Origin of the sequence: Streptomyces alanosinicus (genome assembly GCF_014650595.1) — a bacterium.
GTDB classification, from domain to species: Bacteria; Actinomycetota; Actinomycetes; order Streptomycetales; family Streptomycetaceae; genus Streptomyces; species Streptomyces alanosinicus.
The window spans coordinates 1-56,898 of record NZ_BMVG01000010.1 but is presented as its reverse complement, the minus strand read 5'-3'; the positions used below and the strand labels follow the sequence as shown (position 1 = coordinate 56,898).

46 protein-coding genes, 3 pseudogenes and 1 riboswitch are annotated in these 56,898 nt (G+C 73.0%); of the genes and pseudogenes, 32 read left to right on the top strand and 17 right to left on the bottom strand.

The genetic code is table 11. The annotated features are described in order from the left end of the window. Positions 1–28: 28 nt before the first annotated feature. Together IE277_RS22135 and IE277_RS22130 are read left to right on the top strand one after the other, a co-directional pair. The gene (locus tag IE277_RS22135) at positions 29–859 is read left to right on the top strand and encodes an SAM-dependent methyltransferase (protein WP_189955052.1); all 831 of its coding nucleotides are present in this window, start codon (positions 29–31) and stop codon (positions 857–859) included. Between the two features lie 162 nt (positions 860–1,021). Beyond that, on the top strand, positions 1,022–2,401 hold the full coding sequence (locus IE277_RS22130) for a S1 family peptidase (protein ID WP_189955050.1): 1,380 nt from the start codon (positions 1,022–1,024) through the stop codon (positions 2,399–2,401). 45 nt (positions 2,402–2,446) lie between these two features. On the opposite strand, the gene IE277_RS22125 is transcribed toward IE277_RS22130, so the two are convergent. After that, on the bottom strand, positions 2,447–2,632 hold the full coding sequence (locus IE277_RS22125; RefSeq protein ID WP_189955048.1) for a hypothetical protein: 186 nt from the start codon (positions 2,630–2,632) through the stop codon (positions 2,447–2,449). Positions 2,633–2,745: 113 nt separating this feature from the next. Next, positions 2,746–3,851 (bottom strand): annotated as a pseudogene (locus tag IE277_RS22120) (ROK family protein). A 5-nt stretch (positions 3,852–3,856) separates the two neighbouring features. Here IE277_RS22120 and IE277_RS22115 point away from each other — a divergent pair. Further along, positions 3,857–4,108: pseudogene (locus IE277_RS22115) on the top strand (gfo/Idh/MocA family oxidoreductase); the annotation flags it as partial. Positions 4,109–4,159: 51 nt separating this feature from the next. Here the strand turns inward: IE277_RS22115 and IE277_RS22110 are convergent. Together IE277_RS22110 and IE277_RS22105 are read right to left on the bottom strand one after the other, a co-directional pair. After that, entirely contained in the window at positions 4,160–4,855 is a 696-nt protein-coding gene (locus IE277_RS22110) for a L,D-transpeptidase family protein (protein WP_189955046.1), read from the bottom strand. A 112-nt stretch (positions 4,856–4,967) separates the two neighbouring features. Further along, entirely contained in the window at positions 4,968–5,621 is a 654-nt protein-coding gene (locus IE277_RS22105; RefSeq protein ID WP_189955045.1) for a maleylpyruvate isomerase family mycothiol-dependent enzyme, read from the bottom strand. A gap of 70 nt (positions 5,622–5,691) precedes the next feature. Here IE277_RS22105 and IE277_RS22100 point away from each other — a divergent pair, with 70 nt between their 5' ends. After that, positions 5,692–6,594, top strand: coding sequence for a LysR family transcriptional regulator (locus IE277_RS22100; protein ID WP_189955043.1), 903 nt, complete (start codon positions 5,692–5,694; stop codon positions 6,592–6,594). A gap of 39 nt (positions 6,595–6,633) precedes the next feature. On the opposite strand, the gene IE277_RS22095 is transcribed toward IE277_RS22100, so the two are convergent. The 3 genes from IE277_RS22095 to IE277_RS22085 form a co-directional block, all read right to left on the bottom strand. Beyond that, a complete protein-coding gene (locus IE277_RS22095) occupies positions 6,634–7,548 on the bottom strand; it encodes an SDR family oxidoreductase (RefSeq protein ID WP_189955041.1) in 915 nt (304 codons plus the stop codon). Positions 7,549–7,635: 87 nt separating this feature from the next. After that, positions 7,636–8,265 (bottom strand): MBL fold metallo-hydrolase, encoded by a 630-nt coding sequence (locus IE277_RS22090; RefSeq protein ID WP_189955039.1) that lies wholly within the window; start codon positions 8,263–8,265, stop codon positions 7,636–7,638. After that, a complete protein-coding gene (locus IE277_RS22085) occupies positions 8,265–9,353 on the bottom strand; it encodes an S-(hydroxymethyl)mycothiol dehydrogenase (protein ID WP_189955037.1) in 1,089 nt (362 codons plus the stop codon). The genes IE277_RS22090 and IE277_RS22085 overlap by 1 nt, the downstream gene beginning before the upstream one ends. Before the next feature lie 223 nt (positions 9,354–9,576). Between IE277_RS22085 and IE277_RS22080 the strand changes: the two genes are divergently transcribed. The 5 genes and pseudogenes from IE277_RS22080 to IE277_RS22060 all read left to right on the top strand — a co-directional run bounded on the left by IE277_RS22080 (position 9,577) and on the right by IE277_RS22060 (position 14,094). Then, the gene (locus IE277_RS22080) at positions 9,577–10,356 is read left to right on the top strand and encodes an acyltransferase domain-containing protein (protein ID WP_189955036.1); all 780 of its coding nucleotides are present in this window, start codon (positions 9,577–9,579) and stop codon (positions 10,354–10,356) included. Between the two features lie 145 nt (positions 10,357–10,501). Beyond that, the gene (locus tag IE277_RS22075) at positions 10,502–10,867 is read left to right on the top strand and encodes a nuclear transport factor 2 family protein (RefSeq protein ID WP_189955034.1); all 366 of its coding nucleotides are present in this window, start codon (positions 10,502–10,504) and stop codon (positions 10,865–10,867) included. 280 nt (positions 10,868–11,147) lie between these two features. Next, positions 11,148–11,228: riboswitch (ZMP/ZTP riboswitch) on the top strand. 25 nt (positions 11,229–11,253) lie between these two features. Further along, positions 11,254–12,102, top strand: coding sequence for a bifunctional 5,10-methylenetetrahydrofolate dehydrogenase/5,10-methenyltetrahydrofolate cyclohydrolase (locus IE277_RS22070; protein ID WP_189955032.1), 849 nt, complete (start codon positions 11,254–11,256; stop codon positions 12,100–12,102). Positions 12,103–12,142: 40 nt separating this feature from the next. Then, positions 12,143–12,535: pseudogene (locus IE277_RS22065) on the top strand (cbb3-type cytochrome c oxidase subunit I); the annotation flags it as partial. Between the two features lie 329 nt (positions 12,536–12,864). Continuing rightward, the gene (locus tag IE277_RS22060; RefSeq protein ID WP_189955275.1) at positions 12,865–14,094 is read left to right on the top strand and encodes a glycosyltransferase; all 1,230 of its coding nucleotides are present in this window, start codon (positions 12,865–12,867) and stop codon (positions 14,092–14,094) included. Positions 14,095–14,130: 36 nt separating this feature from the next. Here the strand turns inward: IE277_RS22060 and IE277_RS22055 are convergent, their stop codons facing one another. Both IE277_RS22055 and IE277_RS22050 read right to left on the bottom strand, forming a co-directional pair. After that, complete coding sequence (locus tag IE277_RS22055) at positions 14,131–15,156, bottom strand: alcohol dehydrogenase (protein ID WP_189955030.1); 1,026 nt, start codon at positions 15,154–15,156, stop codon at positions 14,131–14,133. Between the two features lie 208 nt (positions 15,157–15,364). Beyond that, entirely contained in the window at positions 15,365–16,027 is a 663-nt protein-coding gene (locus IE277_RS22050) for a TetR/AcrR family transcriptional regulator (protein WP_189955027.1), read from the bottom strand. Between the two features lie 140 nt (positions 16,028–16,167). On the opposite strand from IE277_RS22050, the gene IE277_RS22045 reads away from it, so the two are divergent. Next, positions 16,168–17,421: a YncE family protein gene (locus IE277_RS22045; RefSeq protein ID WP_189955025.1), complete on the top strand. Its 1,254-nt coding sequence runs from the start codon at positions 16,168–16,170 to the stop codon at positions 17,419–17,421. A 70-nt stretch (positions 17,422–17,491) separates the two neighbouring features. On the opposite strand, the gene IE277_RS22040 is transcribed toward IE277_RS22045, so the two are convergent. Then, the gene (locus tag IE277_RS22040; protein ID WP_189955023.1) at positions 17,492–19,369 is read right to left on the bottom strand and encodes a cellulase family glycosylhydrolase; all 1,878 of its coding nucleotides are present in this window, start codon (positions 19,367–19,369) and stop codon (positions 17,492–17,494) included. 559 nt (positions 19,370–19,928) lie between these two features. Here IE277_RS22040 and IE277_RS22035 point away from each other — a divergent pair. Genes IE277_RS22035 through IE277_RS22005 form a run of 7 tightly spaced genes read left to right on the top strand, consistent with a single transcriptional unit; the run spans position 19,929 to position 27,474 of the window. Continuing rightward, on the top strand, positions 19,929–20,444 hold the full coding sequence (locus IE277_RS22035; RefSeq protein ID WP_189955021.1) for a (2Fe-2S)-binding protein: 516 nt from the start codon (positions 19,929–19,931) through the stop codon (positions 20,442–20,444). Beyond that, complete coding sequence (locus tag IE277_RS22030; RefSeq protein WP_189955019.1) at positions 20,441–22,804, top strand: xanthine dehydrogenase family protein molybdopterin-binding subunit; 2,364 nt, start codon at positions 20,441–20,443, stop codon at positions 22,802–22,804. The genes IE277_RS22035 and IE277_RS22030 overlap by 4 nt, the downstream gene beginning before the upstream one ends. Then, on the top strand, positions 22,801–23,655 hold the full coding sequence (locus tag IE277_RS22025) for an FAD binding domain-containing protein (RefSeq protein WP_189955017.1): 855 nt from the start codon (positions 22,801–22,803) through the stop codon (positions 23,653–23,655). The genes IE277_RS22030 and IE277_RS22025 overlap by 4 nt, the downstream gene beginning before the upstream one ends. 15 nt (positions 23,656–23,670) lie before the next feature. Then, positions 23,671–24,546: an AAA family ATPase gene (locus IE277_RS22020; protein ID WP_189955015.1), complete on the top strand. Its 876-nt coding sequence runs from the start codon at positions 23,671–23,673 to the stop codon at positions 24,544–24,546. A 5-nt stretch (positions 24,547–24,551) separates the two neighbouring features. Next, on the top strand, positions 24,552–25,715 hold the full coding sequence (locus IE277_RS22015; RefSeq protein ID WP_189955013.1) for a vWA domain-containing protein: 1,164 nt from the start codon (positions 24,552–24,554) through the stop codon (positions 25,713–25,715). After that, complete coding sequence (locus IE277_RS22010; protein ID WP_189955012.1) at positions 25,708–26,811, top strand: XdhC family protein; 1,104 nt, start codon at positions 25,708–25,710, stop codon at positions 26,809–26,811. The genes IE277_RS22015 and IE277_RS22010 overlap by 8 nt, the downstream gene beginning before the upstream one ends. Positions 26,812–26,832: 21 nt before the next feature. Continuing rightward, on the top strand, positions 26,833–27,474 hold the full coding sequence (locus IE277_RS22005) for an SRPBCC family protein (RefSeq protein ID WP_189955010.1): 642 nt from the start codon (positions 26,833–26,835) through the stop codon (positions 27,472–27,474). A gap of 317 nt (positions 27,475–27,791) precedes the next feature. Here IE277_RS22005 and IE277_RS22000 read toward each other — a convergent pair whose 3' ends face one another. Then, complete coding sequence (locus tag IE277_RS22000; protein ID WP_189955008.1) at positions 27,792–28,292, bottom strand: metallophosphoesterase family protein; 501 nt, start codon at positions 28,290–28,292, stop codon at positions 27,792–27,794. Positions 28,293–28,407: 115 nt separating this feature from the next. Here IE277_RS22000 and IE277_RS21995 point away from each other — a divergent pair, with 115 nt between their 5' ends. The 4 genes from IE277_RS21995 to ctaF all read left to right on the top strand — a co-directional run bounded on the left by IE277_RS21995 (position 28,408) and on the right by ctaF (position 31,642). Then, complete coding sequence (locus IE277_RS21995; protein WP_189955005.1) at positions 28,408–28,845, top strand: MarR family winged helix-turn-helix transcriptional regulator; 438 nt, start codon at positions 28,408–28,410, stop codon at positions 28,843–28,845. 49 nt (positions 28,846–28,894) lie between these two features. Next, complete coding sequence (locus IE277_RS21990; RefSeq protein ID WP_189955003.1) at positions 28,895–29,482, top strand: isochorismatase family protein; 588 nt, start codon at positions 28,895–28,897, stop codon at positions 29,480–29,482. Between the two features lie 115 nt (positions 29,483–29,597). Then, positions 29,598–31,262, top strand: coding sequence for an aa3-type cytochrome oxidase subunit I (gene ctaD / locus IE277_RS21985; RefSeq protein WP_229881896.1), 1,665 nt, complete (start codon positions 29,598–29,600; stop codon positions 31,260–31,262). Beyond that, positions 31,259–31,642: an aa3-type cytochrome oxidase subunit IV gene (ctaF, locus tag IE277_RS21980; protein ID WP_189955000.1), complete on the top strand. Its 384-nt coding sequence runs from the start codon at positions 31,259–31,261 to the stop codon at positions 31,640–31,642. Before ctaD ends, ctaF begins: the two co-directional genes overlap by 4 nt. Here ctaF and qcrB read toward each other — a convergent pair. The 3 genes from qcrB to IE277_RS21965 form a co-directional block, all read right to left on the bottom strand. Further along, positions 31,578–33,074, bottom strand: coding sequence for a cytochrome bc1 complex cytochrome b subunit (gene qcrB / locus IE277_RS21975; RefSeq protein ID WP_189954997.1), 1,497 nt, complete (start codon positions 33,072–33,074; stop codon positions 31,578–31,580). The two genes, ctaF and qcrB, sit on opposite strands and share 65 nt — an antisense overlap. After that, complete coding sequence (locus IE277_RS21970; RefSeq protein WP_189954995.1) at positions 33,071–33,346, bottom strand: hypothetical protein; 276 nt, start codon at positions 33,344–33,346, stop codon at positions 33,071–33,073. The genes qcrB and IE277_RS21970 overlap by 4 nt, the downstream gene beginning before the upstream one ends. Positions 33,347–33,458: 112 nt before the next feature. Beyond that, positions 33,459–35,921 (bottom strand): SpoIIE family protein phosphatase, encoded by a 2,463-nt coding sequence (locus IE277_RS21965; RefSeq protein WP_189954993.1) that lies wholly within the window; start codon positions 35,919–35,921, stop codon positions 33,459–33,461. Positions 35,922–36,117: 196 nt separating this feature from the next. Between IE277_RS21965 and lanKC the strand changes: the two genes are divergently transcribed. The 4 genes from lanKC (at position 36,118) to IE277_RS21945 (ending at position 42,560) form a co-directional block, all read left to right on the top strand. Further along, the gene (gene lanKC / locus IE277_RS21960; protein WP_189954991.1) at positions 36,118–38,763 is read left to right on the top strand and encodes a class III lanthionine synthetase LanKC; all 2,646 of its coding nucleotides are present in this window, start codon (positions 36,118–36,120) and stop codon (positions 38,761–38,763) included. Between the two features lie 51 nt (positions 38,764–38,814). Further along, positions 38,815–38,928 (top strand): SapB/AmfS family lanthipeptide, encoded by a 114-nt coding sequence (locus tag IE277_RS21955; protein ID WP_189954989.1) that lies wholly within the window; start codon positions 38,815–38,817, stop codon positions 38,926–38,928. Between the two features lie 99 nt (positions 38,929–39,027). Beyond that, positions 39,028–40,791, top strand: a complete 1,764-nt coding sequence (locus tag IE277_RS21950; protein ID WP_189954986.1) for an ATP-binding cassette domain-containing protein — start codon at positions 39,028–39,030, stop codon at positions 40,789–40,791. After that, entirely contained in the window at positions 40,791–42,560 is a 1,770-nt protein-coding gene (locus IE277_RS21945) for an ATP-binding cassette domain-containing protein (protein ID WP_189954984.1), read from the top strand. The genes IE277_RS21950 and IE277_RS21945 overlap by 1 nt, the downstream gene beginning before the upstream one ends. Before the next feature lie 37 nt (positions 42,561–42,597). Here IE277_RS21945 and IE277_RS21940 read toward each other — a convergent pair whose 3' ends face one another. Further along, entirely contained in the window at positions 42,598–43,170 is a 573-nt protein-coding gene (locus IE277_RS21940; protein ID WP_308433409.1) for a response regulator transcription factor, read from the bottom strand. A gap of 409 nt (positions 43,171–43,579) precedes the next feature. On the opposite strand from IE277_RS21940, the gene IE277_RS21935 reads away from it, so the two are divergent. Further along, positions 43,580–45,733, top strand: coding sequence for a SpoIIE family protein phosphatase (locus IE277_RS21935; protein WP_373310844.1), 2,154 nt, complete (start codon positions 43,580–43,582; stop codon positions 45,731–45,733). A 155-nt stretch (positions 45,734–45,888) separates the two neighbouring features. Here IE277_RS21935 and IE277_RS21930 read toward each other — a convergent pair whose 3' ends face one another. Continuing rightward, positions 45,889–47,310, bottom strand: a complete 1,422-nt coding sequence (locus IE277_RS21930; RefSeq protein WP_189955270.1) for a S1 family peptidase — start codon at positions 47,308–47,310, stop codon at positions 45,889–45,891. A gap of 199 nt (positions 47,311–47,509) precedes the next feature. Here IE277_RS21930 and IE277_RS21925 point away from each other — a divergent pair, with 199 nt between their 5' ends. The 5 genes from IE277_RS21925 (at position 47,510) to IE277_RS21905 (ending at position 54,596) form a co-directional block, all read left to right on the top strand. Beyond that, a complete protein-coding gene (locus tag IE277_RS21925) occupies positions 47,510–47,923 on the top strand; it encodes a PaaI family thioesterase (protein ID WP_189954980.1) in 414 nt (137 codons plus the stop codon). Between the two features lie 454 nt (positions 47,924–48,377). Beyond that, positions 48,378–48,593: a type A2 lantipeptide gene (locus tag IE277_RS21920; RefSeq protein WP_189954978.1), complete on the top strand. Its 216-nt coding sequence runs from the start codon at positions 48,378–48,380 to the stop codon at positions 48,591–48,593. Positions 48,594–48,695: 102 nt separating this feature from the next. Next, on the top strand, positions 48,696–49,502 hold the full coding sequence (locus tag IE277_RS21915; protein WP_189954976.1) for an HlyD family efflux transporter periplasmic adaptor subunit: 807 nt from the start codon (positions 48,696–48,698) through the stop codon (positions 49,500–49,502). Further along, a complete protein-coding gene (locus IE277_RS21910) occupies positions 49,499–51,733 on the top strand; it encodes an NHLP family bacteriocin export ABC transporter peptidase/permease/ATPase subunit (RefSeq protein ID WP_189954974.1) in 2,235 nt (744 codons plus the stop codon). Before IE277_RS21915 ends, IE277_RS21910 begins: the two co-directional genes overlap by 4 nt. A gap of 1 nt (position 51,734) precedes the next feature. After that, positions 51,735–54,596: an NHLP bacteriocin export ABC transporter permease/ATPase subunit gene (locus tag IE277_RS21905; protein ID WP_189954972.1), complete on the top strand. Its 2,862-nt coding sequence runs from the start codon at positions 51,735–51,737 to the stop codon at positions 54,594–54,596. A gap of 33 nt (positions 54,597–54,629) precedes the next feature. Here IE277_RS21905 and IE277_RS21900 read toward each other — a convergent pair whose 3' ends face one another. Further along, positions 54,630–55,472, bottom strand: a complete 843-nt coding sequence (locus IE277_RS21900; RefSeq protein ID WP_189954970.1) for a YhjD/YihY/BrkB family envelope integrity protein — start codon at positions 55,470–55,472, stop codon at positions 54,630–54,632. A gap of 222 nt (positions 55,473–55,694) precedes the next feature. On the opposite strand from IE277_RS21900, the gene IE277_RS21895 reads away from it, so the two are divergent. After that, the gene (locus tag IE277_RS21895) at positions 55,695–56,741 is read left to right on the top strand and encodes an MGDG synthase family glycosyltransferase (protein WP_189955268.1); all 1,047 of its coding nucleotides are present in this window, start codon (positions 55,695–55,697) and stop codon (positions 56,739–56,741) included. Positions 56,742–56,898 lie beyond the last annotated feature (157 nt).

Sequence of the window (56,898 nt, the reverse complement as noted above, 5' to 3'; positions counted from 1 at the left end):
TCCCATCCGTATCCAGGAGCTGACCCACGTGACCGACAACCCGGCAGCCACCGATGACGTGGCCGTGTCGCTGCGCGCCCGGATCAACACCAGCCGGCCGCACACCGCCCGGATCTGGAACTACTGGCTCGGCGGCAAGGACAACTACGAGGTCGACCGGGAGGCCGGCGACCAGATCCGCCGGCTGCACCCGGGCATCGGGGAGTACGCGCGCGCCGACCGGCTGTTCCTCGGCCGCGCGGTGCGCCATCTGGTCGGCGAGGTGGGCATCCGGCAGTTCCTGGACATCGGCACCGGGCTGCCCACCGCCGACAACACACACGAGGTCGCCCAGCGCATCGCTCCCGAGACGCGGGTCGTGTACGTGGACAACGACCCGCTGGTCCTCGCGCACGCGCGTGCCCTGCTGACGAGCACACCCGAGGGCCGTACCGACTATCTGGACGAGGACCTGCGCAATGTCGACGCGATCCTCGAACACGCGGCGAGCACGCTCGACTTCAGCGAGCCGGTGGCGCTGATGCTGCTCGGCGTGGTCATCTTCATCGGCGACGACGAGGACCCGTACGGTCTGGTGCGGCAGTTGACCGACCGGCTGCCGAAGGGCAGTCATCTGGTGCTGTCGCACACCGTGACCCACCCGGCGATGCCGGACGTGGACGAGGCGGTGACGTTCTGGAACGAGCACGGCACCCCGAGGCTGACCCAGCGCACGCCGAAGGACGTGGTCCGGTTCTTCGACGGCCTCGATCTGCTGGAGCCGGGTGTGGTGTCCTGCTCGCGCTGGCGCCCGGAGCACGGCCACGGGGCCGAGCCGGAGGAGGTCGCGATGTTCGGCGGGGTGGCCCGCACGAGGTGATCCCGGCCGGACGAGGTCACCAGGGTCGCTGAACGCCGGGGCCGCGGTCGCTGAACGCCCGGGCCCTGGGCCGCGTATGGAGGTGCGGGCCCTCGACGAGCCGGGGGCCTCGCGCCGCCGGCCACCTCCAGCGCGCGTTCGGTTCGGCTTCGGGAGCCCTGCATGCGGCACGCACGACGACGGATCGTCAGGCGGGTGTCACGTCTGGCGGCGGTCGGCGGACTCCTCCTGGGCGGCGCGATGGTCGCCCAGGCGGCCATGGCGAGCGAGACCCCACGAGCCGCGGCCAGACCGTTTGCCGCGGCCCCCGGCGCCGGGGGCACCGGGGGCGCGCTGGTGGCGCGGCTCGGTACGGCGCGGACGGCGGGCGACTGGATCGGTGCCGACGGGCGGCCGGTCGTGGCGGTGACCGACCGGGCGGCGGCGCGCGAGGTGCGGCGCGCGGGTGCCGAGGCGAAGGTCGTGTCGCACAGCATGAACGAGCTCACCTCGGCCACGGCCACGCTGCGTTCGGCGCCGCGGGTGGCGGGCACGGCGTGGGCGGTGGACTACCGCACCAACCGGGTCGTGGTGAGCGCGGACAGCACGGTGTCCGCCGACGACTGGTCCCGGATGAGTCAGGTCGCCGCGCACATCGGCGACTTCGTGCGGATGGAGCATGCGCGGGGCACGTTCACCACGCGGCTGAACGGCGCCCAGCCGATCCTGTCGACCGGCGGCCGCTGCTCGGCGGGGTTCAATGTGACCAACGGGCAGAGCGACTTCATTCTCACGGCCGGTCACTGCGGTCCCGCGGGCTCCACCTGGTTCGCCGGCACCCAGGGCGATCAGCAGCTCGGCCGGACGGTGAGCAGCACGTTCCCCGGCAATGACTTCTCGCTCGTGCAGTACGCGAACGGGGACGCCGGTGACGGCGCCGCCGTCGTCGCGATCGGTGGCGGCAACGGGGTGCGGATCACGGGGGCCGCCGATGCGGCGGTCGGGCAGCGGGTGTTCCGCAGCGGCAGCACCAGCGGCCTGCACGACGGTACGGTCACCGCGCTGAACGCGACCGTCAACTACCCGGAGGGGACGGTCACCGGACTCGTCCAGACCGATGTGTGCGCCGAACCGGGCGACAGCGGCGGGCCGCTGTTCTCCGACGGGATCGCACTCGGCGTCACCTCGGGGGGCAGCGGTGACTGCAAGACGGGCGGTACGACGTTCTTCCAGCCGGTGACGCGGGCGATGGCGGCGCTGAACGTGAAGCTCATCGTGTCGGCGCAGACCGCCGGCAGTGCACCGCAGAACGCCTCCCCCGCGCCGTCGGCGCCGGCCGCACAGGGTGCCGCCGCGCCGAACGCGGCCTCGCCGGGTTCGGCGGCACCGATTGCGGGCGCGTCGGGGCAGACGCTGCTGGCGCGGCTGACGGACACCCGGAACGTCGGTCCGGGGCTGCTGGTCATCGCGGGCAGTCTGATCGCGCTGGTGGCGACCCGCTACATCCGGGCCGAACAGGACCGCAGGGCCTATCAGCGGTACTACTCGGCCACCTGGGGTTGACGAGTGGACGCGTGGGACGCGTGGGACGGGTCCGCGCGAGGTCGGTCAGGCCGCTCGCTGCGACGGCGGGGTCACGGCGGCCCACTCCATCACGAGGCGCTGGTACTGCGCGCGCTGCTCGGTGGTCAGTGTCCCGCCCGACCGGCGCCACAGGGCCCTGATCTCCTCGTTGACCTCCGCGGCCGATCGCTCGGGGGCGGCTTCAACAGTGGTGGACATGCTGTGAAGCATATGCCGATCGAGGTGAAGGCGCTGTGAGTAACTGCACTCGATAGGGACATTTCGGACCGTGTTACTCATCACGTCGATCTGTCAAGTGGCGCACGGGAGTTCACACCCGGCCCTCACCCCAGGCCCGAGCCGAGCACGAGCACCTGGATCGCCAACACGGCGGCGCCGCGCGCCCAGTCGTGGAAGTCGGAGACCTTCGTCTCCAGGTCGACGGGATCGGCGTCCGGATGCCGGTGGGCGCGGACGGTCTCGTGGACCGTGTTCCCCGCCACATCCATCAGACCGACGCCCTCTCCGGCGAGCAGGATCTTCTGTGGCATCGCGAAGTTGGCGATCTGCGCGACCAGGATGCCGAGGGCACGGGCGGCCTCGGCGACGACCCGGGCGGCCATGGGTTCGCCCGCGGCCGCGTCGGCGAGGATCTCCGGGTAGGCGGTGTCGCGGCCGGTGGCGGCACGGATCTGATACTCGATGCTCGGGATGGTGAGCAACGACACAGCACTGCCGCGCTCTCCGGTGGGGGGAGCGGGCCGTTCGGGTTGATGATCCAGTGCCGGCCGAAGCCCCGGCCGTCCTCGGCGAACGGCACCCGGCTGCCACCGAGCACCAGCCCGTAGCCGATGCCCGCGCCGATGGTCAGGACGGCGAAACGGTCGAGTCCGCGGCCCGCCCCGAACCAGGTCTCGGCCTTGACCAGGGCGGCCACGTCGTTCTCCACGACGACCGGCAGCCCGGTGCGCTCCCGCACCAGAGCGGCGAGCGGCACCTCCCGCCAGCCGAGGAACGGCGACCGGGCGACCACCGCGCGCTCGCGCACCAGACCGCCCACGCCGACGCCGATGCCGGCCGGAGCAGGGCGCCCCTTCGTCAGTGCGGTGGTCATCTCCGCGAGCAGGGCGGCGACAGCGTCCGGATCGCGCCTGGCGAGCGGACGGTCGAGCCGGCCGGTGACCTCGCTGCGCAGGTCGGTGACGACGCCGTGGACCATGTCACCCGTGATCTTGAAGCCGAGGAAGGACCGGGCGTCGGCCACGACCCCGAGGGGCTGTGAGGGCCGGCCCTGACGCGCCTGGGCCCCGCCGGCCGCCTCGGGGGCCTCGGGGGCCTCGGGGGCCTCGGGGGCCTCGACCAGCAGTCCGGACTCGATGAGCGGCTTGGTCAGCCGGGTGAGGCTGCCCTGGGAGAGCCCGAGGCGCCGGGCCAGCTCGGTGCGGGACAGGGGCCTCGGGTTCGGCGCCGGTGCACGACCGGTCCGGGCTGCCGCGGGAGTTCGACCGGCTGCACAACGGCCACGAGGGCAGTCATCACTTCCTGGCCGACGACTTCGTCACCGCGGTCAACACCGGTTCCCTACCGTCGGTGAACGCGTGGACGGCCGCCCGCTACACCCTGCCGGGCATCATCGCGCACGAGTCGGCACGGCAGGGCGGCGTCCGGCTTCGGATCCCGGACTTCGGGGACGCGCCGCAGGGGTGACGGCCGGGCGGCGACGGCTCACGTACCTCTCGGGTGCCCTTCAGATGCCTCTCAGGTGCCCGGCTTGCGGCCGTAGACGAAGACGTCGTCGCCCGTCTTCAGCAGCGACCAGTACTTCTTGGCGTCCGTGCTGGTCATGTTCACGCAGCCGTGCGAGCCCGGCGGGTTCCACATGCTCAGGCCCACCGAGTGGAAGGCCTGGCCGCCGTCGAAGAACTGGCTGTAGGGCATCGGCACGTTGTAGACGGTCGAGACATGGTCGATGTCACGCCAGTAGACCTTCTTCAGGCCGGTGCGGGTGGCGAAGCCCTTGCGGCCGGTGCGCACGGGGACCGGGCCGTAGACGAGCTTCTTGCCGTCCTGGATCCAGCTGAGCTGGAGCGTGAGGTTCACACAGGCGATCCGGCCCTTGTTCACCGGGCACGCGCCGTCCTTGTTCGGGTTCTTCCCGACGGCCCGCTGCTTGTTCATGAGGTCCATCACGCCCCAGGTGACGGGTCCGGCGTAGCCGATGTCGGGGGTGATGCCGTGCCTGTCCTGGAAGGCCTGGATCGCCTTGCAGTCGGCGGTGGACTGCTTGCCGTCGACCGGCCGGCCGAGGAACTTCTCCACCTGCTTCTGGTACGGCCCCGTCTGCGTGGTGCAGCTCGCGGCCTGGGCCGGTGCCGCGGTGAGGGCGAGTGTGAGCGGCGCCACGAGTCCCGTGACGCCCAGCGCGACGACGCCCCGTCTGGCTATGACCCCCATGTGCAACCTCTTCTCCCCTTGTCGCCCAGGCTCCGCCCGGGTGCCTCGCCGCGCGTGTCCCGCGATGTCGGACTACTAGACCCGTATGGTGGCGTAGAGGTTGTGTTTCCGGTCAGGTTGTGACGAAACGGTGAACTTCGTCACCACGCAACCGGCCTGCGGGGAGCCGGCGGCCGTAGGCGACCAGCAGAAGATCCTGGCCACGGCCGTACAGGGGCGTGCCCGAGCCGAAGGACCAGTCGAGGTCGTCCGCGCACAGCCGGACGCCGGTGAGATCGGTGCCGAAGACACGGAAGGCGCGCGGATCGACGGCGTCGAGGAGGATCCGCAGCCGGTCCTCGGGTACCTCGCGGTCCAGGCCGAGGGCGACGGTGACGTCCAGACCGTGGACCACGTCGTGGCCGAGGGCCGCGGCGAGGCCGCCGATCGGAGGCGTCCAGGGATGGTGGGCATGGCCGCGCAGGAAGGCGGCGAGTTCCGTGTCCCGGTGGGCGGCCGCGTCCCGGCGGGCGAGCCGGTCGGTCATGCGGTGCAGGCTGCCGCGCGCCTTGACCAGTTCCGCCAGCACCTTCGCCGTCGGGTACCGGAACCCCATCGACATGTGCGCCACGACCTCCCGCACGCCCCAGCCCGCGCACAGACTGGGTGTCTCCCACTGTGCGGGCGTCAACGCCTCGAAGACGTCGGCCAGTTCGCGTCGTTCGGCGGCGATGGCGGCGGCCGTGGTGGCTCTGTCCACGGCGACGGTGCGTGCTGTTTTCCCCATGTCTCAAGGGTGTGGTGGCCGAAGCCGGAAGTCCAAGACATGATCCGTCTTCCCTCTAGCATCACTGGTTATGGAGTTGAGGCAGCTGCGGTACTTCGTGGCGGTGGTGGAGGAAGGCGGGTTCACCCGGGCCGCCGAGCGGCTGCATCTTGCCCAGCCGGGGCTGAGCGCGCAGATACGACAGCTGGAGCGGGAGTTGGGGCAGCCGCTGCTGGACCGCTCGGGCCGGTCGGTGCGGCCGACGCAGGCGGGTGCCGCCGTACTGCCGTACGCGCGGGCCGCGCTCGCGGCCGTCGACGGGGTGCGGCAGACGGTCGAGGAGTACACGGGCCTGCTGCGCGGCCGGGTCGCCGTCGGTCTCGTCCCCGGCACCCTCGCCCACGCCTTCGACATGGCCGGGCAGCTGGCGGACTTCCACGACGCGCACCCCGGGGTGGAGGTCACCCTCACCGAGGACACCTCCGACCGGATGCTGGCTGCGCTGCGCCGCGGCGAGCTGGACCTGGCCGTCGTCGGCGTCGCCGGAAAAGCGCCGCCGGCGGGCGTCGAGCTGCACATGGTCATCGACGAACCCCTGGTGGCGGCCGCCGTTCCCGGGCATCCGCTGTTCGCCGAGTGCGACGGCGCCGACGCCGTTGCCCCGGCGGCCCTGCGCGGGCACCGGCTGATCGGTCTGCCGCACGGCACCGGGATGCGGGGCGTCCTGGAACGGCTGTGCGCCGAGGCCGGCTTCCGCCCGCACGTCGCGTTCGAGGCGGCGACCCCGGACGGCCTGGCCCGCCTGGCCGCCCGGGGACTGGGTGTCGCGCTCCTGCCGGGCCTCGACGCCCGGCCCGGCCTCGACACGGTGAGCGTCGCCGCCGCGGATGCGCGCTGCCGGGTGGCGCTGGCCTGGCCCGCGGAGGGGACCATGGCCCCGGCGGCACGGGAGCTTCTTCGACGGCTGCGGGTGGGGACGGGCGGCGGCGGGTGAGCACCGCGGGGGTGGCTGTACGGCCCTGCGGGCGGGGTTTCAGCGGTATCCGGTGACGTCGGCCGGCTTGCCCGCGTCCTGTACCTCGACCAGGTAGCGCCAGGCGTCGGGGCAGGTGCCGTCGAGGTCGGTGAAGCCGTATGTCCGGGCGAGGGAGCCGCTGGAGAGGGACTGACCGTTGAGGCGGGACACGTCGGGGTCGGCGGCGAGGGCGGCGACGGCGCGGCCGACGTAGCGCGGGGTCTCGGAGATGGCGAAGTGCGGTGAGCGGGCGAGGGCGTCGCGCCAGTTGTCCTCGTGGACGCCGTACGCGTCGAGCATCATCTCCGAGCGGAGCCAGCCGGGGGTGAGGGCGAGGGCGGTGGCGCCGCGGGGGCCGAGTTCATGGGCGAGGGCGAAGGCCATGCGCAGGACGGACGCCTTGGCGAGGTCGTAGAAGAAGTTCACGCGGTAGGTGTCGCGGTTGTAGGCGGCGGTGCCGTCGGTCATCTCCACGACCAGGCCGCCCGGCCGGCGCAGCAGGAGGGGCAGCGCGTAGTGGCTGGTGATGGCGTGGGTCTCGACCGCGAGGCGCAGGAGCCGGAGCCCGTTGTCGAGGTCGTGCTCCCACACGGTCGTGTCCCACTCGAAGAGTTTCTCGCCGCCCCAGATGTCGTTGACGAGGACGTCGAGGCGGCCGTGGTCGTCCGCGATGCGGTCCACCAGGGCTCGTACGGCGGTTTTGTCCAGGTGGTCGGCGGCGACGGCGATGCCGTGGCCGCCGGCCGCGGTGACGAGGTCGGCGGTGTCCTCGATGGTCTCGGGGCGGTCGTACTCCGAGCGGTGTGCGCGGGTGCTGCGGCCGGTGACGTAGACGGTGGCGCCGGCCGCGCCGAGTTCCACGGCGATGCCGCGTCCGGCGCCCCGGGTCGCGCCCGCGACCAGCGCCACCTTGTCCTCAAGCGGTCCTGACATGTCCGGACTCCTGGGTGTGACGACTGCTGTCGCCGTCCACTGTCCAGGGAAAGCCGGACATCCTCTGTCGGTGTTCGCGGCGTGGTCTCAGTGGCCGCGCCTGATCCACTCCTGAAGGTGAGGTGCCTCGGCGCCGATCGTGGTGGAGTCGCCGTGGCCGGTGAGGACCTTGGTCTCCGGCGGGAGGGTGAGGAGCTTGTCGCGGATGGAGTCGATGATCGTCGGGAAGTGGGAGTAGGTGCGTCCGGTGGCGCCCGGACCGCCCTTGAAGAGGGTGTCCCCGGTGAAGACGGTGCCGAGCGCGCGGTCGTACAGGCAGACGGCGCCGGGGGCGTGACCCGGGGTGTGCAGCACGGTCAGGTCGGCGCCGGCGGCCTCGATGACCTGGCCGTCGAGGAGATGCCGGTCGGGGTCGCGGTCCGGGTGGGTCATCTTCCACAGCGGCAGGTCGTCGGGGTGCAGCCAGATGGTGGCGCCGGTACGGGCGGCGAGTTCCGGGGCGGCGTTGACATGGTCGTTGTGGGCGTGTGTGCACACGATGGCGGTCAGTTCCCGGTCGTCGACCGCGGCGATGATCGCGTCGGCGTCGTGGGCGGCGTCGATGACGATCACCTCGCGTTCGTCGCCGACGATCCACACGTTGTTCTCGACGTCCCAGGTGCCGCCGTCGAGGCTGAACTGTCCGGAGGTGACGAGGCGTTCGATGCGTACGGTCATCAGAACACCACCACCGAACGCAGCACGTCGCCCTGGTGCATCCGGTCGAACGCCTTCTCCACCTCGTCCAGTCGGATCGTCTCGGTGACGAACGCGTCCAGCGGCAGCCGGCCCTGCAGATGCAGGTCGATCAGCAGGGGGAAGTCCCGGGAGGGCAGACAGTCGCCGTACCAGCTCGACTTCAGGGCGCCGCCGCGGCCGAAGACGTCCAGCAGGGGCAGTTCCAGCTTCATCTCGGGGGTGGGGACGCCGACGAGGACGACGGTGCCGGCGAGGTCGCGGGCGTAGAAGGCCTGGCTGTACGTCTCCGGGCGGCCGACGGCGTCGATGACGACGTCGGCGCCGAAGCCGCCGGTCAGCTCGCGGATCGCCGCGACCGGGTCGGTCTCCTTGGAGTTGACGGTGTGGGTGGCGCCGAGCGTGCGGGCCTTGTCCAGCTTGCGGTCGTCGATGTCCACGGCGATGATCTTCGCGGCGCCCGCCAGGTTCGACCCGGCGACGGCCGCGTCGCCGACTCCGCCGCAGCCGATGACCGCGACGGAGTCGCCCCGGCCGACGCCGCCGGTGTTGATCGCCGCGCCGAGGCCGGCCATGACACCGCAGCCCAGCAGGCCGGCGACCGCCGGGGACACGGCCGGGTCGACCTTGGTGCACTGCCCCGCGGCGACCAGGGTCTTCTCGGCGAACGCGCCGATGCCGAGGGCCGGGGACAGCTCCTGACCGGTGGCCGCGAGGGTCATCTTCTGGGTGGCGTTGTGTGTGTCGAAGCAGTACCAGGGGCGGCCGCGCAGACAGGCCCGGCAGTTCCCGCACACGGCACGCCAGTTGAGGACGACGAAGTCACCGGGGGCCACGTCGGTCACGCCCGCGCCGACCGACTCCACGACACCGGCCGCCTCGTGGCCGAGGAGGAAGGGGAAGTCGTCCGAGATGCCGCCCTGCTTGTAGTGCAGGTCGGTGTGGCAGACACCACAGGCCTGCACACGCACCACGGCTTCGCCGGGTCCCGGATCCGGCACCACGATCGTCTCGACCCGTACCGGCTCGTCCTTCCCCGGTGCGATCACGCCGCGTACTTCCTGCGCCATGGGCTGGCCCCTTCCTCGATATGCCTTCCCCGCCGACCCTACGCGCGACCGATCGTCGGCGGGGTGGACCACGGCGGTGATCACGGATCTTTCCGGCCGCAGGGCACCCTTCACATCACGTAAAAATGTGACCGGTAAATGTCATTCCATGATGGCAATCTTTTTGCTGGGTGCATGAGTTTGCCTGGTGTCTGCATCGGCCCCCTCATGTCTCAATGGGGGCATGCCCCTCGACGGCCCGCTCGGACGTACCGCGTTCCTTTTCTCGGCCGGTGCCGCGCCGCTCCGGGAAACCGGCCGTGAACTCCTTCAAGCGTGCCCGGTGTTCGCCGAAGCGCTGGACGACATCTGCGCGCGCCTCGATCCGTATCTCGAACTCCCTTTGAAATGCGTGATGTTCGCGGACGAGGGGACACGGACGGCCGCGCTGCTGGACCGCGAGTCGTACTCCGGCCCCGCGGTCTTCGCGCTCCAGGTGGCGCAGTACCGGCTGCTACGCAGCTGGGGCATCCGGCCGGACGTCGTGTTCGGGCAGGCGGCCGGGCGGATGGCCGCCGCGTATGCCGCGGGTGTGTTCTCGCCGGCCGAGGCCTGCCACGCGGTCGGTACCCTGGCCCGCCTCCTGGACGGCCGGCCGGCCCCCGGGCCCGGCTCCTGCCTCGACGGCGTCCTCGACGCCTACGGCCGTACGCTCGCCACCCTCCACCCGGGTGCGCCGCGCCTCCCCCTCGTCACCGATGTCACCGCCCGCCCGGTGGGGGCCGAGACCGCCGAGCCGGAGTTCTGGGTGCGGCGCGCACCGGTACGTCTCGCCGAGTCGGTCGGCCTGCTGCACCGCGCGGGCGTCCGTACCTGGCTGGAACTGGGCCCCGGGGACCGGCTCGTCCGGCTGCTCCCGGACTGCCTGCCGGAGGGTACGGCCGCGGCGTTCGCGCTGTCCCGCGACTGGGCGGCGCTGCGGTCGGGTCCGGGCGCCGACTCCGGGACGACCGCACCGCGCTGAGGGCCGCCGCCCAGGGCCGGCCGCACCCGTGGGACACGGCGTGCGGCCTGCGCTTGCCGTGGCCGCCGGGCCGGAGGAGTCTCGAAGGGTGGGGGTCCGTGCGGTCCGCCCCCCGCCGGGCCGCGGGCGCCCGAAGGAGGTCACCATGGGCACCGCGACAGGCTCCGCCTTCGACATCGAGACACTGCGCCGGGGCATAGAAGGAACCACCGGGAACACCCTTCTGTCGCTCTACGCCGACGACGCCCGCATCCGCATCGTCGACCACAACAGCCAGCCCAGCCACCCCACCGTCCTGCAGGGCCGCAGTGAGATCGCCGTGCTTCTGGACGACATCTACCGTCGCGACATGACACACAAGCTGGACCAGTGCGTCGTGCAGGGTGATCACGCCGCGTTCACCGAGTCCTGCCAGTACGGCGACGGCACCCGGGTCCTCGCCGAGTCGATGGTCACGTTGCGCGACGGCAAGATAGCCGACCAGCTGATCATCCAGGCCTGGGACGAGTAGGCACACCCCGATATGACGGGCGCCGGAAGGAGATTCGCGAGGGTCCGGGTCACCTCCCGGCTGACCTGGACCTTCTCCGCCAGGGCGAGCCTGGGGCGGCTGCCGCGGGCCCGCCCTCGCAGGCCGGCACCGGCTTCGGGGGCGGGGCTGCCGGTGTCCGCCGCTGTGCTGCGCTCCGCCCTGCGAGCGGCGCGCCATGGCCCCCGTGCCGCGCTGCCGCATGCGCTGCGCACTGGGCGGGGCCGGGCTCGCTGAGGCGTGGGCGGGCTCGGTTACGCTGTACGCGGGCCGTGACTGGCGCTTGGGTGGAGTACCACCGGGGAGCGGTCCGTGGTGGTTGCCGCGCGCCTGGGCGAAAGAGTCGATCCAGCTCAGGAGTGTGCAGCATGACCCAGGCCCGTCTCATGGACGGCACCGCTCTGGCCCGCCGTATCGTCGAGGACACCGCGCGGAAGGCCGCCGAGCTGACCGGGCGTACGGGTAGCGCACCGTGTCTCGCAACCGTCCTGGTCGGCGAGGACCCGGCGTCCGTGACCTATGTCCGCATGAAGCAGAACCGTTGCCGCAAGGCCGGTATCGCCTCCCGGCACATCGCCCTGCCCGCCGCCACGACCACCGGCGAACTCGTCGGCACACTGCGGGAGTTGTCGGCCGACCCGGCCGTGCACGGCATCCTGCTCCAGCACCCGGTCGGCGACCACGTCGACGAGCGGGCCGCGTTCGAGGCGATCGCACCGGAGAAGGACGTCGACGGCGTCACCTTCGCCTCCTTCGCCTCGATGAGCTTCGGGCTGCCGGGCTTCGTCTCCTGTACGCCCGGCGGCATCCTGCGGCTGCTGGACGAGTACGGCGTCGGTCTCGCCGGGAAGCGTGCCGTGGTCGTGGGCCGCAGCGCGATCCTCGGCAAGCCGGTGGGCATGCTGCTGCTCGCCCGGGACGCGACCGTGACGTACTGCCACTCGCGGACGGCGGACCTGTCGGCGGCGGTCGGCGAGGCGGACCTCGTGGTCGCCGCCGTGGGCCGGGCCCGGCTGATCCGCGGGCAGGACATCAAGCCCGGCGCGGTCGTGATCGACGCGGGCTACAACCCGGGCAACGTCGGCGACGTCGACTTCGACTCCGCCGCGCGGCGGGCCTCGCTGATCACACCGGTGCCGGGCGGCGTCGGCCCCATGACCATCGCCACGCTGCTGGAGCAGACCGTCGAGGCCGCCGCCCGGCAGCTCGGCGCGTAGCGACAGGCGGGGCGCGCGCCGAGGTCAGCGCAGCCAGGCGCTGTACGTCACCGGTGGTGTGCTGCTGCCGTTCTTCTCCTTCATGACGTTCCTGATCGCCGTCCCGACCGGGGTGAAGTTCTTCAACTGGATCGGCACCATGTGGAAAGGCTCGCTGTCGCCGCCGATCGACTTCGCGACCTCCGACACCTATTTCGTGGTGGCCCACTTCCACTACGTCATCTTCGGCACGGTCGTCTTCGCTATGTTCGCCGGGTTCCATTTCTGGTGGCCGAAGATGACGGGCAAGATGCTCGACGAGCGCCTCGGGAAGATCACCTTCTGGACGCTGTTCATCGGCTTCCACGGCACGTTCCTGGTCCAGCACTGGCTGGGCACGAACGGGATGCAGCGCCGGATCCCGCCAAGGGCCCGCCGCCGCGGCACAACTTCCGCACCCTCCCCCGCACCTGGACGAGTGCCCGCACGGCGGCGGCTCTGTGCCGGCGTCCGGTGCCCGCGGCGGCCGGACGGGGTGAGGGGTACATCGACGCCTCCGCGTACGGACGGACGGAATCCACGCTGATCAATACGCTCGACATGGTCGACATGGTCGGTATTTCGAACGGGGACCGGTCATACGAACAGCTCGCGCGCCGCGCGTAGAACCGCCCGAGGGTGAAGTCAACGGCCGCGCCCTGTGTGAACCCGCCGCCGCAGCCCGGTCGTTGGGCCCAGGCGGGGCGGAATGCGGCCATACTGGCCGTCATGCGCGTTGCGATCATGACGGCAGGCTCCCGGGGCGATGTCGCCCCCTACACCGGGCTGGGCCGGCGGCTCGCGCTCGCCGGGCACGAGGTCACCCTGGTCACCCACGCCCGCTTCGAGCCGCTGGTGGCAGGCTCCGGCGTACGGTTCCAGGGGCTGCCGGTCGATCCGCGGGCGGAGCTGGAGTCGCCGCGGGGCCGGGGTCTGCACCGCAGCGCGAGTGAGGCCGGGAAGCTGCTGCGGCTGGCGGACATGGCGCGGCGGGCCGTCGGGCAGATGACCGAGGACCTGCTCATCGCGGCCCAGGAGAGCGAGGTTCTGCTGCTGTCGGCCTCGCTGGCCCCGCTCGGCCACACCATCGCCGAGGGTCTGCGGCTGCCGAGCATGGGCGTCTTCCTCCAACCCCTCGCCGGGACCCGGGAGTTCGCGCCACCCGTGCTCGGCGGCGGTTCCTGGGGAGCGGCGGCGAACCGGGTGGCCGGGCACGGCGTGTGCCTCGCCACGGAACACATCTTCATGGCGGCCGTGCCCGGGGTGCGCAGCAGGCTCGGGCTGCCGGCGGTGCGCTCCGGTGCCGCGCTGCGGGCCCGGGAGCGGCGGCTGTGGCCGGTGCACCACGGCTTCAGCCCGCTGGTGGTGCCCCGGCCCCGGGACTGGCGGCCGGGTCTGACGGTGAGCGGCTACTGGTGGCCGTACGACATGGACAGTCAACTGCCCGGTCATGTGCGGGAGTTCCTCGATGCCGGACCGCCGCCGGTCTTCGTCGGGCTGGGCAGCGCGACCGTGCCGGACGCCGGGCGGCTCAGCGCCCGGCTGGTCGCGGCGCTGCGGCGGGCCGGGCTGCGCGGGGTGATCCAGCGCGGCTGGGCCGGGCTCGCGGCGGCCGGCGAGGACATGCTGGCCATCGACGAGGTGCCGCACGCGCTGCTCTTCCCGCGGATGGCCGCCGTGGTCCACCACGCGGGTGCGGGAACCACCGCGGCGGGGCTGCGCGCCGGGGTGCCGGCCGTGCCGGTGCCGGTCCAGTTCGACGCGGGGTTCTGGTCCGCCCGGCTGGTCGCGCTGGGGGTGGCCCCGCACGTCGTACCGCTGCGCCGGCTGACCGTGGACGCCCTGGCCTCGGCCCTGCTGCGGGCCACCCGTGAGCCGGCGTACCGGGAGCGGGCGCACCGCCTCGGCGCCCGGATCCGCGACGAGGACGGCGCCGCGCCGGTCCTGGCGGCACTGGACCGGCTCGGCGGCTGACGTGCCCGCCGGAGCCGGTCTACGCATGCCCCGGGATCAGCCGGTGGTGAGCACCATGCGGAAGCGGGCCTTGCCGGCGAGCATCTTCCCGTAGGCCGCGTCCGCGTCGTCCAGCGGGACGGTCTCGGTCATCGGGCGGATGCCGTGCAGGGCGCTGAACGCCATGGTGTCCTGCACGTCCTGCGAGGTGCCGGACGGGTGGCCCCGTACGATCCGGCCGCTCATCAGCAGCTGGACCGGGCTGATGCCCATCGGCTCGGGGTCGGCGCCGATGACCACCAGCTCGCCGCGGGGCGCCAGTCCGTCGACGGTGGCCGTGATGGCCGCGGAGTTCCCGGCGGTGGCCAGCACCACGTTCGCGCCGCCGAGGGACTGCAGGGCCTCGGCGACCGGGGTGCCGGAGGTGCTGTCGACGTAGTGGTGGGCGCCCAGCTGCTTGGCGAAGTCGGCCTTCTCCGCGCCCCGGGCGATCGCGACGGTCTCGAAGCCCATCGCCACCGCGTACTGCACCCCGAGGTGACCGAGGCCGCCGAGACCCAGCACGCCGACCAGGTCGCCCGGCTCGGCGGAGCTGCGCCGCAGCCCGTTGAAGACGGTCACGCCCGCACAGGCCATCGGCCCGGCGTCGCTCGCCGCCAGCGCGTCGGGAATCCGGGCCAGCGCGTCGACCGGCGCGATCACCTTCTCGGCGAAACCGCCGTCGTAGGCCCAGCCGGGCACCTGTCCGTTGACACAGACGATGAAGTCGCCCTGCCGGCACGGCTTGCAATGGCCGCAGCTGCCGCCGAACCAGCCGACCGCGACCCGGTCGCCGGCCTGCCAGCCCCTGCCCTGCGTCCCCTCGCCGAGCGACTCCACGCGTCCGGCGATCTCATGCCCCGGGACCACGGGGAAGCTCACGCCGGGCATTGCGGCGTTCACGAAGAGGGCGTCGCTGTGGCAGATGCCGCACGCGTCCACGGCGATCCGCACATGCCCGGGTCCCGGCTCCGGCACCTCCCGTTCGGCCAGCTCGAAAGGGCCGCCCGCGGTCGTCACCTGCGCGACTCGGTAGATACTCATCCGGCTCTCCTGTGTCCTGCGGCGTCTTGCGGCGTTGTCCTGCGGCGTCTTTCCCGTGTGTCCTGTGTTCCGGAGCACGGTCACGACACCCCCCGCACCAGCAGACCAGCTCCGGGCCCATCGCGCGCGCCGAGCCGTGCGGACCCGCACTGAGCCGAGCCGTGCGGACCCGCACTGACCTGCGCCGACAGGCCGGGCGGGGGCCCGGTCAGACGTCTCTGGGCCGCCAGCCCTCCGGCCGGAGCATGCCCAGCAGCAGCCGCACCAGCTCGTCCACCACCTCGTCCAGCGTGGCGTCCACCCAGCCGGCGCTCCAGTCGTGCAGCAGACCGTTGACGCTGCCGACGAAGGCCGCCGCCGCGAGCCGGTAGTCACGGGGCGCCGCCTCGCCGCGCGCCACGGCTGTGTCCGCCTCGGCCCGGATGAGGTCGATCCAGCGGGCCCGGCGGGCCAGCCGCTGCCCCTCCAGACGGGGGCTGACGCCGATGATCTCCACGAAGGTGATGCGGATGCGCCGTGGATCGCAGGTGACGCCGCGCGCATAGGCCCGGAAGAGCACGGCGGCACGCTCGGCCAGCGGCAGTTCGCCCGCTGTGCCGAGGGCGTCCAGCACCGCCCGTTCCGCCCAGTCGTTGACCTCCAGGTGCAGCGCGGTGAGGACGTCCTCCAGGGTGCGGAACGCCTCGTAGAACTGACGGGTGGACAGTCCGGCGGCCTGGCTCAGCGCGGCGACGGTCGTGCCCCGGTAGCCGGGTGCGCCGCCGAACAGCTCCAGGGCCGCGTCCAGGAAACGCCGACGCCGCTCCGCCTGCCGGTCCTCGGCGGATCTGCCGCCGTAGCGGCCCGTCGGCGCCTTGAGCCTGCCCGCCACTCTTTCCCCCTCCGTCGCCGTACCGACCGCCAATCTTGTCGTGCACACATCTTGTCGAGTACCACCCACCATCCTTACTTTTCAGTAAGTTCACTGTGAATGCGCCCGTGTTCAGATTCCCACCGAGAAAGAGAGCAGTCATGCCTGCCTCCAGAACCAGGCACCTGTGCTCCGCGGCCGCCGCCCTCGCCCTGACCGTCGCCGGACCGGCGACCGCCGCGACCGCCGCGGGCGGTGGCTCCGACGGCCTGCGGGAAGTGCTGTTCGTCGGCAACAACTGGGACGGCACCGCCGATGTGATCCACTCCTCCGGCGACTTCGCCAGGATCGGCCGGATCAACGTGATCCCCGACAAGGCGGAGCGGCTGGCGGAGATCAACGCCGACCCGATCAAGTGGATCTACTACACGTCCATCCGCAACGAGGTCGGCGAGGGACACGACCAGTACGCGGACGACATGTACTCCACGCCCGACGGAAAGTCCGTGGTCGTCTCCCGGCCCAGCTTCGCCGACGTCGTCTCCATCGACCTGGCCACCGACAAGGTCAACTGGCGCTTTCCGGTGGCCGGTTACCGGGCCGACCACATGGCGGTCTCGCCCGACGGCACCCGGGTCGCGGTCTCGGCGTCGACGGCGAACAAGGTGCAGGTGCTCGACATCGGCACCGGCAAGGAACTGGGCGAGTTCGGCACCGGCGACAAGCCGCACGAGAACTTCTTCACCAATGGCGGCAGGTACATCTGGAACATGTCCATCGGCGAGGTGACCACCTCCCTCGACGCCCCGGGCTGGGACTGGACCAAGGGCGACCGCCACATCACCATTGTCGACGCGACCACGTTCAAGCAGGTCAGGACCATCGACATGCGGGAGCGGCTGGACGCGATCGGGCTGAAGGACTACTCCGACGCGGTCCGCCCGGCCGCCTTCGCACCCGACTGGTCCAAGCTGTACTTCCAGGTGTCGTTCTTCAACGGCTTCCTGGAGTACGACGTGGCCACGGACAAGATCACCCGGGTGAAGACGCTGCCGGAGAACCCCGCGACCAACCCGGACCGCACCACCTGGCTGCTGGACTCGCGCCACCACGGCATCTCGATGAACCCCGAGGGCACCAAGCTGTGTGTCGCCGGGACGATGGACAACTACGCGACCGTGGTCGACCGGTCTTCCTTCGATGTCGGCCCGCTCATCACCGCGTCGACACCGTACTGGGCGACCGTGAGCGGCGACGGCAAGGACTGCGTCATCTCCGAGGCCGGCGCCGACCAGATCACGGCCATCGACTTCGCCACCGGCCAGAAGGTGCTGTCCGTGCCGGTCGGCGACCATCCGCAGCGCGTCCGGCTGGGGCATGTCCCGGCCGGCTGGACGGGCCCGACGGGGAGTTGAGCGCCGGCGGCCTCCGGGGGGACCCCACTCTTCCCGGAGGCCGTTCGGCTTGCTCGTCCGTGCGTTCCGCTCAGAAGTGCGCCGCCGCCCACCCGGCGAGCTCGGACGTGGCCGCGCTCAGCAGGCCGGCCGAGGGTGCCGTGGCCCCGTTGGTCACCAGCGCGTAGTGCAGGGTGCCGGAGTCCGGGTCGGTGAGCAGCAGCCGCCGGCTTTTGGTGCCGCCCGGTTCGGGGGCCACGGCGACGGGGGTGGCGGCGCCGGTGTAGGCGGGCGGGCCGTCGACCACACCCAGGTCGGAGACGACGGTGGTGGACGCGGTGGGGAAGGACGCCGGCAGATGCAGCTCGGTCGGGGCGGTGCCGGCGCCGGAGCGCCACACCAGCAGTCCGTACTGTCCGGAGCCCACCAGCCGGGCCACGTTCGGCAGGGAAGCCGGCACCGGGTTCCAGGTGAGGGTCGTCGCGCCGTCGCGGGAGCGGTCCTCGTAGGTGAAGGCGAGTGTCTGACCGGCGGTGGCGCTCGGGTAGAGGCGGTCGAGCAGCCGGGCGTCCTGGCGCAGGGTGGCCTTCTGCGAGTCGTCCAGGTCCACGGCGGAGAGGTCCTCGTCGTTCCAGGCGTCCTTGGCGGTGAGCACCTTGTCGGGGTTGCCGTTCATCAGCTCGTGGTGCCGGCCGCTGTAGATGTCCCACTGCCACTGGGTGCCGGAGAGCACCGGCCCCGAAGCGGCCGGGTCGGACCACCAACGGGCGCCCGGCAGCCGGGAGTCGAGGCCTTCGTACATCGCCTTCAGGACTGTCGGCGCCTTGTCGGAGACCGTGCCGGACAGCGGGTGGCCGAACTCGCTGACCATGGCCGTGGTCCCGGCGGAGGCGGCGCGGTCGCGGACGGTGGCGAAGTCGGCGGCGTACTGGCCGTCGGCGGCCTTGCCCCACATCAGCACACCGGAGATGGCCTTCTGGTCGTAGAAGTGGGTGTTGAAGACGTACCCCGGGCCGAGGGTGCCCGCGTCCAGTAGGCCGCCCTCCTGTTTCTGGGTGGAGATATTGGCGTTCCAGAAGAGGTTGGGCTCCACGAAGGCGGGCTTGTCCTGCCAGCCGGCGTCGTCCATGCGGGCGCGGAACCTCTCGTAGAACGGCCACAGCAGATCCTTCTCCCAGGTGCGGGAGGTCTGCCCGGAGTCGTAACTGCCCGCGTAGGGCTCGTTGTACGGGTCGAAGCCGGCGATGCCCGCGAACTCCGCGCCGCTCAGCTGCTGCCGGAGGTACGTCATGGTGGTCCGGGCGGTGGCGAGGAAGGCGTCCTGGAGGCCGTAGGTGTTGTGCCAGAAGTCGTACTGGGCCTTCTGCACGGCCGCGTTCTGGGTGATGTTCTGACCCCAGAAGAGGCAGATGCCGCAGGACTCGGCGGGGTAACTCCCGGCGTCCACAGCCCATTTGGGGGCGCCGTCACCCGTGTACCAGCTGCCGCTGTCGAACAGATGGCGGGAGTACAGGTCCTGGTGGAAGTCGGGGAAGACGCGGATGCCCGCGTCCAGGAACGCGCGCATCTGTGCGGTGACGGCGGCCAGATACCCCGTGTCCACCTGGCCGCGCACGGGTTCGGCGTGCGCCCAGGAGAGCAGGAAGCGGACCGCGTTCGCGCCGCCGAGGGCGCGCAGCGCGGTCGCCGACTTCTGGGCGTCGGCGACCGAGGCGAAGGGCAGTCCGTGGTTCTCCTCCAGCTTGGTCTCGCCGGAGACGTTGTAGCCGCGCAGGACGATCTCGCGCCCCTGGCCGTCGGTGAAGCGGCCGCCCCGCACGGTGAGCGGGGCGCCGTCGAACCAGAGAGAATCGGACGGGAGGGCGGGGGTGGCGGGGGTAGCGGCGGTGGCGGGCGGGAGACCCGCCACGGTCAGGGATCCGCCGAGGACGACCAGGGCAAGCAGCACACGCACCCGGAATTTAGGCATGTCCACCACAATCCGCGCACGCTGTGGGCAGCGTCAATATACCTGACTCATAAGTAAGTTGACTGTCAGTCAGTTCCGCTGAGCGGTGCGGGCGCTGTGCGCCGGTGGTCTCCGGTACGGCGCCCGGCCGGGCCGGCACCGGCACCGGGATGCCGAGCGTGTCCGCCGGGCCCCACAGCGCGAGCGGGGCGGCCGGGCCCTCGCCGCTCCGACCCGGCACACGACCGCCGCCGCGGCCTTCGCCCGCCGGATCCGCCCCCGGACCCCGGAGGCCCGGCCTTCCGCAGGTCGGCCGGGTCGCCGTCGACGGCGGGCAGCAGGCGCTCGATGGCGCTGATCAGCTCGGGCACACCCGCTCCGGTGGCGACAGGTGCAGCGGACGTGACCGCGAGCAGCAATGGATTAATGTTCAACAAAAGTCCGCCGCAGCGCTCGCCGCGACCTGAGCACGGCCGTAGGGTGACCTACATCACGCCAGATGGTTGCCTTCCCCACTCCAGATGGCTGTTTTCCCACTCCAGGTGGCTGATTTCCCTCTCCCGCACGGTCTGGAGGGCTCATGACCCGTATCTCGGTGAACGTGGACGGCACGACGTACGAGGACGACGTGGAGCCCCGTCTCCTCCTGGCCCACTACCTCCGCGACCGCCTCGGTCTCACCGGCACCCCGATCGGCTGCGACACCTCCAACTGCGGGGCGTGCACCGTCGACCTGGACGGGGCCAGCGTGAAGAGCTGCTCGGTGCTCGCCGTCCAGGCGGACGGACGCGCGGTGACGACCATCCAGGGGCTCGCGAAGGACGGCGAGTGGACGCCGCTGCAGCGCGCGTTCCACGAGCAGCACGCTCTGCAGTGCGGCTACTGCACCCCGGGCATGATCATGGCGGCACGGGATCTGCTCCGCGAGAACCCGCACCCGGACCCGGACGAGATCCGCCAGGCCCTGGAGGGCAACCTCTGCCGGTGCACCGGCTACCAGAACATCGTCCGCGCGGTGCTCGCGGCCTCCGGGCAGCAGGCTCCAGGGGCCGCCCCGGCGCCCGGACCCGAGGTCGGCGAGGAGGTCTCGGCATGACCGGCCAGGCCGTCGAACGCGAGGTGGGGCGCCCCCGGCTGCGCAAGGAGGACGCCCGGCTGATCACCGGCCAGACCAACTGGACCGACAACATCCAGGTGGCGGGCCTCACGCACCTGGCGATCCTGCGCAGTCCGATGGCCCACGCCCGCCTCACCCGCGTCGATGTCTCCCCCGCCCTGCGACGCCCCGGGGTCCTCGCCGCGTTCAGCGGCGCCGACCTCGCCGAGGGACTGGGTTCGCTGCCCTGCGCCTGGCCGGTGACCGAGGACATCGTGCTGCCCGACCATCCGCCGATCGCCGTCGACGAGGTCCGCTACGCGGGCGACCCGGTGGCGCTCGTGGTGGCCCGCGACCGGTACGCGGCCGCCGACGCCCTGGAGGCGATCGAGGTCGACTACGACCCGCTGCCCCCGGTCCTCGACCTGGAGACGGCACTGGCGCCGGACGCCCCGCTGGTCCACGCCGACAAGGGCACCAACCGCTGCTACACGTGGCCGCTCGTCACCGGCGAGACCTTCGAGGCGGTACGGGACCGCGCCGAGGTGATCCTCAAGCGCCGCTACCACCAGCAGCGGCTGATCCCCAACGCGATGGAACCCCGCTCGGTCGTCGTCACCCCGCTCGCCGCCTCCGGCGAGTACACGGTCTACTCGGCGACCCAGATACCGCACATCCTGCGGATCATGCTCTCGATGGTGACCGGCGTGCCCGAGCACAAGCTGCGGGTGATCGCCCCGGACGTGGGCGGCGGCTTCGGCTCCAAACTCCAGGTGTACGGCGAGGAGGCCCTCACGCTCGCGGTCGCCCGCAAGCTCGGCCGGCCCGTGAAGTGGACCGAGTCCCGCTCCGAGGGCGCGCTCGCCACCCACCACGGCCGCGGCATGATCCAGGACGTGGAGATCGCCGCCACCGGCGAGGGCAGGCTGCTCGGCCTCAAGGTGGACCTCCTCGCCGACATGGGCGCCTATCTGATGCTCGTCACGCCGGGCATCCCGATCCTCGGCGCCTTCATGTACCCGGCGATCTACAAGATGGACGCCTACGCGTTCCACTGCACCGGCGTCTTCACCACCCGCACCCCCACCGACGCCTACCGCGGCGCCGGACGCCCCGAGGCGACGTTCGCCATCGAGCGGATCATGGATGAACTGGCGGCCGAACTCGGCCTGGATCCCATCGAGTTGAGGCGCCGCAACTGGATCCGGCACGAGGAGTTCCCGTACACCGGCATCGCCGGGCTCACCTACGACAGCGGCGACTACGAGGCCGCCACCGACAAGGCCCTCGCCCTGTTCGGCTACGACGACCTGCGCGCCGAACAGCGCGAACGCAACCGGCGCGGCGACCGCGTACGGCTCGGCATCGGCGTGTCGACGTACACCGAGATGTGCGGGCTCGCCCCGAGCCGGGTGCTGCGCGACCTCAGGTACGCGGCCGGCGGCTGGGAGGCGGCGAGCATCCGGATGCTGCCCACCGGCAAGGTCGAGGTCGTCACCGGCACCAGCCCGCACGGGCAGGGGCACGAGACCTGCTGGAGCCAGATCGCGGCGGACGTGCTCGGTGTGCCCTTCGAGGACGTCGAGGTGTTGCACGGCGACACCAAGGCGGCCCCGCAGGGCATGGACACCTACGGCTCGCGGTCGCTGGCCGTCGGCGGCGAGGCCGTGCACCGGGCCGCGCGGACGGTCGTCGAGAAGGCGCGCAAGGTCGCCGCGCATCTGCTGGAGGCGAGCGAGCAGGACCTGGAGTTCAGCGGCGGCGTGTTCTCCGTGAAGGGCTCCCCGGAAGCCCGCAGGACCATCCAGGAGATCGCCTTCGAGACGTTCACCAACCACGACCTGCCCGACGGCATCGAGCCCACCATCAACGCCGAGCACGTCGTGGACCCGGAGAACTTCTCCTACCCGCACGGCACCCATCTGTGCGCGGTCGAGGTCGACACCGAGACCGGCCGCACCCGCATCAGGTCGTACGTCTGCGTCGACGACGTCGGCCGGGCCGTCAACCCGATGATCGTCGAGGGGCAGGTGCACGGCGGTCTCGCCCAGGGCATCGCACAGGCCCTGTACGAGGAAGCCGTGTACGACGACGAGGGCAACCTCGTCACCGGCACCCTGGCCGACTACCTGGTGCCGTCCGCGGCCGACCTGCCGGACTTCGTGACCGACCGCACCGAGACACCCGCGACGTCGAACGCGCTGGGCGTCAAGGGCGTGGGCGAGGCGGGGACGATCGCCTCGACACCCGCCGTGGTCAACGCCGTCGTGGACGCGCTCAGACCGCTCGGTGTGCACGACGTGCGGATGCCCTGCACCCCCGAACGCGTATGGCGAGCGGTGAAGGAGGCGTCGGCATGATTCCCCCCGCGTTCGAGTACGCCCGCCCCGCCGGCGTGGACGAGGCGGTCCGCACGCTCGCCTGCGCGGGCGAGGAGGCAAAGGTGCTGGCCGGCGGGCAGAGCCTGCTGCCGCTGCTCAGGCTCCGGCTGGCCTTCCCGGAACTGGTCGTGGACGTCGGCCGGATCCCGGAGCTGCGGGGGGTGCGCGAGGACGGCGACACGCTCGTCATCGGCGCGCTGACCACACACCACGCGGTGCTCCACGACCCGCTGGTGCGCCGGCACGCCGGCCTGCTGGCGGCCGCGACGGCCACGGTCGCCGACCCCGCCGTACGGCACCTGGGCACCCTCGGCGGCTCGCTGGCGCACGCCGATCCGGCCGGTGACCTGCCCGCGGTGGCGCTGGCCCTGGACGCCGAACTCGTCGTCGCCGGGCCGCGCGGGCGGCGCACCGTCGCGGCCCGGGAGTTCTTCGTCGACTACCTCCAGTCGGCGCTCACGCCCGACGAACTCCTCGTCGAGGTACGGGTGCCGAAGACCGACGGCTGGGGCTTCCACTACGAGAAGTTCCACCGGGTCGCCCAGGCCTGGGCGATCGTCGGCGTCGCCGCGCTGGTGCGGCGCGACGACGGGCACCTCGCCGAGGCGCGCGTCGCACTGGCCAACATGGGCTCGACCCCGCTGCGGGCGACGGCCACCGAGGAAGCGCTGACCGGGGCCGACGGTCCCGGGGCCGTGGCCAGGGCCGCCGAGCGGGCGGCCGAGGGCACCCGGCCGGCCCGGGACGTGTCCGCCTCGCCGGAGTACCGGGAACACCTCGCGCGCGTCCTGACCAGGCGGGCGGTGCTCACGGCCGGCGAAATGGGGTGAACGCCGATCATCACCATGGACGACCCGGAACAGGTGCGGACCCACCTGGAGAAGACGGGGTACCTCGTCGACGAGGGGCTGGCCGTCACCTGCTTCCTGGCCCTGAGGCTGCACCGGCCGCTGTTCTGCGAGGGCGACGCGGGCGTGGGCAAGACCGCCCTGGCCGCCGCCCTCGCCGAGGCGCTCGGCGCGCCGCTGATCCGGTTGCAGTGCCATGAGGGCATCGACGCCTCGCAGGCGCTGTACGACTGGGACTTCCCTCGTCAGCTGCTGCATCTGCGTGCCGCCGAGGCGGCCGGGGTGACGGACGCGGACCGCCTGGAGAGCGAGCTGTACGACCGCCGTTTCCTTATCGCCCGTCCCCTGCTGCAAGCCCTGCAGACGCGGCCGGCCGTGCTGCTGGTCGACGAGATCGACCGGGCCGACGACGAGTTCGAGGCGTTCCTGCTGGAGCTGCTGTCCGAGTACTCCGTCACCATCCCGGAGCTGGGCACGCTGCGCGCCGAGGACCCGCCGGTCGTCGTCCTCACCTCGAACCGGACGCGCGAGGTGCACGACGCGCTGAAACGGCGGTGCCTGTACCACTGGTTCGACCATCCCTCCTTCGCCCGCGAACTGGCCATCGTGCGGCGCCGGCTGCCCGGGGTGTCGGCGCGGCTGGCGGAGCAGGTCACCGCGCTGGTGCAGGCGCTGCGCGGCGCGGACCTGCTCAAGCCGCCCGGTGTCGCCGAGACCCTCGACTGGGCCCAGGCGCTGGACGCGCTCGGTTCGAGCGAGGTGGACGCGGAGCGGGCGGTGGAGACGCTGGGCTCGGTACTGAAGTACCGGGAGGACATGGACCGGGCCCGGGGACTCGATCTCGCCGCGGTCCTCGCCGCGCGGAGCGGGTGAGCACGATGAGCACGGACACCGGCCGGCTCGGGGCCGACGGCGTGTTGGTCGGGTTCGTGCGGGCGCTGCGTGCGGCCGGGGTCGAGGCGAGCACCGAGCGGTTGTACGCGTTCCTGCGTGCCGTGGCCGTGTTGCGGCCGGGGGTGCGTGCGGATGTGTACGAGGCGGGGCGGGCCACGCTGTGCGGCGGGCACGACGACCTGGAGCGGTACGAGCGGGTGTTCGCCGCGTACTTCGGGTCCCCGGCCGGGCGCACCGCTCACGCCCCGCGTACCGCTCCCCCGCCCCGGCTCCGGCTCGTCGCGCGCGGGGCGCCCAGGGGCGCGGGTGCGCCGGGCGGGAAGGCGCCGTCCGGACCGCCGGTCGCCGCGCTCGCCAGCTCGGCCGAGGTGCTGCGGCACCGCGACGTCGCCACGCTGGACGCCGCCGAACGGGACCAACTGAGCCGACTGCTCGCGGCGTTCGCCCTGCGGGGCCAGGCGCGTCGGTCGGCGCGGCGCGGGCCCGCGCGGCGCGGCGAGGTCGATCCGCGGCGCACCGTACGGGAGTTGCTGCGGCGGGGCGGGGAACCGGCCCGGCTGCGCCGGCACGCGCGGGTGGAGCGGCCCCGCCGCGTGGTGCTGCTGGTGGACGTGAGCGGCTCGATGGCGCCGTACGCCGACGCGCTGCTGCGGTTCGCGCACGCGGCGGTACGCGCGGGCCGTACGGAGGTGTTCACCATCGGCACCCGGCTGACCCGGGTGACCCGTGAACTCTCCCACCGTGACCCCGAGTTGGCGATGGCGGCCGTGGCGACGGCCGTGCCCGACTGGCGCGGCGGCACCCGGCTCGGCGAGCTGGTCCGCGAGTTCCTGAACCGGTGGGGGCAGCGCGGAATGGCCCGCGGGGCGATCGTCGTGCTGCTCTCGGACGGCTGGGAACGCGGCGATCCGGAGCTGCTCGGCCGGCAGATGCGCCGGCTGCACGCCCTGGCCCACCAGGTGGTCTGGGCGAACCCCCGCAAGGCCCGCCCGGGTTACGCGCCACTGGCCGCCGGGATGGCGGCGGCGCTGCCGAGCGTGGACGCCTTCCTCGAGGGGCACAGTCTGGCGGCGCTGGAGCGGCTGGCGGCGGTGGTGCGGGGCGCGGACGCCGGGGCGGAGCGGGTGAGAGGAGCGGATCGTGCGTGAGATTCTGCCGGCGCTGGCCCGCTGGCACGCGGCCGGGATCCCGTTCGGCCTGGCCACCGTCGTGGCGGTCAGCCGCAGCGCGCCGCGTGGGCCCGGTGCCGCGATGGCGGTGGGCCCGGACGACGAGGTCGTGGGCAGTGTGTCCGGGGGCTGTGTGGAGGGGGCGGTGTTCGAGCTCGCCCGGGAGGTCGTGGCGAGCGGTGAGCCCCGGCTGGAGACGTTCGGCTACAGCGACGAGGACGCGTTCGCGGTCGGGCTCACCTGCGGCGGTGAGATCACCCTGCTGGTACGGCCGGTGACCGCCGCGTCGGACCCGGCGTTCGGCGCGGTCGCCGCGTCGGTCGCCGCGGGCGAACCGGTGACCGTGGCCACGGTGGTGGCGGGGCCCGCGCCGCGCGGTGCCACGCTCGCGGTCTGGCCGGACCGGGCGGCGGGCACGCTCGGCGCGGGTGGTCTCGATGTCGCCGTCAGCGCCGACGCACGCGGCGAACTCGCGCTCGGCGCCTCGCTCCAGCGGCACTACGGTCCGCACGGCGAGCGCCGTGCGGACGAGGTCACCGTGTTCCTGCAGTCGTTCGCGCCGCCGCCGCGCATGCTCGTCTTCGGCGCGATCGACTACGCGGCCGCGGTGGCCCGGATCGGTGACTTCCTCGGCTACCGGGTCACCGTCTGCGACGCCCGCCCGGTCTTCGCCACGCCCCGGCGTTTCCCGGCGGGCGCCGAGGTCGTGGTCGAGTGGCCGCACCGCTATCTCGCTGCCACCGGGACCGACGACCGCACGGTGATCTGCGTCCTCACCCACGACCCGAAGTTCGATGTGCCGCTGCTTCAGGAGGCCCTGCGCCGCCCGGCCGCCTATATCGGGGCGATGGGCAGCCGGAAGACCCATGCCGAGCGGCGCGAGCGCCTCACCGAGGCCGGACTGACCGAGGCCGAGCTGTCCCGGCTTCGCTCGCCGCTCGGGCTGGACCTCGGGGCCCGTACGCCCGAGGAGGTCGCCGTCTCCGTCGCCGCCGAGATCGTCGCCCTGCGCTGGGGCGGCAGCGGCGCGCCGCTGACCGGCACCGCCGGTGCCATCCATCCGACGGCGGTCTGACCCGTCCGGGAGGAGCACGTCATGGAGTTGCACCACGAGTTCACCGTCCCCGTCCCGGTCGACGACGCCTGGCACGCGCTCCTCGACATCGAACGGGTCGCGCCCTGTCTGCCGGGTGCGGTGGTGGAGGAGTACGACGGCACGACCGTGACCGGCTCGGTGAAGGTCACGCTCGGCCCGGTGACCGTCGTCTACCGGGGTACGGCGGTCTTCGAGGAGCAGGACGCGGTGGCGCACCGGATGGTGCTGGTGGCCAGCGGCCGGGAGACCCGGGGGCAGGGCACGGCCAGGGCGACGGTCACCGGCACGCTCAGCGAGCACGACGGCGGTACGGCGGTGTCGGTGCGGACCGACCTGACGGTGACCGGCCGCCCGGCCCAGTTCGGGCGGGGCGTGCTGGCGGAGGTGGGCGAGCGGCTGGTGGGCCGGTTCGCCGACTGCCTGGCGGAGCGGCTGGCGACGCGCCCCGAGCCGGCCGCGGAGGAACCGGCCGCCCCCGCCGACGAGCAGCCCCAGCCGCTCGACCTCCTGCGCACGGCCGGGATACCGGTGGCCAAGCGCGCGGCAGCGGTGGCGCTGGTGCTCGCCGTACTGGCCGGAGCCGCGGCACACCTGCGGCGGAGAGGCCGAACGACGTCACCCCGGCGCCGCACAGCTACCTAGGGGCGCGGGGAACTGCGTGACCGGGCACGCACCACGCGCACCCGCAGGCGCACGGATCCCGGCAGACGGGAGGCCGTCACCGCCGGCTGCCCGCTAGGGCCTGTCGTCAAACTCCCGTCGTCCGCCCGGAGGGCGGGCCCGGCGGGGGCTGGTACATGCAGCTGCAAGGCGGAGGAGGGAGTCGACACGGCGTGTCGGCGACCGACGACAACGCGGCTGGGGGTGCCCCCTCTGGGGGAGTGCGTGCCAGCCCCCGCCGGGCTGGGGGCACCTCCCACGCCCTCAAGGCAGCGGGGGAGGGAGTTTGACGGCAGGCCCTAGGGATTCGGCAGACGGTGCAAGGTCACCTCGGTCAGCGCGCCGTCGGCGACCGTGGCCGTCAGATAGGTGCGGTGGGGCTGGCGGCGGCGGTCGGTCGGGGAGCCGGGGTTGAGCAGGCGCAGTCCGGTCGGGGCGGTGGTGTCCCAGGGGATGTGGCTGTGCCCGAAGACCAGCACGTCGAGGTCGGGGAAGCGGGCGGCGCAGCGCGCCTCGCGGCCCTGGGCGGGGCCGGTCTCGTGCACGACGCCGAAGCGCAGGCCGCCCAGCTCGGCGTACGCCGTCTCGGGGAGCCGGGCCCGCAGCTCGGGTCCGTCGTTGTTGCCGTGGACGCCGATGAGCCGGCGGCTGCGGCTCTCCAGCAGGTCCAGGGTGGCGGTGTCCACCCAGTCACCGGCGTGGAACACCACGTCCGCGTGCGGGAGTTCGGCCAGCAGCTGGTCCGGGAGCCGCTTGGCGCGCTTCGGCAGATGGGTGTCGGACACGATCAGCAGTCGCACAGGGCCAACGTAACCGAGGCGGCGGACGGCCGGCGGCGGACCCTCCGCAAATCAATCAGGCAAGACTGAACAGTTCAAGCTGGACAGTTTGGGCTGGCGGTCGTACGCTGACGGCATGGCTGACATCTCCGACTCCGCCACCCGCGCCGCGCGCGATCTGCGTGTGGTGTTCAGCCGGCTGCGGCGTCGTATCCGCGAGGTCGCGCAGGACACCGACCTCAGCCCTTCGCAGGAGTCGGCGCTCACCCTGGTCGGCAAGCACGGCGCCGCCACGGCCAGCGCGCTCGCCGCCGCCGAGGGCGTGCGCCCGCAGTCGATGGCGACCACGCTGGCCGCCCTGGACCAGCACGGTCTGATCCGGCGCGCCCCCGACCCGGAGGACGGCCGCCGCCAGCTGGTCACGCTGACCGACGCGGGCAGGGCCCGCACGGAAGGCAACCGGCAGGTGCGCGAGGAGTGGCTGGCCCGCGCCTTCCAGGACCGCTACTCGGAGGAGGAACGGCAGACCGTCCTCCGGGCACTGGAGTTGATGGAACGACTGTCGCAGCCCTGACAGAGGCTCACCGCCCGCACCACCACCCCCGGAAAGGCCTGACCGACCCATGTCGCTCACCACGCTCGACCCCCGTACCGCCCTCGTCGCGATCGACCTGCAGAACGGCATCACGGCGATGCCGACCCAGCCGTACACCGGCCCGGAGGTCGTGGCGCGCACCGCCGAGCTCGCCGACGCCTTCCGCGCCCGGAACCTGCCCGTGGTCCTGGTCCGTGTCTCCTTCGCCGCCGACGGCGCCGACGCGGTCCCCGGCCGTACCGAGCGCCGGCCCGGGGGCCTGGCCTTCCCGGACGGCTGGGACGTCATCGTCGGCGAGCTGTCCGGCCACCCCGGCGACCTCCACGTCACCAAGCACAACTGGAGCGCCTTCCACGGCACCGGACTGGATGTCCAGCTGCGCCGCCGCGGCATCACCCAGATCGTGCTGACCGGCATCGCCACCAGCATCGGCGTGGAGTCCACCGCCCGTGACGCCTACGCCCACGGCTACCACGTCACCCTCGCCACCGACGCGATGGCCGACGCCGTGCCCGAGGCCCACACGAACAGCGTCGAGCACATCTTCCCGAGGCTCGGCGAGAGCGGCACGACGACCGAGGTCCTGGAACTGCTCGCCAAGACCCACGCCGCCTGACGCCTCACCCGGGCGCCGCCCCGCCGAGGAGCGCCGCCCCGCGAAGGGGGAGTTTGCCGGGAAGGCGTCCCGGGTAGCGTGACGCGCAATGACGGAACTATCGGATATGCCCGGAATGTCGGACATTGACGAGGTGATCGCGCGGTACACAGCGCCCGCACCCCGTCCCGGCCGCACGCTGCTGCGCTGGATCTCCACCGCCGACCACAAGGTCATCGGCCGGCTCTACATGGTCACGGCGTTCTGCTTCTTCCTCTTCGCGGGGCTGCTCGCCCTCGGCATGCGCGCGGAACTCGTCCGGCCCGGTCTGCAGTTCCTGAGCGAGCAGGGCTACGACCAGTTCTTCACGATCCACGGCACGATCATGATGCTGCTGTTCGCGACCCCGATGTTCGCCGGGTTCGCCAACGCGGTGATGCCGCTGCAGATCGGCGCGCCCGACCTGGCCTTCCCCCGGCTGAACGCGCTGTCGTACTGGATGTACCTGTTCGGCGGCCTGATGGTGGTCTCCGGCTTCCTGGTGCCCGGCGGGGCGGCGTCCTTCGGCTGGTTCGCCTACGCGCCCCTGAACAGCGCCTACTTCACCCCCGGCGCGGGCGGCGACCTGTGGGTGATGGGACTGGTGGTCTCGGGGGTGTCGACGACGCTGACGGCGGTGAACTTCGTCGCCACGATCCTGTCCCTGCGCGCGCCGGGCATGACGATGTTCCGGATGCCGATCTTCACCTGGAACGTGCTGTTCACCTCGATCCTGGTCCTGCCCGCGTTCCCGGTGCTCACCGCGGCGCTGCTGGTGCTGGAGGCGGACCGGAAGTTCGGGGCGCACGTCTTCGACGCGGCGAACGGGGGCGCGCTGCTGTGGCAGCACCTGTTCTGGTTCTTCGGGCATCCCGAGGTCTACATCGTGGCGCTGCCGTTCTTCGGGATCGTCTCGGAGATCCTGCCGGTGTTCTCCCGCAAGCCGCTGTTCGGCTATCTGCCGATGATCGGGGCCACGATCGCGATCACCATGCTGTCGGCGGTGGTGTGGGCGCACCACATGTTCGCGACCGGCGCGGTCCTGCTGCCGTTCTTCTCCGTCATGTCGTTCCTGATCGCGGTGCCCACCGGCATCAAGTTCTTCGCCTGGATCGGGACCATGGTCCACGGGTCCGTCTCGTTCGAGACGCCGATGCTGTGGTCGCTGGGGTTCCTGGTGTCGTTCCTGCTGGGCGGGCTGAGCGGGGTGCTGATCGCCTCGCCGCCGCTGGACTTCCATCTGACCGACACCTATTTCATCGTGGCGCATCTGCACTATGTGCTGTTCGGCACGGTGGTGTTCGCGATGTTCGCCGGGTTCTACTTCTGGTGGCCGAAGTTCACCGGGAAGATGCTGGACGAGCGGCTCGGCAGGCTGCACTTCTGGCTGCTGTTCCCGGCGTTCCAGCTGACGTTCCTGGTGCAGCACTGGCTCGGCGAGGCCGGTATGCCCCGCCGGTACGCGGACTATCTGCCCGAGGACGGCTTCACCCTGCTCAACACCCTGTCGTCGGCGGGCGCGTTCCTGCTCGGCATCTCCACCCTGCCGTTCCTCTACAACGTGTGGCGCACCGCCGCCAGAGGCGAGCGGGTCACCGTGGACGACCCCTGGGGGTGGGGCCGCGGCCTGGAGTGGGCGACATCCTGCCCGCCGCCGCGCCACAACTTCCTGGCGCTGCCCCGGATCCGCTCGGAGTCGCCCGCCTTCGACCTGCACCATCCGGAGGTCGTGCGCCGGGCCGAGGAGGAGGGCAGCCGGTGAGGGCGGAGGCGATGCTGTTCGGCGGGGTGGCGGTGTTCTTCGGCGGGTCCGCGGCACTGTACGGGGTGTGGTCGCGGGACGAGACGGGCACGGTCGCGCTGGTCGTCGCGTGCGCGATGGCCGCGCTGGTCGCGTTCTTCTGTCTGATCCAGTACCGGCGCCGGGGAGCGCGGGCGCAGGACCGCGGCGACGCGGACGTGGCGGACGGGGCCGGGCCGGTGGCGTTCTTCCCCGACGAGAGCCCGTGGCCGGTCCTGACCGCGCTCGGTTTCGCGATGACGGCGACCGGGGTGGTCTTCGGGCTGTGGCTGTTCCTCATCGGTCTGGGCGTTCTGGCGCGTGGGGTGTACGGGATGGTGTTCCAGTACGCGCGCCGGTGAGCGCTCTGCGCGGCGCGCCGGGCCGGAACGCGGCGACGGGCTCGCGCCCGCTCTCGTAGCCGCCGGTGACGCTCTGCCTGATCTCGCCCGTGGGCACGCCCTCGGCCAGCCGCTCGGTCTCGGCCGCCGTCAGGGCCCGGCACAGCCACCGGGTCAGCAGGAAGGCGAGGACCGGGGCCACGATCAGGGCGATGCGCAGCACCCAGGTGAGGCCGTTGACGGAGATGCGGAAGGTCTGGGCGACGATGTCGTTGCCGCCGGCCAGCAGCAGCACGCCGTAGAACACGGTGCCGGCCACGCCGAGCCCGGTGCGGACGGGCCGCTCCCGGGGACGGTCGCACAGATGCCGCTCGGTGCGCCCCTCCCCCGTCAGCCGCTGCTCCACGAACGGATAGGCGTACAGCACGGCGAACAGCGCTCCCGGCAGGACGACCGCCGGGAGCAGGACGTTCCACATGAGGGTGTGGCCCGCGAGGTTCGTCTCCCACGGCGGGACGAGCCGCAGCGCGCCCTCCAGGAAGCCGACGTACCAGTCGGGCTGGGAGCCGGTGGAGGCCTGGTCGGGGCGGTAGGGGCCGTAGTTCCAGACCGGGTTGACCTGGGCGAGGCCGGACAGGAGCACCAGCAGGCCGGTCACGGCGACGGCCAGGCCCCCGGAGGAGGCGGTGAACTGCGGGAAGAACGGCTTGCCGACGGCGTTGGCCTGGGTGCGGCCCGGACCGCGCCACTGGGTGTGCTTGAGATGCACCACCAGCATCAGATGTACGGCGACCAGGGCGAGGAGCGCTCCCGGGAGCAGCAGGACGTGCACCGGGTACAGACGGGTGACGATGTCGTGGGCCGGGTACGCGCCGCCGAACACGAAGAAGGCGACGTACGTGCCGACGACCGGGATCGACAGCATGATGCCCTGCGCGATACGCAGCCCGGTCCCGGAGAGCAGGTCGTCGGGGAGCGAGTAGCCGGCGAAGCCCTCGGCGAGCGAGAGCACGAACAGGGTGAGGCCGACGGCCCAGTTCAGCTCGCGGGGCCGGCGGAAGGCGCCGGTGAAGAAGATCCGCAGCAGGTGCACGCCGATCGCGGCGAGGAAGACCAGCGCGGCCCAGTGGTGGGTCTGCCGCATCAGCAGCCCGCCGCGTACGTCGAAGCTGATGTGCAGGGTGGAGTCGAAGGCGGCCGACATGCGCACTCCGCGCAGTGGCGCGTAGGGGCCCGCGTAGACGACCTCGCGCATCTCCGGCTGGAAGAACAGGGTCAGCCAGACCCCGGTCAGGATCAGCACCAGCAGGCTGTACAGGGCGAGTTCGCCGAGCAGGAAGGACCAGTGGTCGGGGAACGCCTTGCGCAGCAGCGAGCCGCCCCGGAGCGCGGGCAGCCGGGCGTCCACGGCGTCCACCAGCCGCGCGGCGCGGCGGCCGCCGGCAGGCCTCATGCGTCCCCGGGCTCCGCCGCCGCCCGGGCCACCTCGGCCTCGACGTCGGGGCGCGGCCGGCCGGTCTCCTTCGCGTAGTCGCTCACCGCGCTCTGCACATCCCGGGCCAGGTCCCGCCAGGCGCGCAGCGCGGTCTCGTAGGTGCCCGACTGGGCGCCGGTCATGCCCCGCTCGGCCGGCGGGCCGTAGGCGTCCCGCAGCTCCTCGACCGTGGCCTGGGCCGCGTCGGCCGCGCGCTGTTTCTGCACGAGTTCTTCGAAGGTGTGTGGCACACCGATCGACCCTAGGCACGGCTCGCACAGAATCCCTCCCCACCCTGCCGAGACGCCCCCGCGAACGCACCCGTGTGGCCGTCAGCGACCGGGTACGCGCCGCACGCGGTGGTCAGGGGGCGAGGACGAGGTCCGCCCACACCTGTTTGCCGCCGCTGACCGGGAGTGTCCCCCAGGCGGCCGACACGGCCTCCACCAGGATGATGCCCCGGCCGCCGGTGGCCTCCCAGCCGATGCTGGTGGGTTTGACGGGGCTGCGCGGGGAGGCGTCGGCGACGGCGAGCCGCAGCCGGTGGTTGACCAGGCTCATGTCGAGCCGGACCTGTCCGTCGGTGTGCACGAGCGCGTTGGTGACGAGTTCGGAGACCACCAGCAGCGCCGCGTCCATGGTGTCCGGCGGGACGCCCCAGGTGCGCAGGGTGCGCCGGGTGAAGCGGCGGGCGTGCCGGGCCGCCTCCGGTACCCGCCACACCGTCCAGCTCTCGCGCAGCGGGTGTACGGCCATGCCGTCGTAGCGCATCAGCAGCAGGGCGACGTCGTCACCGCGGTGGGCGCCGGTGAGCAGGGCGTCGGCGACGAGCCCGAGATGCGCGGGGTCGGCGGCGGCCAGCTCGGCGGCGAGCCGGTCCATGCCGACGTCGAGGTCGGCGTCCGGCGACTCCACCAGCCCGTCGGTGGTCAGCGCGAGCACCGTGCCGGGCAGCAGCCGCAGCGGGGTCATCGGGAAGTCGGCCTGACCGAGCACACCGAGCGGCGGCCCGCCCTCGGCGCGGACGATCTCGGCGGTGCCGTCCGGGTGGCGCAGCACGGGCTGCAGATGTCCGGCCCGCACCACCCAGGCGGTGCCCTGCTCCATGTCGGCGTCGACATAGGTGCAGGTGGCGAACAGGTCGGTCTCCATGTCCAGCAGCAGCCGGTTGGCGTGGGCCACGACGACGTCCGGCGGGTGGCCCTCGGCGGCGTAGGCGCGCAGCGCGGTGCGCATCTGGCCCATCAGGGTGGCGGCGCCCGCGTTGTGGCCCTGTACGTCGCCGATGACGAGGGCGACGTGGTGGTCGGCGAGCGGGATCACGTCGTACCAGTCGCCGCCGACCTCCAGACCGGCCGTGGTCGGCAGGTACCGGGCGACGGCGACCGCGCCGGGCAGCCGGGGCAGCCGGCGCGGCAGCAGGGTGCGCTGGAGCATGCCGACGAGTTCGTGCTCGGCGTCGAAGGCGTGGGCGCGCAGCAGGGCCTGGCCGGCGAGGCCCGCGCAGGCGGTGAGCAGGGCGCGTTCGTCGGCGCCGAAGTCGTGCGGCTGGTCCCAGCCGATCAGACAGGCGCCGGCCGTCCGGCCGCCGGCGGGCAGCGGCAGTACGGCGAGGCCGCCGGGGCCGACCTCGGCGAGGGCAGGTTCCAGCGCGCTGCCGGCCGGCCAGATCCGGGCGCGGCCCTCGCGCAGCGCGACGGCCAGCGTGGGCATGGCGCGCACCGGCGCGTCCGGCCATTCGGTGCGCCACTCGCTGCGCCACAGATCGGGCCAGGCCTCGGGTCCGGGCGGGTCGAGGACGGTGACGACCAGCCGGTCGTTCTCCAGCTCGGCGAGCGCGATCCGGTCGGCCTGCAGCGGCCCGCGCAACGCGGCGACGACGGCCTTGCCGACGTCCTTGACGGTGCCCGCGACGGCGAGCGCGGCGGCCAGGCGCTGCACCCGGGCCACGTCGGTGACGTCGGAGCGCAGGGTGGAGGCGTCGGCGACGGTGCCGACGAGCCGGGCGGCACGGCCCTCGCCGCCGGCCAGCAGCCGGCCACGCAGCCGCAGCCATTTGGGCGGTCCTGAGGGCTGCCGGACACGGAACTCCAGCTCGCGGTCGCCGATGGACATGTGATCGGCCTCGACGACGGACATCAGCGCGGGCAGGTCCTCGGGCACGGTGAGCGCGAGCAGGGTCTCGACCCGGCCGTCGAAGGCGTCCCGGCCGAGCCCGAACAGCCGCAGGATGTCGTCGCCGACCTCGACCCGGCCGCTGTCCATCGCCAGGCTGAAGCCGTCCGGCGCCGACTCACCACCCTCGCCGGTGGGTGCGGCCGGGGCGGGGACGGCGATCGCGCGCGCGATCAGCTCCAGGCAGGCCCGGTCGTCGGGCCCGAACCCGCCGGGATGCTCGCTGACCGCCAGCAGACAGCCGCCGCCCGCCGCGCCGAGCGGCAGCACGGCCACGGAGAAGTCCAGGGACGGGGTGCGCCGTGCCTCGGGGCAGCTGGCCAGCTCCGCAGGGCCCAGCCGGCGCGGGCTCCCGGTGCGGTGGACCTCGGCGACCGGGGACGTACCGGCGGCCGGATAGCCGTCGCGCAGGCCGTACAGGGTGCGGGGCAGGCCCGCCGACTCGGCGAGGCGCAGCTGGGCGGGGTCGTCGCCGGGCGTGTACACCCCGGCGAAGGCCGCTCCCGCGAACACCAGCGCCTGTTCCAGGACCCGGCGGAGCCGGTCCGGCGCGGCGGGTGTCGCGGTGAGTGTGTCCAGGGCGGCTTCGGCACGCTCCGGCGCCGTCCGCGTTCCGCTGGTCGCAGCGCCCTCACTCACCACGTTCGCCATTACAGCGCGTACGGGGCCGCCGCGCAGCCCCTGCGGACGCTCCGGATGCCCCGGGACGGCCGGTTCGTTCGAAAGGCGCCGAACGCATCTTGACCCATGCGTTCCGCACGGTCTCCTCGTGACAGTCGTGACTGTCCGCGACCACCCGGCTGCTGCCAGTGTCTTCTCCGTTCACACGACGAGGGGCGGGAGCCGCATGGACAAGCGGTACGAGGTGTACGCGCTCGCCGACGGGCATTTCTACGACACGCCCGACCGGCTCCCGGGGACGTCCGGTGAGGCGGCACCCCTGTTCGAGACGGCGCGGCGCACCGTACCCGAGGGCTGGCAGTCGGCGCGCTCCGGCGACTGGCTGACGCTGACCCCGCCTGCCGCCGACGGCGCGCCGCTCGACGCGCCGGCGCAGGGCTGGAAGATCCATTCCTCGGCGACCGCCACGAACGCCGAACAGATCGCGGGCATCGTGTGGGACTACTGCGTGCCGCGCCGCATCCCCTTCAAGTTCGTGCCCGGTCCGCATCTGCTGCATCTGCGCAACGCCAAGTACGCGGGCCGCGACGCCAGCGGCAAGTTCGTCACGCTCTACCCCGCAGACGAGGAGCAGCTGCACCGGACGCTGTGTGAGCTGGGCGCGCTGCTGGAGGGTTTCGAGGGCCCGTACATCCTGACGGATCTGCGCTGGCACGACGGCCCGCTCTACGTCCGCTACGGCGCCTTCGCCCGCCGGTACGTCGTCGACGAGCGCGGTTCCCTGGTGCTCGCGGTCACCGACGGCACGGGGCAGCTGGTGCCGGACCGGCGGACCCCGACCTTCCAGGTGCCCGAGTGGGTGACGCTGCCGGAGTTCCTGAGACCGCAGCTGGAGGCACGCAACACCACGACGGTCGGCGACCTGCCGTACCGCATCGAGAAGGCGCTGCACTTCTCCAACGGCGGCGGGGTGTACGCCGGCACCGACACGCGCGACGGGCGGCGGGTGGTGCTGAAGGAGGCGCGCCCGCACGCGGGGCTCGCCGGCGACGGCGCGGACGCGGTGGCCCGGCTGGAACGCGAGAAGGCGGCGCTGGAACGGGTCGCCGGCACCGGTGTGGTGCCCGAGGTACGGGACTGGTTCACGCTCGGCGAGCACCGCTTCCTGGTCATGGACCACCTGGCGGGCCGTCCGCTGAACTCCTTCTTCGCCGAACGGCATCCGCTGCTCACGCCCGACCCCGACCCGGCGCGGATCGCCGCGTACACGGCGTGGGCGCTGCGGATCAACGCGGCGGTGGAGCGGGCGGTGGCCGCGGTGCACGAGCGCGGGCTGGTCTTCAACGACCTGCACGTCTTCAACATCATGGTGGGCGAGGACGACGAGTCCGTCTTCCTGGTCGACTTCGAGGCCGCCGCCCCCGCCGCGGCGCACGCCCGGCAGACCGTCGCCCACCCCGGTTTCTTCGCCCCGCCGGACCGCCGCGGCACCGACGTCGACCGCTATGCGCTGGCCTGTCTGCGGATCGCCCTGTTCCTGCCGGTGACCACGCTGTTCGTGGTGGACCGCGGCAAGGCCGCACATCTCGCCGAGGTGATCGCCGAGCAGTTCCCGGACGTGCCGCGGGCCTTCCTGGACGAGGCGGTCGCGGAGATCACCCGGGACGCCGCGGGCGGACGCCGCAGCCGGCCGGCCCCGCCGGTGGTGCCCGGCGACTGGCCCTACAGCCGGGACTCGATGGTGAAGGCGATCCTCGCCTCCGCCACACCCGAACGCGACGACCGGCTCTTCCCCGGTGACATCGTCCAGTTCTCGGACGGCGGCGGACTCGGTCTCGCGCACGGCGCGGCCGGGGTGCTGTACGCGCTCGAAGCGGCCGGGGCGGGCCGCTACGACGAGGGCGAGCGCTGGCTGCTCGACCGCACCGCGCCGCCCCCGCCCGGCACCCCGCTCGGCCTGTACGACGGCCTCGCGGGCGTCGCCCTGGTGCTCGATCGACTCGGCCACCGGCAGCGGGCGTTGGACCTGGTCGACGGCATCCTGCGGGAGAACTGGCGCCGGCTCGCCTCCGACCTGCACGGCGGACTCGCCGGGCTGGGCCTGGTCCTCGGCCGGCTCGCGGACACGACCGGCGAGCCCGCCCTTGGGCAACACGCCGAAGAGGCCGCCGACATCCTCGTACGCCGGCTCGGCGAACCGGTCCCGGACACCCCGCGCCGGCGCGCCGGACTGCTGCGCGGCGCGAGCGGGCCCGCGCTGTTCCTCCTGCGGCGCTACGAGCAGACCGGCGACGACCGCTGTCTGCGGGCGGCGCGCGAGGCGCTCCGCCGGGACCTGGACCGCTGTGTCATCCAGGAGGCGGGCGGCGGCCTGGAGGTGGACGAGGGCCGGCGGACGCTGCCCTATCTCGGCGACGGCAGCGCGGGGATCGGGCTGGTCCTCGACGACTATCTGGCGCTCAGCGGCTGTCTGGCGCTCGGCGACAGCGACGCGGCGGCACACGCCGACAGCGTGGACTTCGAGCGCGCCCGGACCGGCATCCTGACCGCCGCCACCTCCCGCTTCTACGCCCATCCCGGCCTCTTCCAGGGCCGCGCCGGACTGATCCTGCACCTCGCCCGCAGCTCGGCGCCGGGCGCCGGGCGGGAGCGGCTGGAGCAGCAGATCGCCGGGCTCGGCTGGCTCGCGATGGACTACCAGGGCCAACTGGCCTTCCCCGGGCACCAGATGATGCGGCTGTCGATGGACCTCGCCACCGGCACGGCCGGCTGCCTGCTCGCGCTCGCCGCGGCCCGCGACGGCACCGGCACCGCGCATCTGCCCTTCCTCCCGCCGCCACCGGCGGCCCCCGCACGCGGCTCCGCAAGCTGACGGAGTCGTGACACAACCCCGTCCCCGAATCCAAGGGAAAGGACCACGACCATGGCACTTCTCGACCTGCAGGCGCTGGAGTCCGACGAGCACAACGGCGGCGGCGCGAGCACGGTGAGCCTGCTCTCCTGCGTCTCCACGGTGAGCGTTCTGCTCTGTCTCTGACGGGGCCGGTGAGTCCACGGCTCCGGACGGCACCCCCCGTGTGGGCGGGGCCGTCCGGAGCCTTCCCGCGTCCGTCCGACCCGAGCGAGGCCACCGCCGATGAACTCCCGCCCCGACAGCGCCGGTTCGGTGTCCGGCCGGGCCCTGTCCCTCGCCTCGGCGCACGGCAGCGCCGCCCGCTGTGCGGCGCTGTGCGCCGTGAGCACGGCCGCCACGGCGGCCGGGCTGCTGCTGCCCGCCCTGCTCGGCCACACCCTGGACCTGCTGCTGAACCGCGCCCCGGCCGCCCGCTGGGTCGCCGGCTGTGCCGGCCTCGTCCTGCTGCTGGCCCTGCTGGACGGCTGCGCGGGCGTGCTCACCGGGCTCTGTGACGCACAGGCCACCGCGGGGCTGCGCCGCCGCCTCACCGGGCATGTGCTGGCGCTGGGGCCGCGTGCGGGGGCCCGGTTCGGCGCCGGGGACCTGGTGGCGCGGCTGGTCGGCAACGCCGCGCAGGCCGGGACGGCGCCGGGGGCGCTGGCCGCGCTGCTCGCCGCGCTCGCCGGGCCGGTCGGGGGTGTGGTGGCGCTCGGTCTCCTCGACCCGTGGCTGGCGGCCGTGTTCCTCGCCGGAGCGCCGGTCCTGGCGCTGCTGCTGCGCGCCTTCGCCCGGGACACCTCGGCGTGCGTGGCCGAATATCAGCGGGTGCAGGGCCGGATCGCCGGCGCGCTGGCGGAGGCGGTCGGCGGTTTCCGTACGATCCGGGCCGCGGGCGCCGAGGACCGGGAGACCGACCGGATCCTTGGGCCGCTGCCCGAACTGTCGCGCGCCGGGCACCGTATGTGGCGGGTGCAGGGCCGGGCCGCCGCGCAGGCCGTCACCGTGGCACCGCTGCTGAACCTGGGTGTGCTGGCGGTGGCCGGACTGCTGCTGGCCCGGCATCGCCTGTCGGTGGGCGATGTGCTGGCCGCCTCCCGGTACGCGGTGCTCGCCACGGGCATCGGCGCGCTCGTCGGGCAGCTGGCCGCGCTGGGCCGGGCCCGCGCGGCGGCGGGCCGGCTCGCCGAGGTGCTCGCCGAGCCGGCGCCCGGACACGGCACCGGTGGGCTGCCGCCCGGCAACGGCCTGCTGCAGCTGCGGGCGGTCACCGCACGGCGCGGCGGTCGCACCGTGCTGGACGGGGTCGACCTGACCGTCCCGGGCGGCACCACGCTGGCGGTCGTCGGCCGTTCCGGCGCCGGCAAGTCCCTCCTCGCCCAGCTCGCCGGCCGGCTCGCCGACCCCGACGCGGGTGAGGTCCTCCTCGACGGCGTCCCGCTGCGCGGCCTCGCCCACGCCGAGCTGCGCCGTGCCGTCGCCTATGCCTTCGAGCGCCCCGCCCTGCCGGGTACGACCATCGAGGACACCATCGCCTTCGGGCTCACGGCCGCCACACCGGACGCGGTCCGCGCCGCCGCCCGGCGCGCCCACGCCGACGACTTCGTACGCCGCCTCCCCGACGGCTACGCCACCCGCACCGCCGAGGCGCCCCGCTCCGGCGGCGAGTCCCAGCGTCTCGGCCTCGCCCGCGCCTTCGCCCACGGCGGCCGGCTGCTGATCCTCGACGACGCCCTGTCCAGTCTCGACACGGTCACCGAACACCGGATCACCGAGACCCTGCTGACCGCCGACACGGACCGCACCCGTCTGCTGATCGCCCACCGCGCGGCGACCGCGGCCCGCGCGGACCGGGTCGCCTGGCTGGACTCCGGCCGCGTCAGGGCGGTCGCCACGCATCAGGAGCTGTGGCGGGAGGCGGAGTACCGGGCGGTGTTCGGCGACGCGGAGGGGGCCACGAGCGACCTCGGGGCCGCCACCGGATCCGGGACGGAGGCGCGGGACTGATGCAGCGACCGACGGGAGGCAGGGCGGCGGGGGTGCCGCTGTGGCGGTGGGTGAGCGGGTTCCTGCGGGAGCGGTGGCGGGTGCTGCTGCGGCTCGGCGTGTGGTCCGTGCTGGAGGCGGGACAGACCTTCGTCGTCGGATATGCCCTGGCGCGGGCCCTGGACGCCGGGTTCCTGGCCGGGAACGCGCGGACCGGTCTGCTGTGGCTGGGGGCCGCGGGGGCGGCCGTGTGCGCCGGGGCCTACGGGACCGGGCGGGTGTACGGCGTCGTCGCCGCGCTGGTCGAGCCGGCCCGGGACCGGCTGGTGCGGACGGTGGTCGCGCGCGGGGTGCGGGAGGCGGACGCGGGTGCGCTGTCCGGCCTCACCCAGCAGGTGGAGATCGCCCGGGACACGCTCGCCGGTGTGGTGATGGTGACCCGTTCGTTCCTGTTCACCGCTGCCGGCGCCCTGATCGGCCTGTTCTCGCTGGACCCGCTGCTGCTCGTGGTCGTCCTGCCGCCGCTGCTCGCCGGGGTGGCCCTGTTCGCCGTGACGCTGCGGCCGCTGGCCCGCCGGCAGGAGGCGTTCCTCGCCGCCGACGAGGCGCTGGCCCAGGAACTGGGCGGGGTGCTGGAGGCGTTGCGGGACATCACCGCGTCCGGCGCCGAGGAGCGCGTCGCCGGCTCCGTCGGGCGGCGCACCGACGCGGAACTGCGGACCGCCCGCGCCCTGGCCCGCTGGAGCGCGGCCCGGGTGGCCGCCCTGGCGGTGGGCGGCGAGCTCCCGGCGGTGCTGCTGCTGGTCGCCGCGCCCTGGCTGCTCGGCCACGGTGTCACCCCGGGCGCCCTGGTCGGCGCGCTCGCCTACGTCACCCAGTCCCTCCTTCCGGCCCTGCACAACCTCGTCCACGGCCTGGGCACCAGCGGCTCCCGCCTGACGGTCGTACTGCGCCGGCTGACCCGCTCCGACTCCCGGCACCGGGAACAGCGACCGCCCCGGGGGGACGGGGAGCCGCGCCGTCGGCCGCACACCGCCCGCACCCGCCCGACGACCGCACCCCCCTCTCCCCCACCCGCCCTCTCCCTCACCTCGGTCACCTTCACCTACGGCCCCGGCGGCGAACCCGTCCTCGACGGCCTCGGCCTCACCCTCCCCCAAGGCGAGCACCTGGCCGTCGTAGGCCCCAGCGGGATCGGGAAGTCGACGCTCACCGGCCTGGTGGCCGGCCTGCTCACCCCTCAGCGCGGCACCGTCCTCGTGCACGGCCGCCCCGCCCCCGCGCCGGGGGCAACCGTGCTGATCCCGCAGGAGGCCTACGTCCACACCGGCACCCTGGCCGAGAACCTGGCCCTCTTCCGTGACGCTCCCGTCCCGGAGCCCGAGCTGCTGGCGGCCGCGGACGCGGTCGGGCTGACCCCGCTGCTGACCGCACTGGGCGGACCCGGCGCCACGGTGTCCCCGGCGGAGCTGTCCGCGGGCGAGCGGCAGCTGATCGCGCTGACCCGCGCCTATCTCTGCGCGGCCCCGCTGGCACTGCTGGACGAAGCGACCTGCCATCTCGACCCGGAGGCGGAAGCGCGCGCCGAGCGGGCCTTCGCGGCGCGTCCGGGCGGCACGCTGATCGTCGTCGCGCACCGCATCAGCTCAGCCCGGCGCGCCGGGCTGATCCTCGTCATGGACGGTGCCCGCACCACCTGTGGCACCCACGCCGAGCTGCTGCGCTCCTCGGCCCTGTACCGGGACCTGGCCGGCGCCTGGACACCCCGCCCGGCACCACTGCCCCGCTAGGGCCTGTCGTCAGGTCGCCTCACGTGTCCCTCGCCGCTCACACCCACCCCTCGCCCCGCGATATGCGGATCGCGTCGACGCGGTTGCGGGCGCCGGTCTTGCGGGTGATCGACGCCATGTAGTTGCGGACGGTGCCATGGGACAGATGCAGGCTGCCGGCGATCTCCGCGATGGACGCGCCCGCGGCCGCCAGGGACAGCACGCTCAGCTCGCGCCGGGTCAGCGGCATCTGGGCCGCCTTGAGGAACCCGAAGCCCAGCGACGCATCGACGAAACGTTCCCTCTTGGCGCCCGACCGAATGGCCCGCACCAGCCGGTCCGGCGATCCGGCCTTGTCGACGAAGCCGAGCGCACCCGCCTCCGCGGCCCGCTTGAGCAGGCCCGGCCGGTTCACCTGGGCCAGTACCACAAGCGCCGGCGGCCTGCCGCCGGTACCGGGCGGGCACAGATCGCCGAGCGGCGGCATCCCCTGGCCCTCGGCCCAGTCGAGGTCCGCCGCGCACACGTCCGGGCACGACGACCGCACCCGGGCGTCGGCATCCCGCCACGGCGTGTGGTCCACACACAGTCCCGGTTCTCCGCGCAGCCACTCCGCCAGGACCGATCTCATCAGACACGCGTCGTGCACCAGTAACACCCTGATCACTGCCCCGCCCCCTCGCATGGTCCCCCACGCCTGTTCCACGTCCTCGCCCACGCCGGCCCGGTCCGCGCCCTCGGCGCCCCTCGGCACCCCTCGCGGCCCGCCGCGTTCCGCACCCAAAGCGCGTGCCCATTCTTGGGTGCGGACACCGTCTGCGGGCGCGGAGATCCGGCCATCAGGGTGCGCGGGGGCGCACGCGAGGCGCCCGTACGCCGCCCACGCATCCGTTTCCCGGGCATGGCGCGGGCCGACGCGGGTACCGGGAGGGCGTCCCGCCAGGTGGGGCCGGGCGCCCGGAGCGGACCGCTCGCCGTGCGCGGCGCGCTCCCACGAGGGAATGTTGTGCCCAGGATGCGCGACGCGGCCGGGCGAGGAGGTGGTCGCCGTGTCCGACGGGCCGGGACCGGAACCCGCACCGGTGGCCGACAGGGCACCCCCCGCCCTGCCGACGCTGTCGCTGGCGCTGGTCGCGATGATGCACGAGGTGCACGCGCACTCCGGCGCGGTGTATCTGCTCAGGTCCGACGAACCGGTCCTGGAGATGGCCGTGCACGCCGGCATGCCCCGGGCGTTCGCGGCACCGTGGGAGCGGGTCGGGCTCAGCGCCCCGATCCCGGTCGCCGACGCGGCACGCGAGCGGCGGCTGGTGTGGGTGGGCGGCGAGGAGGCGATGGCCCGCTGCTATCCGCGGATCGCGGTGGTGCTGCCCTACCCGTTCGCGCTGGCCGCGCTGCCCGTGGCGACGGAGCAGCGGGTGTACGGCGCGGTGTTCGTGACCTGGCCCGGCGCGCATCCGCCGGAGCTGTCCGACGCGGAGCGCGACCAGCTGTGGGCGGCCTGCGACCGGCTCGCGCTGCGGCTGGAGCGGGGCGCGTGGGAGGAGGGGCCCCTCTCCGGGCACGAGGGCGACATGGTCGCGACCCCGCTGGGCGGTGTGGCCGACACGCTGGGCTCGGTGGAGGCGGCGCGGATGGTGTCCCGGCTGCCGTACGGGCTGGTGTCGCTGGATCTGCACGGCCGGATCGGGTTCGTCAACGCGGCCGCCGCCGAGCTGCTCGGCCGGCCCGCCCGGGAGCTGCTCGGCACCCAGCCGTGGGTGTCGGTGCCCTGGCTGAACGACCCGATGTACGAGGACCGTTACCGGGGCGCGCTGCTCAGCCAGCAGATGACGTCGTTCGTGGCGCTGCGCCCGCCCGGCGAGTGGCTGTCGTTCCGGATGTATCCGAGTACGACCGGGCTGAGCATGCGGATCAGCCGGGCGCGGGCGGTGGCCGAGATCGCGCGCGGGGCGCGGCAGCCGGACGTGGCCCCGTCCCGGCTGGTGACCATCTCGCAGGTGCTGGGGCTCGCGGGCGCGCTGACCGAGGCGGTCGGGGTGCGGGACGTGGTGCAGCTGGTCTGGGACGAGGTGGCCGCGGCGGTCGGCAGCCAGGCGATGGTGATCCTCGGCACGCAGGGCGGACGGCTGCATGTGCTGGGGCATCGCGGGTACGCCGATCCGCACACCGTGGAGCGGTTCCACGGGCTGGCGCTGAGCGAGCGGACCCCCGGCACCCATGCGCTCAACAGCGGGGTGCCGGCGTTCTTCGACTCCCGGGACGAGCTGGAACGGCTGTATCCGAGCCGGAACGAGAGCCCGGACGGCTTCGCGGCCTGGGCGTATCTGCCGCTGATCGCGTCGGGGCGGCCGGTGGGCACCTGTGTGCTGGCCTACGCCGAGCCGCATGTGTTCCCGGCGGACGAGCGGGCCGTGCTGACGTCCCTCGGCGGGCTGATCGCGCAGGCGCTGGAGCGGGCCCAGCTCTACGACGCCAAGCACCGGCTCGCGCACGGGCTCCAGCAGGCCCTGCTGCCGCACTCCCTGGCGCCGCCGCCCGGCATCGAGGCGGCCGCCCGCTATCTGCCGGCCACCCATGGCATGGACATCGGCGGCGACTTCTACGACCTGGTGCCGACACTGCCGCTGACGGCGGCGGTGATCGGGGACGTCCAGGGCCACAATGTGACCGCGGCGGGCCTGATGGGGCAGATCCGCACCGGAGTACGGGCCTACACCACCGTCGGGCAGGCGCCGCACGAGGTGATGCGCAGCACCAACCGGCTGCTGATCGACCTCGGCACCGAGCTGTTCGCGAGCTGTCTGTATCTGCGGCTGGACCCGGCGCGCGGGCGGGCCGTCATGGCGCGGGCGGGACATCCGCCGCCGCTGCTGAGACGACCGGACGGCCGGGTCCGGGTGCTGGACCTGGCGGGCGGGCCGCTGCTCGGGATCGACGCGGGTGCGGTGTATCCGACGACCGAGGTGTCCCTCGCGCCCGGATCGGTCCTCGTCCTGTACACCGACGGGCTGGTGGAGGCGCCCCGCATCGACATCGAGGACGCGCTGGTCGGCCTCGGCGGGCTGCTGTCGGAGATCGGCGACCAGCCGTTGGAGCGGCTGGCGGACGAACTCGTCCGGCACAGCGCGGCGGCACAGGAGCGGGTGGACGATGTGGCGGTGCTGCTGCTGCGGGCGCGTGAGCCCGCCTGACGGAGTGCGGCCGGCGGGCGTGTGAGCCCGCCTGACGGGGTGCGGCCGCCCGGGTGACGGCCGTCGCGCGACGGTCCGGCCCTCCCGCCGGAGAGCCGGACCGTGACCCCGCCGGCCGCAACCGCGGGTGAGGCCGGCCGGGGAGTCGCGAAGGCTCAGTTCGAGCCGGTCAGGGACGAGCCGTCGTTCGCGGAGCCGCTGCCGGACGACGGGTCGCCGCCGCTGCCTGCCGGGTCGCTCGCGCCGGCTCCGGTGCCGGACTGGTCACCGGCGCCGGAGGGGTCGCTCGCCGAAGCGGACGGGTCGGCGGAGCCGCCGATCTGGTCGCCGCCCGCGCCGGACTGGTCACCGGCGCCGGAGGGGTCGCTCGCGGAGGCCGACGGGGCGGCGGAGCCGGACTGGCCGCCCGCGCCGTTGCCGCCGCTGCCTCCATTGCCTCCGTTGCCGAGGGTGGCGCCGGTGGCCTGCAGAGCGGCGGTGACCGGCTGGAAGAACGTCTCGCCGCCGCTGGTGCAGTCGCCGCTGCCGCCGGAGGTGAGGCCGACGGCGCTGCCGTCCTGGGTGAACAGGGAGCCGCCGCTGTCGCCGGCCTCGGCGCAGACGTTGGTCTGGATGAGGCCGTTGACGGTGTCGGTGCCGCCGGGGTTGGTCTCGCTCTGGAAGTTGACGGTGGCGTCGAGGCCGGTGACCTGCCCGTTGTGCAGACCGGTGGTGGAGCCCATGCGGAACACGGTCTCGCCGACGGTGGCGTCCGCGGCCTGGGTGATCTGCACGGTCTGGCCGTTGCCGGCGTTGACCTCGCTGGGCGCCTGGGTGTTGGGGTCGGTGTACTTGACGAGCGAGAAGTCGTTGCCGGGGAACTTGGCCTGGTCGACGGAGGCGATGGGCTGGCCGTTCTGGGAGTCGGACCAGTCCTTGGCGGCGACCCCGCAGTGACCGGCCGTCAGGAAGGCGGGGCTGCCGTCGGAGGCGGTGACGTTGAAGCCGAGCGAGCAGCGCACGCCGCCCGCTTGCGTTTGGGAGAAGATGGCGTCGCCGCCCGAGACGAAGGTCTTGAAGCTGCCGGCCGACTTCTTCAGGGTCGCCATGCCGGTGCCGAGGCTCTGCACGGTCGACTGCAGTCTGTTCCACTTGGCGCCGGTGACGGTGGAGTCGGCGGTGACGAGGACCTTGTCGGTGCGCGGGTCGACGGCCCAGGAGGTGCCGGGGATCGTCGCCTTGGTCTTCAGCGTGCCGGCCGCGGCCTTGAGGGCGCGGGTGCTGTTCTGCACCTCGCGCACGACAGCGCCCGCGTTCTTGGCCTGGGCGATCGCATTCTGGTCGCCGTCGGCCGCATTGACGACGAGTTGCTGCTTGGCGCTGTCGTAGTACGACCCGGCGAAGGCGTCACCGAGGATCTTCTGGACCTGGGCGGCGACACCGGAGGCCTGGGTGGCCTTGAGCGTCTTGACGCCGCCGGTCCCCGCCGCGTTCATGTCGTTCTTGTCCTGCGAGGCGTTGGCGTTCGGCAGCAGGAGTGCCGCCGCTCCGAGCGCCGCGACACCGCCCACCGCTATCGCGGCCTTGCGCTTGGGCATTCGCTTGTGACTCAACTTCTTGACCTCCTGGGGACGAGGGGCTGCCGCTGACGGGCAGTGCGTTTCCGGGGCGCCTGGATGGCCGTAGGTACGCACCCGCCGCGTGGTGCGTTCAATTCCGTTTCCGGGCGGCCCCGCCGGGCGGGCGAATCGGTCAGGCCACGCGTGTCGCGCGGGGCGGCCGGGAACTGTCCCCCCTATGACGATGACTCCCGCCGAGGCCGACAAGATCCTGTCCGCCAACTTCGCCCCCTGGGTGCTCGATCTCGCGCTGCGGGTGGAGGCCGTGGGCGAGGACCGGGCCGTCTTGCTGCTGCCGTGGTCACAGCGGTTGGCCCGGGAGGGCGGCGGGCTGTCGGGGCAGGCGCTGATGGCGGCCGCCGACACGGCCACGGTGATCGCGGTGTCCGCCGCGCGGGGCGGCTTCGTGCCGATGACGACGGTGCAGCAGTCGACGTCGTTCCAGCGCGCGGTGACCGGCGCGGATGTCCGGATCGAAGCGGTCCTGACGAAACTCGGCCGGCGTACGGCGTTCGCCGACATCACCCTGAGCGACACCGGCTCGGGGGCGCTCGCGGCCCGGGCGAGCACGGTCTATGCGATTCTGGGCTGACACGGAACGCTACCGATCAGTAACGGTCCGTTCCCGGCACGATGCGGAATCTCTGCTTCAGGGAATCTGCACATTGAATACTCAACCAAGTCACTGTCGACCGAGGATCTGCACAATCGCGCGCCCCCCGGCACTCCTTTGGCGAGGAGTGCCGGATTCGCCGCCCGGCGGGCAAGGGGCCGGACGCGCCGATGCCGTGCCGCATGTGAAGGAGTCGCCGACGTGACGTGCGCACGCCTGCACGGATGCCTCCTTTCCTGAGCCAAGTGCCCAGGTGAGAGGCCTGGTTGATTGGAAGCCCGCCCCGGCTGCGTGCTTTGATCCATCGCACCGCGGGGGTCGCGCCGGGCTCCCGGAGACGGGGCCCGGCGCCCGCGGTCGGCGGCCGTCCGTCTGTCCCCAGAGGGGGCCGCTCCCCCCTTGTGAAATATCCATTAGGAAGGGAAGTTCCATCATGAACTCCACCCCCCAGGTTGAGACCGTCGAGATCTCGGACGCCGAGCTGGACAACGTCTCCGGCGGTCTGTCCGTGAACGCCCTCAACACCGTGACCGGCGCCGTCAACGGCATCGCCCCGGTTTCCGGCCTGGTCAACACCGCTGTCGGCACCGTCGAGGGTGTCACCGGTCTGAACGTTCAGCCGGTCACCGACCTGGTCGCCGGTCTCTGATCGCGGCTTGTCGCACACGGAAGTCCCGGAGTCGTATCCCGACTCCGGGGCTCTCGGATGCCCAGAAACACCAGCGTCTCTCCCACAGGTGAGGGAAGTTCCGTGCAGTTCCGCCAACAGGCCCTCGCCAAGCTCCAGTCACCGGAAGAGCTGGACCTCCCGGTGCGTCTGGCCCGCCCCCAGGGCTGGCTCGCCCTGGGCGTCACCGTCGTCGTCATGGCGGCGGCCTCCGTCTGGGCGGTGACCGGTTCGGTCGCCTCCACCGTGGGCGCACCGGCCATCCTCACCCACGGGCAGGGCAGCTATCTGCTGCAGAGCCCGGTGTCCGGCCAGGTCACGGCCGTCCTCGCCCGGCAGGGCGAACAGCTGCGCGCCGACGCTCCCGTGCTCAAGGTCCGTACCGCTCAAGGCGATTCGGTGGTCCGCACGGTCGCCGCGGGCCGCGTGACCGCGCTCGCCGCCACGATCGGGCAGATCATCCAGACGGGCACCGACGTCGCCTCCGTGGAGAAGGTCGCCAACGCCTCCGATCCGCTGTACGCGACCGTGTATGTGCCCGCCGAGAACGCCGCCGACATCCCGGCGCACGCCTCCGTCGACCTCACCGTCTCCTCGGTACCGACACAGACGTACGGGGTGCTGCGCGGCCGGGTGAAGTCGGTGGACCGCACCGCGCAGTCCGCGCAGTCGATCTCCGCGTTCCTCGGCGACAGCCAGCTCGGCGAGCAGTTCACCCACAAGGGCCGACCGGTCGCCGTACTCGTCGCGCTCGACCCGTCGAGGACGACGAAGAGCGGCTACCGCTGGTCCACCAGCGACGGACCGCCCTTCCGGCTCGACTCCATGACGCTCGCCTCCGGTTCGATCAAGCTGGCCGACCAGCACCCCGTCGATTGGCTGCTCCCGTGACCGCCCAGACCGAAGGCACCCGGGGTACCCACGGCCGCAGACGCGCGGCGCCCGCCAAACGGCCGGTCCCCAAGCCCCGCGGCGGCACGGTCCGTACCCCCACCGTCCTGCAGATGGAGGCCGTCGAGTGCGGCGCCGCCTCCCTCGCCATGGTCCTCGGCCACTACGGCCGGCACATCCCGCTGGAGGAGCTGCGCATCGCCTGCGGTGTCTCCCGCGACGGCTCACGCGCCTCCAACCTGCTGAAGGCGGCCCGCAGTTACGGGCTGACCGCCAAGGGCATGCAGATGGACCTGGCCGCCCTCGCCGAGGTGCGGGCACCGGCCATCCTGTTCTGGGAGTTCAACCACTACGTCGTCTACGACGGCATGGGCCGCCGCTTCGGCCGGCGCGGCGTCTACATCAACGACCCCGCCAAGGGCCGACGGTTCGTGCCGATGGAGGAGTTCGACGGCAGCTTCACCGGTGTGGTGCTGGTGCTGGAGCCGGGCGACGGCTTCACCAAGGGCGGCCGCAGACCGGGCGTGCTCGGCGCGATGCCGGCCCGGCTGCGCGGCACCGCCGGCACCCTGCCCGCCGCCGTCCTGGCCAGCCTGCTGCTGGTCGCGGTCGGCGCCGCCGTGCCCGCGCTCAGCCGCACCTACATCGACAAGTTCCTCATCGGCGGCCAGACCTCGCTGCTGGGTGTGCTGTTCGCCTCGATGGGCACCTGTGTGCTGCTCACCCTGGTGCTGACCTGGCTCCAGCAGGCCAACCTGCTGCACGGCCGGATCATCTCCTCCACCCTCTCCAGCGCCCGCTTCCTGCGCCATCTGCTGCGGCTGCCGGTGACGTTCTTCGCCCAGCGCTCCCCCGCCGACCTGGTGCAACGGCTGCAGTCCAACGACCAGGTCGCCGAGACTTTGGCCCGCGACCTCGCGGCGGCGGGCGTGGACGCGATCGTCGTCGTGCTGTACGCCGTGCTGCTCTACACCTACGACCCGCAGCTCACCTTCGTCGGCATCGGCGTGGCCCTGCTCAACGTGGTCGCCATGCGGCTGGTCGTCAAGCTGCGCGCGACCCGTACGGCGAAGCTGCGCGCGGACACGGCACGGCTGACGAACACCTCGTACACCGGTCTTCAGCTGATCGAGACGATGAAGGCGACCGGCGGTGAGGACGGCTACTTCCGCAAGTGGGCCGGGCAGCACGCCACCACCCTGGAGGAGCAGCAGCGGCTCGGGGTGCCGAGCGCCTGGCTCGGGGTGGTCGCGCCGACCCTCGCCACGTTCAACAGCGCGCTGATCCTGTGGATCGGCGGCCTGCGCGCCGTCGAGGGCCATATCTCGGTCGGTCTGCTGGTCGCCTTCCAGGCGCTGGTCACCCGCTTCACCGCGCCGCTGACCCGGCTGAACGGCGTGGCGGGCCGCATCCAGGACTTCGCGGCCGACGTGGCCCGGCTGAAGGACGTGGAGAACTTCCAGGCCGACCCGCTCTACGCCCGCCCGGGCGGCGGCGATTCCACCCGCCGGCTGCACGGGCACGTCGAACTGGAGAACGTCACCTTCGGCTACAGCCCGCTGGACAAGCCGCTGCTCACCGGCTTCGACCTGACCGTGGGTCCCGGGCAGCAGGTGGCGCTGGTGGGCGGCTCCGGCAGCGGCAAGTCGACGGTGTCCCGGCTGATCTCGGGCCTGTACACACCGTGGGACGGGGTGATCCGCATCGACGACCGCCGTCTGGAGGACATTCCGCGCGGCGCGCTCGCCGCCTCCGTCTCCTTCGTCGACCAGGACGTGTTCCTCTTCGAGGGCTCGGTCCGGGACAACGTGGCCCTGTGGGATCCCTCGATCCCGGACGAGGCCGTGGTGGAGGCGCTGAAGGACGCGGCCCTGTACGACGTGGTGATGCGCCGGCCCGGCGGCATCCACAGCAAGGTCGAGCAGGACGGCCACAACTTCTCCGGCGGCCAGCGCCAGCGCCTGGAGATCGCGCGGGCGCTGGTGCGCCGGCCGAGCATCCTGGTGCTGGACGAGGTGACCAGCGCGCTGGACGCGGAGACCGAACTGGTCGTGATGGACAACCTGCGCCGGCGCGGCTGCGCCTGTGTGGTGATCGCGCACCGGCTGAGCACCGTCCGCGACAGCGACGAGATCGTGGTGCTCCAGCACGGCACGGTCGTCGAGCGCGGACGGCACGAGGAGCTGGTGGCGCACGGTGGTGCGTACGCCGCGCTGGTCAGGGAGCGATGAGATGACGACTGTGCAGGAGGGGTACGACGGCGACCTCGTCCTCGGCGCGCTCGGCTCGCTGGGCACGCGCGTGGACTGCGCCGGTTTCAACCGCCTGGACCTCGAAGGCCCGCAGGTGCTGTGGCTGGTCGCGGCCGGCGCCCTGGACCTGTTCGCGGTGGACGCCGTCCAGCAGGGCCACTGGCACCACCTGGGCCGGCTGGAGGCGGGCGCGCTGCTGCTCGGCCCGGTCGCCGGCCCCCAGCACACCCTGGTGGCCCGCCCGGTGCGGGACTGCGTGGTGCACCGGATCGACCTGCGCGAGCTGTACCAGCCCGCCCACACCCAGACCTGGTCGTACGACGAGTACGGCAACCCCCAGTACGTACCGCCCGCCACCAGCCCGCTGGAGTACGCGGTCGCCCTCGGCGTCGGCCGCGGCCTGTCCGTCCTGTTCCAGGCCCCCATGGCCGAGGAGCGGGCCGCCACGCATGGGGGTCCCCCCGCGCGAGCTCATTCGAGCATGGGGGAGGACGACGACGTGTTCTGGATGCAGGTGCCGCCGGGCAGCGTCCAGTACGGCTCGCTGTACGGCGCGGAGGCCGCCGCCGATCTGCTGATGGACCCGGCGCTGTGGCAGTCCATGGTCGATCAGCAGTACCGGCTGCTGACCGCGCTGGACCGATGGATCGAGCAGCTGGAACGCACCCACGAGAACCGCGCGGCCGCTGGCATCAAGGCCGGTGAGGCCGTGCGCGCCCAGGCCGACCGGACCCTGCTGGCCTCCATCGGCAAGCGCTCGGACCGCCGGACCACGACCGCCGACGCCGACGCCGGCTACGCGGCCTGCAAGCTGGTCGCCGAGGCGGCCGGGATCACCCTGGCGGAGCCCGCGCAGAGCGGCACCGAGAGCGAACGCCTCGACCCGGTCGAACGCGTGGCGCTCGCCTCCCGGGTACGCACCCGGGCCGTACGGCTGCAGGGGCGCTGGTGGCGGGAGAACGTGGGCCCGCTGGTCGGGCACCGGGCGCTGTCCGGGGCACCGGTCGCGCTGCTGTGGCGGCGCGGCGGGTATGTCGCCGTACACCCCGGGACGGGGCGCGAGACACCGATCGAGAAGGCGAACGCGGAGGAGTTCGAGCCACGGGCGGTCATGTTCTACCGGCCGCTGCCCGACAAGGCGCTCTCGCCGCTCGGACTGCTCCGGTTCAGCCTGTCCGGCACCCGCGGCGACCTGGTCGCCCTGCTGCTGGCGGGCCTGGTCACGGTGGTCATCGGCGCGCTCGTGCCGGTCGCCACGGGCAAGGTGCTCGGCGAGTTCGTGCCGAGGGCGCAGGAGGGCCTGATCGTCCAGGTGTGCCTGGCCGTGATGGTGAGCGGGGTGGTGGCGGCGGCCTTCACGCTGCTGGAGAACCTGTCCATCCTGCGCCTGGAGGGCCGGATCGAGGCCGCGCTGCAGCCCGCCGTGTGGGACCGGCTGCTCAGACTGCCCACCCGGTTCTTCACCCAGCGCTCCACCGGTGAACTCGCCAGCGCCGCCATGGGCATCAGCGCGATCCGCCGGCTGCTGGCGGGCGTCGGACCGGTGGTCGCGCAGTCCGTGACGGTCGGCGCGATGAACCTCGGCCTGCTGTTCTGGTACAGCCCCTCGATGGCCACGGCGGCCATCGGCATGCTCGTCGTGATCGCGGCGGTGTTCCTGGGACTCGGGCTGTGGCAGGTGCGCTGGCAGCGGAAGCTGACGGTGCTCGGCAACAAGCTGAACAACCGGGCCTTCCAGACCCTGCGCGGGCTGCCCAAGCTGCGGGTGGCGGCGGCCGAGAACTACGCCTACGCGGCCTGGGCACGCGAGTTCGCGCACAGCCGGGAGCTGCAGCAGAAGGTCGGCCGGATCAAGAACCTCACCACGGTGCTCGGCGGAATCTATCTGCCCGTGTGCACGCTGCTGATGTTCATGCTGCTCGCGGGCCCGGCGAGGGGCGCGATGTCGGCGGCCGACTTCCTCACCTTCAACACCTCGGTGACGATGGTGCTGACCTCGGTCACCCAGCTGACCGGCTCCTTCGTCTCGGCGGTGGCCGCGCTGCCGCTGTTCGAGGAGATCAAGCCGGTCTTCGAGGCGACGCCCGAGGTGCGCACGTCCAGCACCCGGCCGGGCCCGCTGTCGGGTGCGATCGAGGCCCGCCGGCTCTCCTTCCGGTACGCCGACGACGGTCCGCTCGTCCTGGACGACGTGTCCTTCGCCATCCGGCCGGGCGAGTTCGTCGCGGTGGTCGGGCCGAGCGGCTGCGGCAAGTCCACGCTGCTCAGACTGCTCATCGGCTTCGACAAGCCGGTCTCCGGCAGTGTCCTGTACGACGGCCAGGACCTCGCGGCGCTCGACCAGTCGGCCGTCCGCCGCCAGTGCGGAGTGGTACTCCAGCACGCGCAGCCGTTCACCGGCTCCATCCTTGACGTCATCTGCGGCACCGAGCCGTACACGCCGGAGGAGGCGATGGCGGCGGCCGAGATGGCGGGGCTCGCGGAGGACATCAAGCGGATGCCGATGGGCCTGCACACGATCGTGGCCGGCAACGGGGCGATCTCCGGCGGTCAGCGCCAGCGTCTGATGATCGCCCAGGCCCTGATCCGGCGCCCGCGCATCCTGTTCTTCGACGAGGCCACCAGCGCCCTGGACAACGACACCCAGCGCATCGTCATCGACAGCACACGCAAGCTGAACGCCACCCGCGTCGTCATCGCGCACCGGCTGTCGACGGTGCTGGACGCCGACCGGGTGATCGTGATGGAGGACGGCAAGGTCGTCCAGCACGGCACCCCGGCCGAGCTGCTCGCCGACACCACCGGCCGGCTGCACGAGCTGGTGCGCCGGCAGCTGACGTAGCGTCCGTGGGCGTGACGTAGCGTCCGCAGGCGTTCAGTACTTTCCCCGGCCGGGCGGTGGTGTCTCCTCGCCCCGGTCCTCCTTGCTCCGGTGGTGGGCCGGCATCCAGTGGTGCTCGGTGAACCAGCGGCCGAACAGGGCGCCGCCGTAGATGACGAACCCGACGCCGATGAGCCACGACTCGACCACGAGCACGGTGCCGACCGCGCCGTAGCTGAGCGCGTTGGTGACGATGAGCGGGGTGAAGACGAGATAGGAGAAGGCCCGCAGGCCGGCCAGGCCGAGGATGGTGGCGAGCGCGCCCGGCAGCAGGGCACGCCAGCGGACCTGGCCGCCCAGCAGGAAGTGCTGCCCCCACCAGAAGAAGACGATGCCGCTCACCGTGGACAGCGCGATCCGCTGGCCCCCGTGCAGCGCGGCCTTGGTCGCCACCTCCTGGTAGAGGTAGGCGGTGAGCATCACCAGCCAGGTCGCCTGCCGCCACACCCGGTGCCAAGGGCCGGAGGCCATGCCCCAGATGCGTTCGTAGGCGTTCTGCACACTGCCGCCGAAGGCCACGCCGAAGACGGCCAGCAGGACAGCGCTCCAGACGCTGGTGGTGCCGATGACGTTGCGCGGCGGGCTGACGACGTCGGTGATCACATGCGCGGACCGGCCGGACAGCCCCATGCCGTCGGTGAGCCACGAGGCGAAGCCGCCCCGCACCAGCGGATCGGCGGCGGCGACCACGATCAGCAGCGGTGCGAGCGTCACCAGCGCCAGGGTGGCGAACCCCATGGCCCGGTGCATCAGTTCCAGCTCGCGGCCGTGTTCGAGTAGGGCCCCGGCCCTGAGCCACTCCCAGGCGCGGTGCAGGCCGCGCCGCCACCGCCTCACGGCTCCTCCCAGGCTCTCACCGCCCACACGCTCTCCTGAGCCGATTCATCCACCCCGGGGCGCTCCGGGCAACTCGCGCCGATGCCGTGCCGGGGTGACACGGCCGCGCTGTGAGGGGGACCGCGGGCCGCGCGCACCGGAGAATCGGACGCCGTGCGTACTTCTGCCGAGGTGCCCTCCCCGCAGCGCGGCCGGCGGCGGCCGCTGATCCTCAGCGCGGGCATGGGCGCCGGTCATGACACCGTGGCCGCCGAACTGGCGCGCCGGGCGGCGGCCAGCGGACACGAGCCGCAGGTGGCCGACGTCCTGCGGCTGCTGCCGTACGGCCTGGGCGGCGGGCTGCGCCGCTCCTACCAGGCGTCGGTCCGGCACGCCCCGTGGGCGTACGCAGGTGTCTACGCCGCGTTCCTGCGCGCCGGCGGCGGGCCGCGCCCGAGCGGGGTGCCGCTGGCCCGGCTCGCCGCGGACCGGCTCATGGACCTCGTGGAGCGGGTGGACGCCGATGTGGTGGTGTCCGTCTTCCATCTGGCCGCGCAGCTCACCGGCCACCTCAGGGCGCGGGGCCGGCTGCGGGTGCCGAGCACCGTCTTCCTCGTCGACTTCGCCGTGCACCGGCAGTGGCTGCATCCGGGCAACGACCGGTACCTGTGCCTCACGGCCGGGGCGGCGGCCGAGGTACGCGCGGCCCTGGGCACGCCGGTGGTGACGACCGGTCCGGCCGTGGCGCCGGAGTTCCTGGTACCGGCCGCGGGGGCGGCCGGGTGGCGGCAGCGCCTCGCCGGGTGGGCGCCCGGCCGGCCGCCGGTCGTGCTCTCCGCCGGCGCCTGGGGTGCCGCGTCCCGCCCGGACGCCACCGCCCGGCTGCTGAGCGGGGCGGGCTGGCTGCCGGTGGTGCTGTGCGGTCGCAACGCGCGGCTGCGCGAGCGGGTGTCCCGGGTGCCCGGGACGCTCGCCCTGGACTGGGTCGAGGACATGCCCGGACTGCTGTCCGCCGCGTACGCGCTGGTCGACAACGCGGCCGGGCAGACCGCCGTACAGGCCCTGGCGGCGGGGCTGCCCGTGATCGGGTACCGCCCACTGCCCGGCCACGGGCTGGACGGCGTCCGGCGGATGGCCGCGCTCGGCGTCTCGGAACTGGCCCCGGACGCGCCCGGCCTGCTCACGGCGCTCGGCAGGCTCACGGAGGACGGCCGCGAGCGCTCGGCACAGGTGGCCCGAGGCCACGCACTGTTCCGGTCCGACCCGATCACATCCGTGGCCGGGCTCTGACCCGAACCGCAGGAGCCGGGTCTGACCCGGACGTAGGAGCCGGATCCCGCCCCAGACGCATGGGCCGGGCTCTGACGCGGACACAGGAGCCGGATCAGGCCCGGACGCAGAGGCCGGGCTCTGGCCCGGACGCAGAGGCCGGGCTCTGGCCCGGACG

Bases quoted from the DNA above. Each gene is read 5' to 3' on its own strand.
- IE277_RS22130 (WP_189955050.1), top strand. From the start codon at position 1,022: ATGCGGCACGCACGACGACGGATCGTCAGGCGGGTGTCACGTCTGGCG.
- IE277_RS22125 (WP_189955048.1), bottom strand. From the start codon at position 2,632: ATGCTTCACAGCATGTCCACCACTGTTGAAGCCGCCCCCGAGCGATCG.
- IE277_RS22110 (WP_189955046.1), bottom strand. From the start codon at position 4,855: ATGGGGGTCATAGCCAGACGGGGCGTCGTCGCGCTGGGCGTCACGGGA.
- IE277_RS22105 (WP_189955045.1), bottom strand. From the start codon at position 5,621: ATGGGGAAAACAGCACGCACCGTCGCCGTGGACAGAGCCACCACGGCC.
- IE277_RS22100 (WP_189955043.1), top strand. From the start codon at position 5,692: ATGGAGTTGAGGCAGCTGCGGTACTTCGTGGCGGTGGTGGAGGAAGGC.
- IE277_RS22095 (WP_189955041.1), bottom strand. From the start codon at position 7,548: ATGTCAGGACCGCTTGAGGACAAGGTGGCGCTGGTCGCGGGCGCGACC.
- IE277_RS22090 (WP_189955039.1), bottom strand. From the start codon at position 8,265: ATGACCGTACGCATCGAACGCCTCGTCACCTCCGGACAGTTCAGCCTC.
- IE277_RS22085 (WP_189955037.1), bottom strand. From the start codon at position 9,353: ATGGCGCAGGAAGTACGCGGCGTGATCGCACCGGGGAAGGACGAGCCG.
- IE277_RS22080 (WP_189955036.1), top strand. From the start codon at position 9,577: ATGCCCCTCGACGGCCCGCTCGGACGTACCGCGTTCCTTTTCTCGGCC.
- IE277_RS22075 (WP_189955034.1), top strand. From the start codon at position 10,502: ATGGGCACCGCGACAGGCTCCGCCTTCGACATCGAGACACTGCGCCGG.
- IE277_RS22070 (WP_189955032.1), top strand. From the start codon at position 11,254: ATGACCCAGGCCCGTCTCATGGACGGCACCGCTCTGGCCCGCCGTATC.
- IE277_RS22060 (WP_189955275.1), top strand. From the start codon at position 12,865: ATGACGGCAGGCTCCCGGGGCGATGTCGCCCCCTACACCGGGCTGGGC.
- IE277_RS22055 (WP_189955030.1), bottom strand. From the start codon at position 15,156: ATGAGTATCTACCGAGTCGCGCAGGTGACGACCGCGGGCGGCCCTTTC.
- IE277_RS22045 (WP_189955025.1), top strand. From the start codon at position 16,168: ATGCCTGCCTCCAGAACCAGGCACCTGTGCTCCGCGGCCGCCGCCCTC.
- IE277_RS22040 (WP_189955023.1), bottom strand. From the start codon at position 19,369: ATGCCTAAATTCCGGGTGCGTGTGCTGCTTGCCCTGGTCGTCCTCGGC.
- IE277_RS22035 (WP_189955021.1), top strand. From the start codon at position 19,929: ATGACCCGTATCTCGGTGAACGTGGACGGCACGACGTACGAGGACGAC.
- IE277_RS22030 (WP_189955019.1), top strand. From the start codon at position 20,441: ATGACCGGCCAGGCCGTCGAACGCGAGGTGGGGCGCCCCCGGCTGCGC.
- IE277_RS22025 (WP_189955017.1), top strand. From the start codon at position 22,801: ATGATTCCCCCCGCGTTCGAGTACGCCCGCCCCGCCGGCGTGGACGAG.
- IE277_RS22020 (WP_189955015.1), top strand. From the start codon at position 23,671: ATGGACGACCCGGAACAGGTGCGGACCCACCTGGAGAAGACGGGGTAC.
- IE277_RS22015 (WP_189955013.1), top strand. From the start codon at position 24,552: ATGAGCACGGACACCGGCCGGCTCGGGGCCGACGGCGTGTTGGTCGGG.
- IE277_RS22005 (WP_189955010.1), top strand. From the start codon at position 26,833: ATGGAGTTGCACCACGAGTTCACCGTCCCCGTCCCGGTCGACGACGCC.
- IE277_RS21995 (WP_189955005.1), top strand. From the start codon at position 28,408: ATGGCTGACATCTCCGACTCCGCCACCCGCGCCGCGCGCGATCTGCGT.
- IE277_RS21990 (WP_189955003.1), top strand. From the start codon at position 28,895: ATGTCGCTCACCACGCTCGACCCCCGTACCGCCCTCGTCGCGATCGAC.
- ctaD (WP_229881896.1), top strand. From the start codon at position 29,598: ATGTCGGACATTGACGAGGTGATCGCGCGGTACACAGCGCCCGCACCC.
- qcrB (WP_189954997.1), bottom strand. From the start codon at position 33,074: ATGAGGCCTGCCGGCGGCCGCCGCGCCGCGCGGCTGGTGGACGCCGTG.
- IE277_RS21965 (WP_189954993.1), bottom strand. From the start codon at position 35,921: ATGGCGAACGTGGTGAGTGAGGGCGCTGCGACCAGCGGAACGCGGACG.
- lanKC (WP_189954991.1), top strand. From the start codon at position 36,118: ATGGACAAGCGGTACGAGGTGTACGCGCTCGCCGACGGGCATTTCTAC.
- IE277_RS21955 (WP_189954989.1), top strand. From the start codon at position 38,815: ATGGCACTTCTCGACCTGCAGGCGCTGGAGTCCGACGAGCACAACGGC.
- IE277_RS21950 (WP_189954986.1), top strand. From the start codon at position 39,028: ATGAACTCCCGCCCCGACAGCGCCGGTTCGGTGTCCGGCCGGGCCCTG.
- IE277_RS21945 (WP_189954984.1), top strand. From the start codon at position 40,791: ATGCAGCGACCGACGGGAGGCAGGGCGGCGGGGGTGCCGCTGTGGCGG.
- IE277_RS21940 (WP_308433409.1), bottom strand. From the start codon at position 43,170: ATGAGATCGGTCCTGGCGGAGTGGCTGCGCGGAGAACCGGGACTGTGT.
- IE277_RS21930 (WP_189955270.1), bottom strand. From the start codon at position 47,310: ATGCCCAAGCGCAAGGCCGCGATAGCGGTGGGCGGTGTCGCGGCGCTC.
- IE277_RS21925 (WP_189954980.1), top strand. From the start codon at position 47,510: ATGACGATGACTCCCGCCGAGGCCGACAAGATCCTGTCCGCCAACTTC.
- IE277_RS21920 (WP_189954978.1), top strand. From the start codon at position 48,378: ATGAACTCCACCCCCCAGGTTGAGACCGTCGAGATCTCGGACGCCGAG.
- IE277_RS21905 (WP_189954972.1), top strand. From the start codon at position 51,735: ATGACGACTGTGCAGGAGGGGTACGACGGCGACCTCGTCCTCGGCGCG.
- IE277_RS21895 (WP_189955268.1), top strand. From the start codon at position 55,695: ATGGGCGCCGGTCATGACACCGTGGCCGCCGAACTGGCGCGCCGGGCG.